Source organism: Sphingobium sp. LF-16 (assembly GCF_003711185.1).
Classification (GTDB): domain Bacteria; phylum Pseudomonadota; class Alphaproteobacteria; order Sphingomonadales; family Sphingomonadaceae; genus Sphingobium; species Sphingobium yanoikuyae_A.
Genome location: NZ_CP029335.1, coordinates 1,296,776 through 1,353,014, shown reverse-complemented (window position 1 = coordinate 1,353,014; position 56,239 = coordinate 1,296,776). Strand labels below are relative to the sequence as shown.

Here is a 56,239-nt window from a genome sequence, read left to right as displayed (position 1 = left end):
GGCGATCCTCGCCCCGTTCCGGATCATCATCCTCGACATCCATAATTATGGCGCAAACGGGGGGCAGCGACTGGATCAATCGCCAGATGGCAGCGCGAAACTTGCCGATCTGTGGCGCCGGCTGGCCGAGCATTATCGCGGGAACCGGCAGGTGGCCTTCGGTCTGATGAATGAACCGAACGGCATGGCTCCAGCACGCTGGCGATCGATGGTGGACGAAAGCGTCGTCGCCATCCGAAAGGCGGGTGCGCGCAACATGCTGTTCGTGCCGGGCTCCAACTGGACCGGCGCGCATAGCTGGATCGCTGGCGGCCGCGCCTCCAACGCTGCCGCCTTCCAGAACTTCCGCGATCCAGCCGGCAATTATGCGATCGAGATGCACCAATATCTGGACTCGGACAGTTCCGGGATGAAGGCGCAATGCGAAGCACCGCCGGTCATCCAACGCCGCATGGAAGCGGCGACAAAATGGCTTCGGGACAACCGCCACAAGGGCTTCCTTGGCGAGTTCGGCGCCCCAGCAAATGCCGCCTGCCTCGACAGCCTAGACGCCCTGCTCAAGCATCTCGATGCCAATGCCGATGTCTGGATGGGTTGGGCCTATTGGGCCGGCGGCCCATGGTGGGGCGCAAACTATCCCATGAGCCTGCAACCCGTACAAGGCAAAGCCCGGCCACAGGCAGCCATTGTTGCAAAATACAACCAGGCGGGAGCCGCAAGATGACCCGCCTGCATTATGCGCGCCTTCCCCTTGCCTGCTCGATCATCTTGGGCTGCCCAGCCTTTGCGCAGGTCGAAGTGCCGCCTGACGGCCTGACCGTGGCACCCACGGTACGGATGCTTTACGACGACAATGTCCTGCGCCAGAGCGATGATCTCGTCTCCGGCGACAAGGACGATATTCGCATCACCCCGGCGCTCGATGTCACCTTCAGGAAAAATCTCGGTGTCCACCAGGTCACGGTCATGGGATCGTTGGGCTATGACTTCCATCAGCGCTACAGCAATCTCGATCGGGAGCGCGTTACGCTCACCGCCAAGGGCGATGTAAAGGTCAGCGCACTCTGTTATCTGCGTCCAAGCGCCCGATTGAATTTCGCACAGGCCGATCTGGCCGATCAAGGCATTATCGTCGGCAACAGCGAACGCACCCAGGACTATGCGGTCACGGCCGAGTGCGACAAGCCCTATGGTTACTATCCCGTCATCAAGCTCGGCTATCTGCAAACGAACAATAGCGTCGATTCACGCCGGCCGTTCGACATCCGCACCCGCAGCGCCGGTATCGGTATCGCCTATAGCAAGGCGAGCCTTGGCGACATCCGGCTGATGTTCAACGTCGAAGCGTTTCGTCGCCCCCACTGGTCAGACGAGACGTCCGAACTGCGCATGAGCCGCGGTGCCGACAATTATCGGGTTGGGATCGAGTTCAAACGCGCTGTCGCTCCGCGTCTCAGTTGGAGTGCCGGAATTGGCTATATTCATACCAAGGCGCGTGATGAACGGGTCGATGACTATTCGGGTCTGGGCTATCATGCCGGTGCCGTCTATCGGCCATCGCCGCGCACCTCCCTGGTATTCGACGGCAGCCGAAGCACCAGCAACCAGAGCAACACCGGCGCGACCTATATCGTCCTGACCAATTTTTCGCTCCGCGGAAATGCGACCCTCAGTTCACGATCTTCGATCCAGGCTGGCGCGAGCTATGCCAGGCGCCAGTTCAAGGGCGAGTTGTTGATCGACACCGACATGATGCGCGGTACCGACGAAACGATCGCGCTCAACGCCGGATATCGATTTGCACTGCGCAGCCGCCTGACGGCCGGCGTGGACGTTCGCCACGAATGGCGTGAAAGCGCAGTCGAGCGCTACCGATATAAATCGACATCAATGATGCTGTCCCTTGGCCTTACATTGTGAGGAGCATGGCCATGTTCTTACCCCGTGCGATGCGAAACCTGTGCAGTTCCCTTCTTCTGGCCGCGCTCGCCAATCCCGTATTGGCCGGCGTCGACAACAAGGAAGCGGTCGCCGCCTATGTCCTGGGTGCCAATGACGAGATACGCGTCTCGATATTCGGCGCCTATCCGATCGAGGTCAAGACGCGGATCAAGGAAGATGGGCGCATCACCCTGCCGAGCATCGGCGACGTGGTTGCGGAGGGATCCACGACCAACGCCCTTGCAAACAATATCCGCCGGCAATTGCAGACCGGCGGATATTTCGTCGATCCGATCGTCAATGTCGAAGTCGTGAGCTTCGTCAGTCGATCGGTCACGATGTTCGGCAACCTCCAGAACCCTGGGCTCTACCCCCTGGATCGGCCTCAGACGATCGCGATGATGCTGGCGCGCACCGGCGGCGCCCGCGCGGACGCGGCGGACTATGCGATCCTGCAACGAACGGGAGAAGCGGATCGCCGGATTGCGCTCAGCGATCTCGACCCGCAAAGCGGGACCGGTCAGTTCCTGCGCGCAGGCGATTCCATCTTCGTGCCGAAGGCAGAGGAGGTATTCATCTACGGCCAGGTGAACAAGCCCGGCCGCGTCGCCTTCGAAACCGGCATGACCCTGCGCCAGATGCTGGCCCAGGCCGGCGGGCCGACTTTGGGCGGATCGGAAAAGAAGATCACGCTGCACCGTGGCACGGAGATCATCAAGAAGGCCAGCCTCGATATGCTGGTCAAGCCTGGTGACGTCTACACCGTCAACGAGCGGACCTTCTGAGATGCGATCCGGTATCCTGACAGGAGGCATTGCGTGAATATCTTCACCAGAATTGCCCGTTGGCTCCGACGAACGCCCGAGCCCGAGCGTCGCCGAGAAACGCCTGGCCGGCGTTCTCGAGCTACGGGCGGCGTGCCTCAAAATGCGCAATCGGCCGGTGCTGCATCCGTCACGCCGTCTACAAATGCAGCCATGTCCGCTGACGCTGTCCGATCAGCGATACGCAAGGGGTTCAATGCGACCCAGCCCGTCACGGCCGCCCGCCATCTTCATGGCCGGCAGCAGGAGATGGATCTGCTGGTGGAGGGGGTGCTGGACCGCGGCAATCATGCGATGATCTTTGGCGGCCGTGGGACAGGCAAGACCTCGCTAGCGCGCGTCTTCGCCAATGTTGCCGACAATCGCGGCTATCTGGTCTTCTACATGGCATGCGAGCCTGGGCAGGATTTCACCAGCCTGATCTCGCCGTTCCTCGATGCCGCCCGCGGAAACCTGCCGCGCTCACCCGCAACAGATGCGCCGATCGTCGTTGGACCGCGCGATGTCGTGGAAGCACTCGCCGAACATGGGCAGCGAAAATTCATCTTCATCCTCGACGAGTTCGACCGTATCATCGATCCGGCTGTTCTTGGCGAATTGTCGCGCACCATGAAGCTGCTCTCCGACGCGGCCCTGCCGGTTCATATTCTGGCGGTCGGCATCGCGTCCGGATTGAGCCAACTCATCGAAGGCCATGAATCGCTGCGACGGCACATGACAGCCGTTCCCATCGTGCGGATCGACACGGCCGCCGTGTTCGACCTGATCGATCGCGGCGCCGCCCAGGCCGGCCTCAACTTCAGCGATGCCGCGCGCGAGACAATTGCCCATGTCGCATGCGGCTCCCCCTATCATGTCCGCCTGTTCTGCGCGCTGGCCTGCCTGGAAACCCTCAGGCAGCGCAAGACAGTGGTCGAAATGCCGGCAACGCTCGCGGGGATGATGCGCGCGGTCGACGACTGGACGATCACCAATCCGACAGATGCTGCGCTGTTCCACGAGGCCATCGATCTGGGCGCTGGCCATTGGCCGGTGATCGAGCAGCTCGTCCGCGCCGCGATCGTTCCTCCCGGACTCGCACCGGAACAGCAGGCGTCGCATATCGACCGCGACGGTCCGGTCCTGGAAATCCTGCGCCGCGCCATGCACGCCCGGCCGGGCAGCACCGCCCTCATGTTCCGGGACAGCCTCGCCCCCCAATTCCTGCTCGGCATGTTGTCTGCCAGCCGCCACGGCGACCACCTGACCCGGCGTGTCGTCAGCCTTGTAGAAGGGCAGCGCCAAAGCGCTGCATCGTAAGGGACCGATAGGATGTACATGTTCGACATAACGCGAGCCATCCTGCAGCGCTGGAGGATGGCAGCCGCCATCTTCTGCTGCGTCATGGCGCTGACGGTCCTGTGGATTGCGATCACGCCACGCGAATATCGCGCGACCGCCACCTTGTTGTTCGACAACCGGGCACCGGACCCGACCGGCGGCAAATCGAACGAGGCGACCGGCGAATCCATGCTCGCGACGGAGTCCAGAATCCTGCAGAGCGAGGTGATCGCCCGCAAGGTGGCCGAGCGGCTTGGCCTTTTCAAAAATCCGGCGATGCGTGCACGTTGGCAGGAGCAGACGAACGGCAACCAGAGTTTCGAAGGCTGGATCAGCCGCAGCGTCCAGTCGGGTTTGCAGGTTTCGCCCAGCGCGACCGGCAATACGATCGACGTCTCCTACCGCAGCCTCGATCCACAGCGTTCGGCGTTGATGGCCAACAGTTTCGCCCAGGCCTTCAATGATGCGCGCCTGGGTATCAGCAACGAATTCGCCCAGCGCTTTGCTTCCTGGTACAAGAAACAGATCGCCGCGTCCGAACAGCGAATGGAAGAGGCGCAGGCACGGCTTGCCGATTTCCAGCGCGCCCATGGCATTGTCGCCACCGGCGCCATCGATGCGGAAAGCACGCGCCTCAGCGAATTGTCGTCGAAACTGTCGTCGGCCGAAGCCGTTGCTGCGGAGGCCCGGTCGCGCGCGGCGGGCGGCGCCAATATGCCCGACATTCAATCGAGCGGGCTGATCCAGGGGCTAAGGGCGCAGATCGCAGCCAAATCGGCGGAAATCAGCCAGATGGCTGCCGAACTCGGCCCCAATCATGCGACGATGCGTGCCGCCCAGCAGCAGTTGCGCCAGATGCAGGACAGTCTGGCCCAGGAAACCGGCAAGATGTCAGGCACGCTGGCGGCGGCCAGTTCGGCGGCATCGGCCAATCAGGGCACGATGCAGGCCCTGCTCGACCAGCATCGCGGGCGTATGCTGTCGCTCGCGGCCGATCGCGGCAAGCTCGCCGTGCTGGAAAGCAATGTGGAATCGGCGCGCAAGGAATATGAGGCGCAGACCGAACAATTCTCGCAGTTGCATGCCACCAGCACGGCTCCGTCGCTCAACATCGTGCGGCTCGACATTGCAGAACCGCCGATGATCCCCAACGCGCCCAATATCGGCGTGCGGTTCCTGATGATGACGATGGTGGCTCTCATGCTCGCAATCGGCTCGGTCATCCTAGCCGAATGGCTCAGCCCGCGCATCCGCAGCCGTAACACCGTCACCTATCTTACCGGCGTGCCGTTGCTTGGTCAGGCAGACCTGCGCGTCAACGGCAGGCAACTCCGTATCGAAGGAGGCAATTGGTCATGAGGCTTCGCTCGACTGAACCGGTAGAGGATGTCTATCCCGGCCCGCCGCCGACTTACGATGGCGATACGCGCGAGGAAACGGCGACTGTCCACGCCAATGTCGATCCCGCGATCGCGGTGATCCACGCTCCCAGCGCAATGCTGGCGGAACAAGCGCGGGACATCCAGTCGACCCTGTCTGCAATGCGCCATCCCGACGGTCGCGCGCCCGGCTCTATCGCGATCATCGCAATCGAGGCGAGCGAGCAGGCGGCCATATTGACGGCAAATATCGCCGTATCGGCAGCCCTGAGCGGTCTGCGCACCTTGGTCGTCGACATGGAGCATTCTGGCTTCGTCCAACATCGCTTGCTTGGCATGAATGCGCGGACCGGCTCGCCGGACGACATGGATGAGCCATTTCAGCTGGTCCAGCCGAGCAGTATCCGGTCGTTGTTCGTCATGGCCGCGCCCCAGCAGGATGGCTGCGCCATCGACGGCAGTCCGCTTGCGCCACTGTCGCAACGCCTGTCGTCGCTGACGGCTCACTTCGATCTGTGCCTGGTCGACGCCAGCCATATCGACGATCTCGCTCATGCGGCAGGCAGCGCCGATTGCGCGATCGTTGCGGTCCAGCGCGATCAGACATCCACCAGCGAGCTCAAGGCAGTGATCAACAAGATGACCATGCTGAACACGGTGCTGATCGGCACCATCATGCTGATCTAGCGGTCAGCGATCGTCGGCACCAAGGGGGTCTGATATGAAAATCGCCCATATTTCCCGACAATATCATCCCGGACTCGGCGGGCTGGAAAGCTTCACCAGAAATCTGTGCCGCGAACAGGCTCGCGCCGGGCACCAGGTCAGGATGATCACCCTGGACCGCATCTTCGACGGCGACGACGCACCCTTGCCGCGATGCGAAATCATCGACGATGTAGAGGTGGTCCGGATACCCTATCGGGGTGGACGTCGCTATCCGCTCGCACCATCCGTGCTGCACCATCTGGACGATTGCGACATCGTCCATGTCCACGCCGTCGATTTCTTCGCCGACTATCTGGCACTGACCCGGCTGCTGCACCGCAAACCGCTGGTCCTGTCCACGCATGGCGGCTTCTTTCATACCGGCTATGCCCGTCGATTGAAGCAATTCTACTTTCACAGCATGACCCGCCTTTCACTGGCTGGATATCGGGCGATCATTGCCTGCAGCGAAGCGGACTATGAGACGTTCGCCAAGGTCAATCGTCGCGCACTTACCTTGGTCGAAAACGGCGTGGACACGGTCAAGTTCGCCGGTCTTGCGCAATCGCCTTCCGCCGAGCATCGCTTCATCTATTTCGGCCGGATCGCGCCGAACAAGCGGATCGACCTGTTGATCCGCTGGTTTGCGCATCTGCACCGGCTGGACCGCAAGGCCCGGCTGATCATCGCGGGAAAGCCGATGGGTGTCACCTTCGCCGATCTGCAACAGATCGTCGAACAACTCGGCTTGGGCGATCTGGTGGAATTTCATGATAGCCCCAGCGACGAGGCCCTGCAGGCACTGATTGCCCGGAGTACCATCTTCGCATCGCCCAGCGCCTATGAAGGTTTCGGTATTTCCCTGATCGAGGGGGTGTCCGCCGGACTATATCCGGTCGTCAGCGACATTCCGGCGCATCGTCGCTCCTGCGTCAAGCTCGATACCGGCAGCCTGATCGATTTCACCGATCCGTTGTCCGCTGCCCGCACCCTGCAGGACATTCGCAAGGCGCAGCAACGCTCGCCCTCCCCGACCACTGCCGCAGGTCTGCTGGCTTATGGCTGGCCGGGTGTGAGCGCCAGGATCTCGGCCATCTACGAACATATTCTGGGACGTCAGACCCGCCAGATTGGGCCGCTTCGCCTTGCCGTTCTTTCGGAGAGCGACGCGCTGAAAGCAGTTTCGGGCCTCATCAGGGACCAGGCGCCGCGCGTGGTAGCATTCGGCAATGCCCATCTGATCAACCAGGCACGACGGGTCGAAGGGGTCGCAGCCGCGCTGAATGACGCGCTGGTCCTTAATGACGGCGTCGGCGTCGATATCGCAAGCCGCCTCCGCTACGGGGACTCCTTCCCGCACAATCTGAACGGCACGGACTTCATTCCCCAGTTGCTGAAGAGCTACCCGGACCGCCTCCGGCTATTTCTGGTAGGCGCAGCCCCCGGCATCGCGGAACGTGCAGCCGCCATTCTGGAAGAGCGTCATCCCCATATTCGCATAGTCGGCACCCTCCATGGCTTCTTCGACCCGCAAGAGGAGGAGCATCTGAGCCGCCATATTCGGGAAAGCGGCGCGGATCTGGTAATCGCAGCCATGGGGAACCCCCGCCAGGAATTGTGGGCGGCCAAATGGGCATCCCATATCGGCCGCCCCATATTGTGCGCGGGCGCCCTGCTCGATTTCACCGCCGGCCATGTCCCGCGCGCGCCTGGCTGGCTGCGCCGCATGCGCATGGAATGGATATTCCGGCTCATGAACGAACCGACCCGACTGGCAGACCGCTATTTGCGCGGCAATGTCACCTTCCTCATGAATGCCATCCGTGACGCCAGGGGTGGCTACTCGGACGGGCCGATCCCGCCGCCATCGCCCCACTCCCACACTGTCCGCAACGCCGATGCCGCCTGATCTCGTGCCGCCGAACCCAAAAGCGCTGCGTCGGATCGCGGTCATTATCCCTTACTTCCAGCGTGAGCGGGGTATCCTGCAGCAGGCCATCCGCTCGATCGTTGCGCAAACGTTCACCGCGCCCACCGAGGTGGAACTCCTGATAATCGACGATAGTTCGCCCATTCCTGCGCTGGACGAACTGGCAGACATGGAATTGCCACCCTGGCTGAAGCTCCGGACCGTGCAGCAATCGAACGCCGGCCCCGCTGCTGCGCGCAATCACGGACTTGATCAGATCGGACCCGACATCGACTATGTCGCCTTCCTGGACTCCGATGACAGTTGGGCGCCAGACCATCTGCAACAGGGCGTCGGCGCGCTCGAACTTGGGAATGATTTCTATTTCTGCGACAGCGCCATGCCGCCGTCCAGCCTGTTCGCTTCGCTGACACTTTTTGCGCAGGGCGCCAATGAGGATGCGTTCGAACCCCTGCCTCTGGGCGGGCAAATCTATCGCCTGCAGCCCGACCGCGCGGGGCAATTCATGGTGCAGGAATATCTATGCCAGACATCCGCCGTGATCCTGCGCCGCAGGGCGATGAGCGATCTCCGGTTCGAGGAACGGCTTCGCTATGCCGGCGAAGACTGGCTGATGTGGGTGCGGCTGGCGCACAGCGTTGAGGGGATCTGCTTCTCCAAGCTGGCCAAGGCCCAGCGGGGAGAAGGTATCAATCTTTATCGCGATGCGCATGAGCGCCTTGGTGCCAAAAATCTGCGCCGCCTCATGTCGATGGTACTCGCCAATCGATTGATGAAGATCACGCCGGGCATCAGCGCCGCTGCCGCGCGCCTGACCGACCAGCGCATCATGATCTTGCGCCGAGAGATGGCGGCGATCCTGCTTCACCCCCGTGTCTATCAGGGCCTGAAAAATGGTGAGCAGCGTCGCATCATCCTGGATGCCTATCGGCTCATGAACGTCTCGCTGCTGCCATTATGGCGCGACATCATCATTCGAAAGATGCGCTGGCACAGCCCCCGCCTGGACGAGGCCATAACATGAAACTCTTCTATTATCGCGCCAAGGAAGGGAATTTTGGCGACGACCTCAACGGCTGGCTTTGGGAGGAGCTTGCTCCCGGCCGTTGGTCCGACGAAGCCGATACGCTGTTCTGCGGCATCGGCACGATCATCGGCAATCAGATGCCGCCCGCATCGCGGATCAGAATTTTCTCGAGCGGCTTGGGCTATAGGCCTGTGCCCGAGGATTTCTCGACCGATCGCTGGGATGTGGTGGCGTTACGCGGCCCGCTCACGGCGCGCGTCCTCAACCGCCCGGATCGGGCGATTGCCGATGGCGCGCTGCTGCTTTCCACGCTGGATCGGCTCAAGCCCCTACCCGAAGCTGAGCACGGCCGGCCCATCTTCATTCCCCACTACGAGGCGATGGATGAAGGCGACTGGGCTGCGGCCTGCGCTACCGCCGACGTAAAGCTGGTGGACCCACGGCAATGCGCGCATCAGGTCATCGACGAAATCCGCCGGTCACGTCTGGTGATCGCCGATTCGATGCACGCAGCGATCATCGCCGATACGCTGCGCGTTCCCTGGATTCCGGTCTCCAGTTCGGGAAGGATCAACAGCTTCAAATGGCTCGACTGGTCACTTTCCCTCAACTTGCCCTATGAGCCGCGAATATTGCCTACCGCGACGTTGGACACTGCCTATCGCGACGGAGTCCGGCGTCTGGTCGGTGAACATTATCGACTTGCGCATCCTGATGCAGAAGGCGCGCTTGCGCATCAAAGGCAGATGACCCGTCGCGAACAGCGCGGCTGGTGGATGTCCGTGCGGCCCAAACTGAAACATCATCTGCTCGCCCTGCCGCGGCGTCTGCCACAACCACCCACGGTCGCGCGGCGTATCGCCACATGGAACCGACGGCAACACAGCCGCATCGCCTCCGCACTTGAACAATTGAAGAGCGAGACGGGATTTCTGAGCGACGATCGGATCTTTGCAAGCCGTGTCGATCAGCTCAGCGTCGAGTTCGACAAGCTGGTGCGATCGGGCTGAGCGATCCGCGCCATCTGCGCGCGATGATGCCAGCGACGGATCAGATGGCGTCCCAGCATGGGCCAGTTGCTCCAGTCCGTCATCATCGCCTCCAGCAATGCCATCGGCTTGCGTGCGCGAAGATGCGGATAGACGCGGTTCCAGCTATGCTGCTGCCTAATGGCGCTGGCGCGACGGGCTAACAACCGTGACAGAACACGATCATCGCGAACGCGGGGCAGATCCAGCATGGCAAGACTATGGGCGCGCATTGCATCCAGGTTCAATAATGTCCGGGATTGCCCCGATCCCTGATCCGAAATGGAGCCCTGCCGCTGAGTGAACAGATAATGCGGCTCTGCACTTAGAATGAAGCGACCGTCCGCCAGCAGGCAATCGATGATGAAGGCGAAATCTTCGCCGTGCCGCAACTGGGGCGGGTAGCGCAGGCAACGGGTCGTCAGGAAACGGCGACGAAATATCGGCTTGAGCTGGCCGAAATCGAACGGCGAGCGTCCGGTGATCGCGTTGCGGACGAATTCGGCCGGTCGGATATGCCGGATCGGCTGCGCTGTCCGCGACAATGCCGTGCCGACGACTGTTCCGGCGTGCCAATCATAGAAAAACAGATTGTCCGCGACCAAGTCCGCGTCATGCCGATCGCCGAGCGCGGTCAGATGAACCAGCCTGCCCGGTGCGAACGCATCATCGGCGTCCAGTATCGCGATCCATTCGCCCCGCGCGGCCCCAATCCCCAGATTCCGCGCGACCGAAGGGCCACCATTGGCCTCGCTTAGCACCAGTCGCACCCGTGGGTCCTGGTCCATCAAACGCTCGGCGATTGCCACGGTTTGGTCGCCGGACGCGTCATCGACGATGATCACCTCCACCGGGAGTTTCTGCGCAAGCGCAGATTGCACCGCGCGATCCAGGCTGTCCTCGGCGTTGAACGCCGCAATCACGACACTGACAAGGGGAGAAGCAGGAGCCGTCACGGGACTTTGCATAGGTGTTATGCCTTACTCGAAAGCGATAATAAGCTTCGATATACCAATCGATGAAACCGCAACGAATTGAGGAATTTCACCTAGTGGAATTATCTGGCACACCCAACGTTGCAATATACAGAAGAGGCTTCCTTCCTCTTTCTGAAACCTTCATATCAGATCACATACAGGGTCTTAATAGATATAATCCGATCATAATAACTGAGAACATATTGAACGGATACTCTATTAACGGTCACACTCCCCATCTGTTGCATCGCGCCCAGGCGGGCAAATATGAAAAAGTCTATAATCGGCTTACCGGCCGATATCGCCATGTCGGCGATGTCCTGTCGGCTCCCTCGACGCGATTGATCCACGCGCATTTCCTGCAGGATGGGGCGAACATCCTGTCCCTTGCCGCGCGACGGAACATCCCACTGGTCGTCACCGCCCATGGCTATGATGCAACGGTGACCGCGCGCGAACATGCGCGCCGGACCGAGGGACTTTGGTATCTGATGCTCAAGCCCTTCCTTCTGCGTTACGCCCATGGGATCATCTGCGTATCCCAGTGGATCAAGCAGTGCCTGCTCGACGCAGGTTATCCCGACCACAAGCTGCGCGTCATTCCGCTGGGTATCGACACGTCCAGCCTGCCGCCGCCACCCGCCGCCCATGGCCGCCGGGGCGCCCTCTTCGTCGGCCGTCTGGTCGAAAAGAAGGGGGTCAATTTCCTGCTCGACGCCTGGGCGAAACTGCCAGAACGCGTCCGAAGCGAACCGCTCACCATTATCGGCGACGGCCCCCTGATGCCCGCCCTGGTCGCCCAGGCCCACCGGCTTGGCATCCAGCCGCATTTCCTGGGCGCACGATCTCGCGCGGAGGTCTTCGCGGCCATGGCCCGTCACCGCATCTTCGCGATGCCGAGCGTGCGCGCGGCAAACGGCGATTCCGAGGGGCTTCCTATCGTGCTGATGGAAGCGCAGGCGATGGGCATGGCGGTGATCGCGTTTGACGATGGCCCGATGCGCGAAGCGATCAAACCCGGCATGACCGGGTTGCTCGCACGATCGCGCAACAGCCACGACTTTGCCGACCATTTGCAAACGCTTCTCGGCGCGCCGGACCTGTGCGGCGATTTTGGCCGAGCCGGCCGGTCCCATGTGGCCGCCAAGTTCGACCTCCGCAACCGCGTAGCCGCCCTGGAAGACTATTATGACGAGATCCTTGCCAGCACGGAGGCCCGTTCATGATCGGACAATCCGCCGCAAAGCCACAGCCGGTTCACGCCGAAGGACACCGCGTCCTCATCATCTCGCGCCATGACTATCGGACCCGGCGCCGCGCGAGCGTGCATTTCGTGGCGCGCCATATGGCGCAACAGGGCCATCAGGTGACCTTCATGTCGATCGGCTACAGCTGGCTGTCGCGCCTGCGTGGCGACAGCCGGGCCGATCTGTTTGATCGCGCCAATGCCTGGGAACAGGTGGATGGGCTGCAAGCCTATCTGTGGCGCAGCGCATGGCATCCGGTGAAGTTGCCGGTCTCAGGCAAGGTGGAATCTTGGCTTTACAGCAAATGGGCCAGAAACCGCTGCACCGCGCTGGACGAAGCGGCAGGCGCGGCGGACATCATCATCGTCGAATCCGGCATTGCGCCGGTATTGCTGAAGCGCATCCGCGCCGTCGCACCCTCGGCGCGGATCGTCTATCGGGCCACGGATCTTCTATCCACCGCCGGCGTGCCTGAATGCATTGAAGACATGCTTTGGCAATCGGAGGCCGATATCGACCTGATCGTGGTCGTCGCTCGCTCCATGCTCCCGCATTTCGAGGCCTTCAGCTGCCCCAAATTATTCATTCCGCATGGCGTCGATACTGCTTTGCTCAATCAGGCAACAGACAGTCCCTACGCGACCAAGCGCAACGCAGTCACAGTCGGATCGATGCTGTTCGATGCCGGGGCGATCCGCACCCTCGCGCTGGCACGCCCGGAATTCACCTTCCACACCATCGGATCGCCCAAAAGCGTCTTTCCGACCAATGTGATCCAGCATGACGAGATGCCTTTTGCGCAAACGCTCCCCTATCTCCAGCATGCCGATGTCGGGATCGCGGCCTATCAGCGCGCGGCTGCCGCCGCCTATCTCGCCGATTCCAGCCTCAAACTCCTGCAATATAAGGCAATCGGCCTGCCCGCCGTTTGCCCCGATTTCGCCGTTGGCGACCATGCCCTGCGCTTTGGCTACCGGCCTGATCATCCGCAGGAAATGGTCGAGGCTTTTGATCGGGCGCTGAACGCTGGCCGCAGCCCGGTGGCGAGCAAGGATTGGAGCGACGTGGCCGCCAAGCTCGTCGAGGCTTCTCTTGGCTGAGATTGCCCTTTCTCCGCCGGCTCGCGCGCGGCGCGACGCGGTGCATCGACGCAGCCTGATCCATGACAGGCTCATCAACTATGTCGCCGCCGGACTGCTTGTCGCCACGGTACTCTTCAATCCGGCCTTGGCCTGGGTCAACGCGCATCTGTTCCCGATGACAGCCGGAATCGTGTCCGCCGCGCAGGCGGGCATAGTTCTGACCGCCCTGCTCGTTGGGATCACACAACCGGTCCAATATAGTTTCCGGTGGCTGGCGCTGACCTGGATCATGGTTCTTTCTGCGCTGCTGACGAGCGCGATCAAGGGATATTTCGAACCCAAGATCCTGGGCGATATATTGTTGATCCCGGCCTTCATTCTGCTTGGAACCCGCATTGAAGGCGCGTTGCTGCGTCAAACAATGTTGTCGTTGCAATTACTGATCATGTTGGTCGGCCTGTGGGAACTGGCGAGCCCTGGCGGCTTTGGTTCGACCTTTCGCGTGATCGACTATTATGTGCAGACCCGTGGCTATGACGCAGATGCCTTCTGGGCTGGCGGCGACCTGTTTCTCAGTTCGGAACGTCCCGGCGGCCGCATGCTGCTCGACGGCCTTGGCCTACATCGCGGATCATCGCTGTTTCTGGAGCCGGTATCGCTCGGCAACTGGGCGATCGTCGGCACCATCTTCACGGCAGCCATGTGGCGGTCTCTGTCGAACGGCGCGCGGCTATTCATGCTGGTTTCGACGGCGGTGCTGCTGATCACGTGCGATGGCAGGCTTGCGCTCAGCGTGATCCTGCTCTTCTGCCTCTATTTGCCGATCAGCGCCTATGTTCCCGATCAATGGAGCGTCGCCTATCTGCCGTTGCTGCTTGTCGCATTGGTCGGGGGCGAAGCGCTGGGAATTTTGGCGGAGCATCAAGACAATCTTCCCGGACGGCTCAGCGTCGGGCTCGATGCGCTGCGATCGATGGACCTTGACCAATTGTTGGGCATCCGCGCGGATCGGGTCCGGTTCGATGACGCCGGCTGGGCCGATTTCGTCCAGGCCCAATCCGTGGTGATCGCGATGGGGCTCTGGTTGGCACTCGCCTGCAGCAGCTTCGGCCGCGATCCCGGCAACCGGATGGCAAAGCATGGCATTATGCTCTTCCTCGCACTTTGCCTGCCCATCAGCAATTCACTGCTGTCAATCAAGACAGCCGCTCTGATGTGGGTCGTCTACGGCTTCTGTTATGCCCGCGGACGCCTGACGCGCATGGAAGGAAACGCCGCATGAGTCCTGGCCGTCATATACCGGCGCTCGACGGCATCAGAGGCTTTGCTGCCCTGCTCGTCGTATTCTGCCACTTCCGCACGTTCGGCTACCCGGAACTCCTGCATCCGCGCGCCGGCGATTATGGCGTCCTGCTGTTCTTCACGCTCAGCGGCTTTCTCATGGGCCATCTCTACCTCCCCAGAACGCCCGACCGAGATGCGTTGGCATCCTACGCTGCGGCGCGCATAGCCCGCATCGTGCCGCTCTACGCCTGTGTCTCGCTGCTATCTTTCCTGATCTATCGCTTCGTCTACGCCGATTTCATCTATCCAATCGGACTGATCGAACTGGTCCGGCAGGGAACATTCACCAGTACCGTATCGGTCTTCTGGTCGATCGGGCCGGAGTTCCAATTCTACTTTCTCTTCCCGGCGATCTGGGCCGCCACCTATGCGAAGCAACCGCTACGCGGCTGGCTATATGTGCTGATCGGGCTGATCGTGGCAGGCTGCTATGCAGCGAGCCCTTGGCTGCCGGGCATCTTTGCCCTGGCTAAGATACACATCTTCATGACCGGAATTCTCTGCGCAGTACTGGTCCGACAGATCCCGGAAGACCGCATGACGCGATTATTCCCGCCGCTGCTGCTGTTCACCGCGGCCTTTATCTGGGTCCTCATCGCACCCCCTGCTTCAGTCAGCGCATGGGTATTCCCGCCCGTGACCAACGATCCGAAACACATCATCTACTATGCAGACCCTTTGAAGATCGTTGCCTGCGCCTTGGTCATTCTGGGCACAGCAATCCGTCATCCGTTCAACGACATGCTATGGGGCAATCCGTTGATGCGCCGACTGGGTGCATATAGCTTCTCGCTCTATCTGCTCCACATGCCCATCCTTCAATTGGTTCGCCTCGCCGGGCCTGCATGGGGCATCAGCATGCCCATGCAGATCCTGATCGCGACAATCTTGTCCTTGGCCGTCGCCGGCCTGTCTAACGAGATGTTTGAACGCCCCGTAGGCAATTGGGTCCGTCGCAAGCTGACCGATGCCATGAACGGCCATGCCGCGACACGACCGTTGCCGTTAGCGGCAGAAAGCCCTTCTTCCTGACCAGTCAAACAGGCGCGGCCAACTGGAAGAATGGACAAGCTTGTCTTGCGCAATCCTGCCAGTCGATTAGGTGTTCGAACGGATTTCAATCCGCTGCCAATCAATCACTCTCATGAACTCATTCCTTGCGGGAGACGAGCATGAGACCTCGGAGGCAATCGATCGCCCTGCGAAAAGGTGCAACGCAAGGCATACCCAATGCCAAGTATTAAGCTTCAGCCAAATTTCGTGGAAAAGATCTGGGGAAAGGACGTCGTCCCTAACCACCCTGTCGACAAATTGGGCAAGCGCATCGGCGAATTGTGGTTTGGATCTCCGTCTGGAACCAAGCCCCCGCTACAGGTTAGGTACATCTATACCAGCGTTAGATCGTCGACCCATATTCACGCCCACCGCGAATCCACCGGGCAGGAAGAATGCTGGTATATCCTCGAGGCGGAGCCTGCATCGATGATCGGCATCGGCACGATCGTTCCGCTGAAACAGCCGCTGCAGCACCATGCGGCGGCAATTGAAGCATGGGCGCAGTTCATCGATTGGCGGCCGGCTCGCGCCGGCGATTTCTATTTCGTGCCGGCTGGCACCATATATGCCATTGGCGCCGGCATATCTCTTGTCGAAGTGCAGCAGAATATCGACCTGACCTGCAATCGCGATGGACATGACCGCACTCGCGGCCTTGAGACGAAGGCGACCGCCGGAGATCTGCAAACCGAGCAGCGCCCTGCTGTTGCCCTGCATCGTCCACTTGGCTGCAGCGGCGTCCTGCTAGATGATGGGCCTTTCGGTTTGCGACTGGCACATATGCAGGGCGGAGACGCGCTGCACGTGACCAACAGCGGCCTCGCCTGGTTCATTCCGTTGCGGGGGCGCGGGGACATCGATGGCCTGACCTGGCGGGCGGGGGAGTGCTGGTTGCTGACCCAACCCACTCCCCTAATCCGCGCGGCCAGTGACGCCGACTATCTGTTCGCAACGGTGTGATGCTTTTTCACGCAGAGCGATCAGCCCGATGCGGCAACAGGCGCAACATGGATAATGGTGGGATCTTCCTTCGGCCAGCCCGGTATCTTGCGCGCTGCCTTGGACGCCAGGAAGCTGCCACCGACCCACATATATGTTCCCAGTTTCTGGCCGGCTCGCCGGTCATCGCATAGCCGCCACAGCAAATGCCGCAAGCGCGGCCAGGCAATGGACGGATCATCGGGCGTGAAGACGGCCAGGGATAAATCCGCGCCAAATAGGTCCGAGATCGGCAGTGGCTCCGCAAATTCCGGTACTTCCAAGCCGAACATGCTTTCGGCACAGGCCAAGGTGATGCGCAGACTATGCTCGATATTCTGCTCCGTTGCCCGTTGATGCAAAATCGCCAAGGCCGCATGATCGAGCCCGGCAATTGCGGCACAGAAGTCCAGAAGATAGGCCGCTGCGTGGCAATGCTGGGTCAAAGACTTCACGAAGCTCAGGCTTGCCAGCAGGATCTCGTGGATTGGCGATATGCAGGGAACCTTTACCTGCCCCAGTTCCTGATCCGCCGGCTCACGCAGAAACGCGCCCACGTCCATGGGGTGCGGACAACCCGGCTGCTGGAGCCGGTGATGAACGTCGACCGTTGCCTGGTTCGGCGAACGCGAGAAGAAATGCTGCTCTCCGAGAAAGGCACGCCACCAGATACGATCACATTCCGCGGGCAGGAAATAACCTGCCTCCTGGAGAAGCGCTGTGCAGCGACGCAGATCACCGCGATCGATCAGGATATCGACGTCCGATGAGGGACGATGAAAGTATCCGCCATAAATTCTTCTCTGAGCAAGCGGGCCTTTGAAAACTATAAATCGCAGATCATCATGGATTAGAGCTTTAGATATATTGGTTATTGTAGCGATGTTCACGCCGTTCATCGCGAGCGTCAACTTCCTGAACCTATCTTCCTCGCGCGAGAAGGCGTCCGGAATATCCTGCCCAGCGGCGCGGAGCCCGGCACCAAGGTGCAGCAGAAGTTTACAGGATTTCCCAACCATTATGATGTCCGCCCAATCGTCCGCGTCGATCGCCGGAGAAGGGGGGCTAACGATCATCTGCGGAACGGACAGGGCCACATGGCACCTCACGATATCCACGATTTTCCGTGCCTTGCGGGAGGGATCTAACAACACATCAGTCACGCCTTGAATGTTAGCTTATGCAAAACATTGCCCTACAAAGTTAAATCATGGCGATATGTGTTTATACCTATAGGTGTTACCGCGGATGGATTGGAATTTGACTTAAACATTTACTTACGATCAATTTATATCCGCTGAATGGTTCAGCAGATGATGAGGAGTTGAGTATGGAAAAGGAGTCTTATGAATCGCCCGAGCTCGTCGAACTCGGCTCGTTCGAATCGCTGACGCAGGGCACGTCCTATGGCGAAAGCCTGGACGCGACCTTCCCGGACGGTACGCCGCGCGGCGAGCTCACGTTCTCCTGACAGGGTGGACGCCCTTCTCGGACAGAGGGGGCGTCCATTCTCCTGCAAGGCTCTTGGTAGCGGGGAAGAAAGATGACGATCGCCTGGCCATCCGCGACAATCGTGGCAGCAGATCCCAACATCGTGTTTTGCGACCTGGACAATGAGAGAGTTCTACTGGACCTGACCTCCAGCCGCTATTTCGCGCTCAATCGCGTCGGCGTCCATGTCTGGGAAACGATCGCGACCCCCACCAGTGTCGGCGCGTTGCAGGATAATATCGAGCAACGCTTCGACGTCCGACCGGAACAGTGTCGCAAGGATCTGGAGAGCCTGCTAAGCAACCTGTCGCAGTTCACATTGATCAGCGTCCAGCATGCGCCGGCGTCCTGATCGCACTCTGGCAGGGCTGCTTCTGGCACTCCTGCTGCCGGTCGCACTGCCTGTGGTATTGGCTGTCCGTCTTGCCCTCAGCCTCACCAGCTATGCGCGCCTGTGCGAATGGTTGCCGCAATCCACTGGCCAGCGCAATCCGCTCTGGGTGCGCCAGGTCGCCCGCGCTGTCAGCATCGTCTCACGACTTGTTCCCGGCGCCACGTGCCTGACCCAGGCCGTGGCCACACGGACGTTGCTCGCCTGGATGGGACATGAAAGCTGGATCCGGATCGGTGTACGCCGCTCCGAAGATGGCAGCTTCCAGGCCCATGCCTGGCTGCTCGACCATCGTGCAAGGCCCATTATTGGCGGCAGACGACAGGACTTGGCCGGCTTCAACGTCCTGGCGGACCTGGACGGACTGGTCCGGCAATGAATGCTTTTGCCGGCCTGTTCCACCGCGACGGCCGGCCGGCACGACATTGGCCCGGCGAAGGCATCGCCGCCCTGGTATCACGCGGGGTTCGTTGCGCGATCGATAGCGGCCCGACGATTCTTGCCGGGGCTGGCATGGAGGCGTTGGACCATGAGAAGCGGCGTCCGGGCCTCATTGTCGCCGCCGATGTCCGGCTCGACAATCGCGCGGAAATCGAGGCACGGCTCGGCCTCCCCCCCCGCCCCGCTCTCCCTGAAGCCAGCCTGATCGCCGCGCTGTACGAGCGCTATGGCGCAGACTGCGCCTCCATGTTGCTGGGCGACTTCGCCTTTGTGCTCTGGGACGAAGCGACACAGACATTATTTGGCGCCCGTGATCATTTCGGCGTCCGCCCGTTCTACTATCATGCTTCGCCCAGGCTGTTCATGGCGGCGACAACGATTGGCGCGCTGCTCGGTTCGGAGATTTCATCCGCCATCGACGAAGTTGGTGCAGCAGATTTTGTCGCCGGCATAGTCGGCGATGCCCAGACGACGCTATATCGCGAAATCCGGCGTCTGCCGCCAGGGCACGTCATTCAGGTCACGCGCGACGAACTCACCATCAGCCGTTACTGGCATCTGGCGGCATCGCAGCCGCCCAAGGATGAGGAAACCGCCGAGCAGTTTCGGCATTTGTTCGAACAGGCGGTCTCGTGTCGGATCAGCGAACAAGCCGGCGTGCTGCTCAGCGGAGGGCTGGACTCCTCGTCCATCGCCATGATGGCATCGCGCTTGCGGGCGGAGGCGGCGGAACCGCCCGTGCCAAGCCTGTCCATGACGTTCGACACAAGTCCCAACTGGACGGATGGCCCGCACATAGAAGCCATTCTGCAAGCAGGGCGTTTTACCCCTCATTTCCTGCCCACTGAGGATCAGGATCCGCTGCAGGAACTGGACATGATCCTGACCGAACAGGACGGCCCCTGCCTCGCCTACAATCTGGGCAGTTCACGACGCCTCTATCACAGGGCCCGGCAACTGGGGCTTCCCCGCCTTCTGGACGGACATGGCGGCGATGAAGTCGTTTCCCACGGGTTTGGGCGGCTGAACGAACTGGCGATGGAACGGCGCTGGGCCACCTTGTTGCGCGAAGCACATGGCTTGGCCCATATTCTCCGCTGTTCGACCTGGCAGGCAGCGTCCCCCCATTTCGATCACATCGCGACGATACGGCGATTCCGGCAGAATTGGCGGCGCATCGTCCACCATGCACATCCGCCCCGCACCTCACCGAATTTCACGACCGCGCTCGTCGCACCAGACCTAGTCCGTCGTACGGACATAGGTTTGCGCCGCGCAGCGACAATGCCCAGCCGCTCGGCCTATCAGACCGAGCAGCAGCGCCACCTGTCGACCCTGACATCGCCACAACAACCCTATGCGTTTGAAGTGCTCGATCGTTCGGCCGCTGCAGCCGGGGTGCGCCTGTGCTTCCCATTCTATGATCGCCGTCTTGTCGAATTTTGCGTATCGCTCCCGGCCCACGCCAAGCTCGACAATGGCTATCCGCGCGCATCCCTGCGGAACGCCATGGCAGGCCTGTTGCCAGAGCAGGTCCGACTGCGGCGCGACAAGTTCAATTTTGCCGGCCAGTTGGGAACAGGCATGGCGCGTCACCGGGCATCCTTGCTGACGATGCTGGATGCGCAGGCTGACATGCTGGCGCCATTTGTCGACATCGATGTGGCCCGCACGGCCATCACGCAGTTCGACCAGTCCATGGCCAATGATGCCGCCCCCTTATTCGCTGCCTACCGGATCGCAAGCCTGGGCCGCTGGCTTGCAAGACGATCCCGGCCCGCTGCTCCGAGAGCCAAATTTCACATCGTACATGCAGGAGGATGACATGAAGATGGGCCCAACGCCTCAGCCCGCCCTTGCCCCCGCCAGCAAGGCCTCGTCCCTTTATCGTGCCTTTGGGCTGACGATCGAATCGGATGTTCCGCTGCCGGAACTGACGACCGCCCCGGCGGGATCCGTGCCCGACATCCGCATCATCTACAGCCGCGACCTGCCCTTGCCGTCGCGCGAGGAGGGCGTGATCACGCAGTTCCGCACGGACGGGACGCATTTCCTGGCATGGCCCGACGTTGCGGCCTTCCAGTTCCACGGCCCCGACCTCATCGAGATTCAGCCCTATCCCGATACGCCGGTGACCTACCTCCCCTTTCCTCTGCTGGGGCCGATCATGGCGCTGGCGTTGCACATGCGCGGCTACATCACGCTCCACGCCAGCGCGATCGACTTGGACGGGCATGGCGTCATCTTCGTTGGCGACAAACTGGCGGGCAAATCCACCACCGCCGCAGCCTTCCTCCGGGCGGGCCATCGTCTGCTGACGGACGACCTCTTGGCGATCCGCGCCAACCCGGACGGCACGCTCGAAATCCTGCCGGCCTATGGCCAGCTCAAGCTCGCGGAAGAGGCCGCAGACGCCATGCAACTGGCCGAAGCGCAGCCATTGCCATTGGTCTATCCCGGCTTTTCCAAACGCCAGCATCGCTTGATGGGCGATTTCCGCCATGATCAGCTTCAACCCGAACGCCTCTATGTTCTCGACCGCGTGGGGGATCAGCCCGGCCTCACCCGACTTGCCGGAACCCAGGCCCTGTCGGCGATCCTGCGCTACTCCTACATAACCCGTTTCGGGAAGGCAGCGCTCTCGCCCGCCGACGAGGCCCGTCACATGCAGGGCTGCGCTGCCCTGGCCCGTTGCGTCCAGGTGGCAACGCTGCACGTCCCGCATGCCCTCAATCGACTGGAAGAGACGGTCGAACTCGTCCGCGCCGACTGCGAGGACCATAGGTGAGCCAGTTCCGTCAGATCAGCGATTTCGCGCGCTTTTCCCTCGGGGGATATGGCCGACAGGCGTCCGTCATCCTGTTGCTGATCCTGATCGGCAGCATTCTGGAAAGCTGCTCCCTGCTGGCGATGATCCCGTTGCTGAAACTGATCGGCACCAACCATGGTGCGGCCCAGAGCAGCATTCAACTGCCCTGGATTGGCAGCATATCGCTCGGCTGGTTGCTGACGGCAATGCTGTGCCTCATGGTGTTTCAGGCCTTGGTGTCGCGCCGCCGCCTCCTCCTCATGACCCGCACGATGCAGCAGGCGGTAGACGACATCCGCATGCGCCTGTTCACGGCCATCGGCTATGGTCGCTGGTCGCTGGTCGCGAACATGCGCGGGTCGGATCTCAACCATGCGCTCAGCAACGATGTCGATCGCATCCAGGTCGCAGTCTTCAGCCTCATGTCATTTGGCCAGAATATCATCTGGCTGACGCTCTATGGCCTGCTGTCCACGCTGATATCCTGGCAGATGACCTTGTTCGCCATGACCGTTGGCGCAGCGACCCTGTTCGGCCTGTACCCGGTGCGCCGGAAGATCGCCCGCCATGCGCAATCCATGTCGAATTCCCTGCAGGAACGGCAATATGTCGCGTTCGAATTCATCACCGGCATGAAGATCGCCAAGGCTTTCAACAGCGAACCCTATTATCTTCAACGCTTGGATCGGTTGCTGGAAACGCTGCGCGTCGGCACTGTCGAGTTCGCCCGGCTGACATCCAACAGTACCGCTCTGTTCCAGTTGGCAAGCGGTGCGGCCGCAGCCCTGTTCGTCTATGTGGCCTATGCCGTCATCGCGCTGCCCCTGCCGCAGCTGATGACGATGCTGCTGTTGTTCATGCGCCTCGCGCCGCGCTTCAACGCCCTGCAAAGCACGCTCCAGCAACTGCTCCTCTGCCTGCCAGGCTATGAGAATGTCGCCAGGCTGCTGCGCATCTTCACGGCGGAGCAGAACCGCACCGCCGGGCCGGAGCGCGTTCAAGTACCGCTCCTGACCCGGCATGTCCGCTTCGATCGCGTATCCATCACCCATCACGGCGCGGACACGCCGACGATCGCGAACCTCGATCTGGAATTGCCCGCCGGCAAGATCATTGCCCTGGTCGGGCCTTCGGGTGCAGGCAAGAGCACCATAGCGGACATGCTGATGGGGCTGCTCGATCCCAGCGAGGGCCAAATTCTGGTCGACGGTGTCAACCTTCCCCAGGATGATCGGCAATGGCGGTCCCAGATCGCCTATATGCCCCAGGATGTCTTCCTGTTGCATGACAGCATCGCAACCAATTTGCGCATCGGCAAGGCGGATGCGAGCGATGAGGAGTTGTGGAACGCCCTCGACGCCGCCAATGCCCGGCAGTTCGTCGGTGCCCTGCCCCAGGGGCTCGATACCGTGGTCGGCGATCGTGGCAGCCGTCTGTCCGGCGGGGAAAGGCAGCGCATCGCCCTCGCGCGCGCGCTGCTGCGCCATCCCAGGCTGCTGATCCTGGACGAGGCGACCAGCGCGCTCGACATGGACGCACAGACCAAGATCGAAACCGCGATTGCCGGTTTGCGGGGCCATATCACTATATTGGCCATAGCCCATACGGCATCGCTTGTCACACTTGCCGACGTCATCGTTCATCTCGACCGGGGTCGGGTCGTGCAGGTCCGGACGAACAATCCGGTCAAGGACGAGGATGCCGTCGCAGCGGAATAATCCTCCCACAGGCTCCAACGCGCATCGCCATGGGCACCATCTCCGCCTATCGGCGCTCCGTTCGACATCGGGGGTGGCCTTGTATCCGGCAAACGCCTATCCGCAGGCCCATCAGCAGCCAATGCGAAGGTTCCCATGTCCAAAGCCAGTCCCGCCGATATCATGCCGATCGCCGATGTCATGGCGCGGCTGCGCGATCCGGAAACGGGCTGCCCTTGGGACATAGAGCAGGATTTCGCGAGCATCGCCCCCTACACGATCGAGGAAGCCTATGAAGTGGCCGATGCGATCGAGCGCAATGACATGGCCGACCTGCGCGATGAACTGGGCGATCTGCTGCTGCAGGTCGTGTTCCACAGCCGCATCGCCGAACAGGCCGGCCATTTCCGCCTGCAGGACGTCATCGACAGCATCGCCGCCAAGATGATCCGGCGACACCCCCATGTCTTTGGCGAAGGCGCCCGGCGCGAGGATGGCCATGCCCAGTGGGAAAGCATCAAGGCGGCCGAACGTGCCGATAAGATCCCCGACCCGAGCGCCATGGCCGGCGTGGCACAGGCGCTTCCGGCGCTGCTGCGCGCCGAAAAGCTGCAGAAGCGGGCCGCCCGCACCGGCTTCGACTGGCCCGACACCCAGGGCGCGATAGCGAAGATCCATGAGGAACTGGACGAGGTTGCCAGCGCGACCAGCCATGCCCATCGGGAGGAAGAAGTCGGCGACCTGCTCTTTGCCGTCGTGAACCTCGCACGCCATCTCAAGATCGACCCCGAAGTCGCCTTGCGTGGCGGAAATGCCAAGTTCGATCGTCGTTTTCGTCAGATGGAGGCAATCGCCGGCGACGCGTTCGTGGGCCTGTCGCTCGACGAGAAGGAAGCGCTATGGCAGCAGGCGAAACAGGCGGAATAATCAGGCCGGTCACACCGGCGGATCATGACGCGATCTGGGATATCCTGGAACCCGTGCTGCGCGCTGGCGAAACCCTGGCGGTCGATCGCGCCATCAGCCGCGAAGGCGCCCTTGCCTTGTGGCTGTCGCCGGACCGCACCGTCCGCGTCATCGAGGAGGATGGCAATCTGCTCGGCATCTTCTACGTCCGCGCCAATCAGCCGGGCGGCGGCAGTCATGTCGCCAATGCCGGCTATGTGACCGCTGCTCACGCAACCGGACGCGGCGTTGCCCGGCGAATGTGTGCGGCCTCCTTCGATCTGGCCCGCGATCTCGGTTTCAGCGCGATGCAATATAATTTCGTGGTTTCCTCCAACAGCCGCGCAGTCGCGCTGTGGCAGGCAATGGGCTTTGCCATTGTCGGCCGCGTGCCCGATGCCTTTGCCCATCCAACGCTGGGTCTGGTCGACACATTTGTGATGCATCGTTACCTTTGACGCGGCGCTTGCACAGCGGCATAGGGCGCGCAATCGCGACCATCGCGCATAGGGGGTATCTGGTGTCAACTTCGCTGTCCGGGCCGGCCATGGCCCCTTCCCTTTCCCTGCCCGGTTGCGCGCGATGACCGCTCCCCTCTCGTCCTGGCTGGACAGCCGGTTCCAGATAGCCGCGCGCGGCAGCAATGTGCGCACGGAAATCGTCGCCGGCATCACCACCTTCCTCACCATGGCCTATATCGTGCTGGTCAACCCGGCGATCCTGGGCGAGGCCGGCATGCCGCTGGTCGGCGTGGCCGCTGCGACCTGTTTCGCCGCCGCCTTCGCCAGCATTCTGATGGGGATGGTCGCGAACGTGCCGCTGGCACTGGCACCGGGCATGGGCCTCAACGCCTATTTCACCTATTCGGTGGTGCTGGGCCTTGGTATCCCCTGGCCGGTCGCGCTCGGCTGCGTCTTTCTCTCGGGCGTCGCTTTCCTGGCGCTGACGCTGGCGGGCATCCGCCAGATGATCCTGGCTGCCATCCCGCCGCATCTTCTGGCGGCGGTTGCCAGCGGCATCGGCCTTTTCATTGCCTTCATCGGCCTGCGCAATGCCGGCATCGTCGTCTCCAACAGCGCCACCTCGGTCGCGCTTGGCGACCTCCGCTCGGCCCCGGTTCTGCTCACCCTGTTCGGCCTGACGCTGATCGCCGGCCTGTCGATCCGCCAGGTGCGCGGCGCGATCCTGATCGGCATCGTTGCCACCACCCTGCTCGGCTGGCTGGTTGGCGCGCTGCATTTCACGCCGACGCCCTATGATGTCTCGGCGCTGGGCAGCACCGCCTTCCATCTCGATCTTGGTGCGGTCTTCGCCGGCAGCCATGGCATCGGCGTGCTGGAGATTATCTTCGTTTTCCTGTTCGTCGACCTGTTCGACAATCTCGGAACGCTGATGGCGGTGACCAAGCGCGCCGGCCTCGCTCGCCCGGACGGCAGCGTGCCCAATCTCAACCGCATCCTGATCGCCGACGCGGCCGCGACAATGGTCGGTGCGACGGCGGGCACCAGCACCGTCACATCCTATGTCGAAAGCGCAGCCGGCGTTGCGGCGGGCGGGCGCACGGGCCTCACCGCCATCGTCACCGGCCTGCTGTTCCTGGTCACCATCTTCGCCGCGCCCTATGCCGGCCTGGTGCCGCTCTATGCGACGGCGCCTGCGCTGATCCTGGTCGGCAGCCTGATGATGGCGCCACTGGTGGAAGTCAGCTGGGAAGAACCGTTCGAGGCCGTCCCCGCCTTCCTCACCCTCGCGCTCATCCCCCTCACCTTCTCGATCGCCAACGGCATCGCCTTCGGCATTGTCGCCCATGCCATCCTGAAGCTGCTGCGCGGCAAGATGAGCCGCGCCGACTGGCTGCTCTTCCTGCTCGCTATCCTGATCGTCATCCGCTTTGCCTGGGTTGCCGCCGCATGAAATATCTCCTCGCCCTGGTCGGCCTGCTGACCGCCAGCCCTGCCCTCGCCCAGAAACTGGACGAGCAACCACGCACGGCGATCATGACCGCCTTCCCGCCCGAACATGCCGCGCTCGTCGATCGGATCGAGCGGCCCCGCACGGTGCGCGTCAACGGCGTACCGGTGACGCTTGGCCAGATGGCCGGCAAGCCGGTGCTGCTGGTCGAGAGCGGCGTCAGCATGGTCAATGCCGCGATGACCACCCAGTGGCTGGTCGATCGCTTCGCGGTGAAGCGCATCCTCTTTTCCGGCATTGCCGGCGGCATCGATCCGTCGCTGCATATCGGCGATGTCGTGGTCGCGGCCGACTGGGGCCAGTTCATGGAAAGCACGATCGCGCGCGAGGCGCCGGGCGGCTTTGCGCCGATCTTCCGCACGCCGGGCAACGACCTGCCCAATTATGGCATGATCTTCCCGCGCGATGTCGAGGTCGGCAATGAGGCCGAAGCCAAGAGCTGGCACCGCGCCTTCCCGGCCGATCCCGCTTTGCTCGCCATCGCCCGCGCCCTGTCATCCTCGGAAAGCCTGGCCCATTGCGCCGATGCCGCCACTGCCAAATGCCTGCCGCACCAGCCCAGCCTGCATGTCGGCGGGCGCGGTATCAGCGGCCCCGCCTTCATGGACAATGCCGCCTATCGCCAATATCTGTTCGCCACCTTCCAGGCGCAGGTGCTGGACATGGAAAGCGCGGCCGTGGCGCAGGTCGCCTATGCCAATCGCGTGCCCTTCCTCGCCTTCCGCAGCCTCTCGGATCTCGCCGGCGGCGACGCCGAACAGAACCAGATGAGCGTCTTCATGGCGCTCGCCTCGGCCAATTCGGCCCGCGTCGTACAGGATTTCGTGACGCGACTGCCCGATTAGAGCGTTTTCTAATCAGGTGGAATCACCTGATGACTCGGAAAACGCGTTAAACCAAAAACTTAGAGCAACCGATCTGACGCAGTCGGATCGGAATTTGCTCTAACGGTCGCGCTTGAGGAAACGGGCGAGGCCGGAGTCGGACAGGCGGACATCCACCTGCATCTCCGCCTCGCTCGGGCGCGTTGCCAGTACCTCGCCATGCTCGTGCAGCCAGGCGAGGGCGGCCCCATCGGCGATCGGCAGGCGCAGGCTGTGAACCCGCGCACCGCGCGTCAGCCGGCTGCTGATCGCCCGCTGCAGCCCCTCGACACCCTCGCCGGTCAAGGCCGAGATGATGACGACATCATCATGCCGGGCCGCAATCTCGCGCGCCTGCGCGGCGCTCTCCGCGTCGAGCAGGTCCAGCTTGTTCCACGCCTCGATGATCGGCGGCGGATCGCCCTCGCCATCGCCGCGCTCCAGCGCCCCTTCGCCGGCCACGCCCAGTTCACTCAGCACGTCCAGCACGTCGTCGCGCTGCGCTTCGGTATCGGGATGAGCGATGTCGCGGACATGGACGATGATGTCGGCCGACAGCACTTCCTCCAGCGTCGCACGAAAGGCCGCGATCAACTGGGTCGGCAGGTCGGAGACGAAGCCGACCGTGTCGGACAGGATCGCCTTGTCCAGCCCCGGTAGCACGATCTGCCGCATCGTCGGGTCGAGCGTGGCGAACAGCAGATCCTCGGCCATCACCTCGGCGCCGGTCAGGCGATTGAACAGGGTCGACTTGCCGGCATTGGTATAGCCGACCAACGCGATCACCGGCCAGGGCGCGCGCTGGCGCCGGGCGCGATGCAGGCCGCGCGTCTTGGTGACCTGATCCAGTTCGCGCCGGATCTTGGCCATGCGGTCGCGGATCATGCGCCGGTCCGCCTCGATCTGGGTTTCGCCCGGACCGCCGAGGAAGCCGAAACCGCCGCGCTGGCGCTCAAGATGGGTCCAGCTGCGCACCAGCCGGCCCGCCTGATAGTCGAGATGGGCGAGTTCGACCTGCAGCCGCCCTTCATTGGTGGCGGCGCGCTCGCCGAAAATTTCCAGGATCAGCCCGGTCCGGTCGATCACCTTGGCGCCGGTTCCCTTTTCCAGATTGCTCTGCTGCACCGGGGTCAGCGCATTGTCGACGATGACCAGTTCGGCCTCTTCCTGGTTCACCAGCGTGGCGATCTGGTCGACCTGGCCGCTACCGAATAGCGTGGCGGGCTTGCGGTCGCGGACGCGGAAGCTCTGGGCGGCACGCACATCGATGCCGATCGCCAGGGCCAGGCCACGGGCTTCCTCCAGCCGGGCGTCGCTGTCGCGGCGGTCGCCGCCATGGGTTTCGGCATGCACGACGACGGCACGCGCACCGCGCGCCACTTCGTCCTCGGAGTCGCGATTGAATATGGCCATGTCAGCTTAGAGCATCTGGCCGCGCTCCGGTCTACCCGCGCGGATCGGCGGGAAGACCGGATGCGGCGTGGACGATCAGTCGTCCTGCTCGTTCTCGCCCGACAGGTCGAGCGAATGGAGCGGTTGCACGGTCGAAATGGCGTGCTTGTAGACCAACTGCACCATGCCGTCGCGTTCGAGCAGCATGCAGAACAGGTCGAAGGCGGCGATCTCGCCCTGGAGCATCACGCCGTTGACCAGGAACATGGTCACCGGGCTGCCCGACTTGCGCACGGCGCTCAGGAAGATTTCCTGCAGCAGGCGCGGCTTGCCATTGCCGTCACTGGCCTTGCGCAGATCGGTCAGGTCCATCGTCTGGGCCGGCATGACCGTCGAAATGGCATGCTTGTAGACCAGCTGCGACTGACCATCCCGGCGCAGCAGCACGGAAAAATTGTCGAACCAGGTGATGATGCCCTGCAGCTTAACGCCCTTGACCAGGAACATGGTCACCGGGGTCTTCGATTTGCGCAGGCTGTTGAGGAAAATATCCTGAAGGTTGTTCACTTTGTCGGCCATGGTTTTTGCCAGTCCTTTATTGGCGGGACGTTACCCGCTCTCGCACCTCTGGGCGGAGGTGTCTTGCCTGCCCCCGCTTGTCGAGGGCGAGGCAATCCTACCGCAATTGCGAAGGGGCGTCCATGCCTGACATCGCCATCGGGAATTTCCCTAGCGTCAGCCGTCCTTTCCGTCGGTAATGCCCAGCAATTTCAGTTTGCGGTGCAGCGCAGACCGCTCCATGCCGATGAAGGTCGCGGTGCGCGAGATATTGCCGGAAAAGCGGCGGATCTGGATGCGCAGATATTCCCGTTCGAAACTTTCACGCGCCTCGCGCAGCGGCGCGCCCATGATCGCCGACTGGCCGATGCCATCCCCGCCGCCGCCGCTCGTCAGCTCGGCCGGCAACATGTCCAGTTCAATCCGCCCGATCCGGTCCCCCGGCGCCAGGATCATCGTCCGTTCGATCACGTTGCGCAGTTGGCGGACATTGCCCGGCCATTCATTGGCCTGCAGCGCCGCCATGGCATCGCTGGCGATCTCGGGCGGATTGACCCGGCGATCGGCGGCGAAGCGCGCCAGATAATGCTCGACCAGCGGCGGAATATCGTCGCGCCGCTCGGACAGCGACGGGATCTGCAAGGGCACGACATTGAGCCGATAGAAGAGATCCTCGCGGAAGCGCCGCTCCTCGATCTCCGCCGTCAGGTTGCGCGCGGTCGAGGAAATGACGCGCACGTCGACCTTCACCTGCCGCTGCCCGCCGACGCGGGTGAAGCTCTGGTCGGTCAGCACCCGCAATATCTTGCCCTGGGTGGTGACCGGCATGTCGGCGATCTCGTCCAGATAGAGCGTGCCGCCATGCGCCTGTTCCAGATAACCGGGACGCACCAAGCCGCTGGGATCCTCGACGCCGAACAGCTCTTCCTCGACCCGGTCCGGGTCCATCCGCGCCGCGGCGACGATGATGAAGGGCGCATCGGCCCGCCCGCTCCAGCTGTGCAGCATGCGGGCGGCAACTTCCTTGCCGACGCCGGCCGGGCCGGAAATCAGCACCCGGCTGCCGGTGCCTGCAACCTTCTTGATCGTCGCCCGCACGCCGTTGATCGATGCCGACGTGCCGGTCAGCTCATCATCCTGGCCAAAGCGCGCGCGCAGCGTCTGGTTCTCGCGCCGCAGCCGCTCGGTCTCGGTGGCGCGCGCCACCAGATGGAGCAGCCGGTCCGCCTCGAACGGCTTCTCGATGAAATCGGCCGCGCCCTTGCGGATCGCCGCCACCGCCGTGTCGATATTGCCATGACCGGAGATCATCAGCACCGGGACGGTCGCGTCACGCCGCTTGATCTCCTCTAGCAGTTCCAGCCCGTCGAGCTTCGAGCCCTGCAGCCAGACATCGAGCAGCACCAGCGAGGGGCGCCGGCTGTCCAGCGCTTCGATCGCGCTGTCGCTATTGGCGGCGGTGCGGGTGGTAAAACCCTCATCTTCCAGCACACCCGCAACCAGATCGCGAATGTCCTCTTCGTCGTCGACTATCAGAATATCAAGCGCCATTGGCCGTCACTTTTCCTTTGGGCAAGGCAACCACCTGCCCCTCTTCCAGTTTCTCCAGGGCTGCGACAGGGAAGCGCAGCGTCACCCGCGCGCCCCCGCCTTCCGCGTCATCGAAGCGGATTTCGCCCATATGTTCTTCGACAATCTTCTTGACGATGGCCAAGCCCAAACCCGTCCCCTTCGACCGCGTGGTCATATAGGGCTCCAGGATGCGTTCACGTTCGGGCGGCAGGCCGATGCCATCGTCGCGCACTTCGATTACCAGCGCGCCATCAGCCTCATGCAGGCGCATGCGCACATGGCCGCGCACCCCGCCATCCTCGGGCGCCGGCTTCGGCTCGATCGCCTCGACCGCATTTTTGACGATATTGGTCAGCGCCTGGCCAAGCTGGCGGCGATCGCACACCATCTCCATCTCCCCGGCATCCGCGTCGAAGGCGAAGCGAATATCGGGATGAGCCACCTCGTGCAGGAACAGCGCGTGGCGGGCGATGTCGCCCAGCGCCTCGCGCCGGAACACCGGCTTGGGCATGCGCGCAAAGGAGGAGAATTCGTCGACGATGCGGCGCAAATCACCCACCTGCCGCACAATCGTGCCGGTCAGCCGGGCGAAGGTCGGCTTGTCGCTCGTCACCTCCTCGCCATAGCGGCGCTGCAGGCGTTCGGCTGCCAGCTGGATCGGGGTCAGCGGGTTCTTGATCTCATGCGCGATGCGCCGCGCCACATCCGACCAGGCTGCACGCCGCTGATCCGACAATTGCTGGGTGATGTCGTCGAAGGTCAGGATATGGCCGGACACATCTTCCGACACCTTGACCGCCAGCGTGCGGAGGTCGCCTTGGGCGCGCACCTGGACAATCCCGGCATCCTCCTGCGACGCAACCAGTTCGGCCAGTTCAGCCGAAATCTCGGCCAGCGGCCGTCCGACCGGATCATCGCCTTCACGCACCACGATCGCGGCGGCCGAGCTGTTCAGCAACTGGATCACGCCGCCGCGATCGACCGAAAGCACGCCGGCACTTACGCCCGACAGGATCGCCTCGATAAAGGCGCGCCGCTCATCAAGCTGGCTGTTGGCCGCGACCAGCGCGCCGGTCTGCGCTTCCAACCGCTGCGTCATGCGGTTGAAGGCGGAGGCGAGCGTACCGATTTCATCCCGGCTGGCCGGGCTGGTCACGCGCGCGGACAGGTCGCCCGCCGTGATCTTGCGGGCCGCTGTCACCAGTTCGTTGACCGGCCGCACCATCCAGTCCGCCACCGCCAGCGCGATGTAGACGGCGATGCCGACCAGCAACAGCGATCCCACGAACAACAGCAGGTTGAACCGTAATTGCAACGCGCGGGATTGCGCCGCGAACAGATCATAATCACCCAACACCTTCTGCGCCCGCTCCACATTGGAGAAGGACGAACTGCCGGCATTGCGCGTGGCATAGAGGTAGATTTTGGAATTGGGGTAAAGCAGCGTCACCGCTTCGATCTGGTTCGGCTTGGCGGCCACCACCACATCCTCGCCGGACGCCAGGCGCTTGACCACATCGGCCGACAACATTTCGGACGCCGGCCGGCTCTCGGGATCGACCGTCGCAGCGGTCCGCGCCACGCCGTCCTTGCCGATCTCGATGATCGCCGACCGGTTCAGCTTTCGCGTCACCACTTGATAGATATAGCCCTCGGCAAAGCGGGGACTGGAAACGCTCGATTGGCCCAGATAGTCGCGCAGATCGCTCGCCATGGTCAGCGTCTCGTCGCGGACCTCGCGCAAATTCTGCTCATAATAGCCGCGCGCCAGATCGCTGGCATTCTGGAGCATGCCGCGCGCGCTGTCCGAAAACCAGAATTGCACGCCATATTGGAACAGCAGCGACGCAAAGATCACCACCAGCAGCATCGGCACGCTGGCCACGACGGAGAAGATCGCCACCAGGCGGACGTGGAGCTGACCATCGCTGCCGATCGCCGATTTTGCGGCCCGACGCTTGGCCACACGACGCCCCAGCAGCATCAGCAGCGCGATCGCCGGCACCAGATTGGCGACCAGCAACAGCGCCACGATCGGCGGGGTCAACAGGGTGTAGGACTGGTCCTGCCCGGACAGCAGGCGATAGGTCAGCCCAGCGGTGCCCAGGAAAAGGATGAGCGTGACCGCTTCGATCGCGGCGGCCAGGCGACCGTTGCGCAGGTAAGGCCGGATCAGCCTTGCCCAAGCCTGCCCCCGTCGGGGGATTGTCACCGCACCAGTCATAGTGGCTTCGTTACAACAATGCCGTGCCCGATCAAACACAGTTTTTACATAAAACCATGTCGCTGGTCGATGCGATTGGGCGCTTCGTCTCGCCCTCGCTAGTCGCTCAGCCGCAGTTGCAGCGGGTCGAGGCCATAATCGGTCAGCTTCTTGCGCAGCGTGTTGCGATTGATGCCGAGCAGGCCGGCGGCGCGGATCTGGTTGCCATCGACGCTGGCCAGCGTTTCCTGCAGCAGGATCGGCTCGATCACCGCCAGCAGATTGTCATGCAACTGGGGATTGGCCTGCCCCAGCCCGATGCCCAGTTGCCGCTTGGTCCATTCCCGCACGGCCTGCGCAAGCTGCCCTGCGGGTGCGGCATGGTCGGCCGGCACGGCATCCAGCGGCAGCGCGTGGCGCAGCATGTCGGCCGCGATCACATTCTCGCGGCTCAGCACGGCAAGCCGCTGCATGATATTCTGCAACTCGCGCACATTGCCGGGCCAATGATAGGCCATCAGCAACTGCGCGGCATCCTCGGCCAGCGCCTTGCGCGGCAAGCCGTCCTGCGCTGCCCGATCCAGGAAATGGCGCGCCAGCAAGATCACGTCCTCGCGCCGTTCGCGCAAAGGCGGCAGCGACACCGGCACGACATTGAGCCGATAATAGAGGTCCTGACGGAACCGGTTTTCCTCGATCAGCCGCGGCAGATCCTTGTTGGTGGCGGCGATGATGCGGACATCGACGCGGACCGGCTTCGACCCGCCGACCGTGGTCACCTCGCCCGACTGGAGCACGCGGAGCAACCTTGTCTGCGCCTCCATCGGCATGTCGCCGATTTCATCCAGGAACAGGGTGCCGCCCTGCGCCTGCTCGAACTTGCCGGCGGTCCGTGCCTGCGCGCCGGTAAAGGCGCCCTTTTCGTAGCCGAACAGTTCGGCTTCGATCAGCTCGCGCGGAATGGCCGCCATGTTGATCGCGACGAAGGGCCGGGTGCGTCGCTGGCCCAGGCTATGGATGGCTTCGGCCACCAGCTCCTTGCCCGTCCCCGACTCGCCCAGCACCAATATGCTGAGATCATTGGAAAGAACGCGGGCAATGGTGCGATAGACTTCCTGCATCGCAGGCGATCGCCCCACCAGCGGCAGGCCATCATGCGGCAATCCTTGCTCGCTCGCGTCCGCCCCGCCCGATCGATGCCCCAAGGCGTCCGCAACAGCGCGCGTCAACTCATTGAGATCGAACGGCTTTGGAAGATATTCGAACGCCCCCTTCTCCGTCGCCCGGATCGCAGTGTTCAGGGTGTTCTGTGCAGAAAGAATGATAACATTCAGGTCGGGCTTGCGCTCGATAATCTCTGCCACGCCATCCAGCCCATCGCCATCCGGCAGCATGACGTCGGTGATCAGAATGTCGGGCGAAAAACTCTCCATCAACGCCGTGCGCTCGCGGATCGATCCGGCGATCTTCACCTTGTGCCCCTGGCGCCGCAGAGCTTCCCCTACCACCACGCAGATGGCGGGATCATCATCGACGACCAGAACCGTGCCCGTCGCGGCCATCAGCCCATGCCCATCGGCAGCAGGATGCGGAAGGTCGACTCCCCGGCTTCCTGATCGCGGGAATATTGCACGAAACCGCTCATGTCCCTAACCAACTTGTCGACCAGTGCTAGGCCGAGCCCCTGCCCGTCCCGCTTGCCCGTGATGAACGGGTTGAAGAGGTGGTCCAGAATATGTTCGGGCACGCCCGGTCCATTGTCGATCACCACGATCTCGATCGGCAGCACGGCGCTGCCCTTGCGATCGCCGACCAGCACCGACATGCCATGCCGGAAAGCCGTCTCCACGCGAATGCAGGGCTGCTCGACATGCTCCAGCGCTTCCGCCGCATTCTTCAGCAGGTTGATCATCACCTGCACCAGCGCATCGTCATTGATGATCGCGAATGGTAGGGATGGATCATAACGCTTTATAATTTTTACATTCTTGGCAAAACCAGCCGCCGCAATATGCGATGCGCGATCGATCAGCGGATAGATGTTGCCGGGGCCGCATTCCAGCGTGCGGTCGGTCGTGAAATCCTGCATCCGGTCGATCAGCGCGGCGATCCGGTCGACCTCGTTGCAGATGAGTTGGGTCAGCGCCGCATCGCTGCCGCCATTGCTCGTTTCCAACAACTGCGCAGCACCGCGAATGCCCGACAGCGGGTTCTTGATCTCATGCGCCAAAATTGCCGCCGCGCCGACCGCCGATCGCGCGCCGCCCGCCGTGCCGCGATGGCCGATCTTGCGGGCCTGCCCCTGCGCATGGATCGACACGACCCGCCAACCCTCATGATCGACGATGGGGGAAATCATCAGATCGACCTCCATCTCGGCGGTGCGCCCGGCATGGACCTTGATATCATAGGCAGCGATCGGCTTGTTGCTGTGCCAGATATCGAACCGCGCGCCAGCCTCGGCGATCCGCACAGTGCGTGCAACATCGCTACCGATGATTGCCGACCGCGCCATGTTGAGCAGGGTTTCCGCTCGCACATTGGCATCGGCGATGCCGTTATCCGGCCGCACCACCAAGGTCGCGACCGGTAGCGCCGTCATCAGTTCCGACAGGGATGGTCCATCCTGCTGCATCTGGAGCGGCGGGAGGGACGGCAATGGCATGGTCATGCAGCCTGAAGTGCCACCGCCGGTTCATCCGCCGCAATCAGCGGCTCGTAGAAGGCGGCCAGCATATCCAGCACCCGCTGCGCGTCGGCCTCCTGATTGACCGTGTTGCGGAACTCCGCCGATCCGGTCAGGCCCTTGGTGTACCAGCCGATATGCTTGCGTGCCATGTTGACGCCAGTCATATTGTCATAATGGTCGAGCATCATCCGATAATGCTCTGTAATCAGATCATATTGCTCGGCAAGGCTCGGGTCGGCACGACGCTCGCCGGTGGCGAACCAGTGCATCACCTGGCCCAGCAGCCACGGCTTGCCATAGGCGCCACGGCCGATCATCACGCCGTCGGCGCCGCTCTGGTCGAGCGCGGTTTCCGCGTCCTCGATCGAGCAGATGTCGCCATTGACGATCACCGGCAGCTTGACCGCCTCCTTGACCGAGCGCACGAAGCCCCAGTCGGCGCTGCCCTTGTACATCTGGCAGCGGGTGCGACCATGAACCGTGATCAGCTTCGCGCCCAGATCTTCGGCGATATGCGCCAGCTCGGGCGCGTTGAGGCTCGAATGATCCCAGCCCATGCGCATCTTGACCGTCACTGGCACATCGACCGCCTCGACCGTCGCCTTGATGAGCGCCGCCGCCAGCGGCAGGTCGCGCATCAGCGCGCTGCCCGCATCGCCGTTAACGACCTTCTTCACCGGGCAGCCCATGTTGATGTCGATGATCGCCGCACCGCGATCAGCGTTCAGCTTGGCGGCTTCGGCCATTTCCGTCGGCGAACAACCGGCCAGCTGCATCGACACCGGTTCTTCCAGCGGATGCCAGGCGGCCTTCTGCAGCGACTGGCGCGTTTCGCGAATCATCGCCGCGCTCGCGATCATCTCGGTGACGTTGAGGCCCGACCCGAAACGGCGAACCAGAGTGCGGAAGGGCATGTCGGTGACACCGGTCATCGGCGCCAATATGACCGGCATGTCGACCGTCACCGGTCCAACGGAAATGGGGGAAAGCCTGCGCGTCATCTTCTATCACTGCCTAAAAAACAGGCAGCCCTTAGCCGAAAATGGCCGCGACGACAAGGCGGGCCCCGGACCATGTGTAGCGCTTTAGTAGTTGGCGAGCATGGGGCAGAGCGTCTATGCGCCGCTGCATGACATCGAACAGCAGGATCGTCGCGCTGATCGTCGCCGCCGGGCAGGGAAGCCGGGCCGGTGGCGACATTCCCAAACAATATCGGCAGATTGGCGGCAAGGCCGTGCTGGCCCATGCCCATGACGCGCTGACGGCGCATGGCCGCGTGTCGGCCATCCACATTGTCCTGGGCGCAGGCGAGGAAGACCGCGCCCAGGCCATGCTCGGCGATCGCATCGCCCATGTCGTCACCGGCGCGGATAGTCGACGCGGCTCGGTCCGGGCCGGGCTGGAGGCGATCGCAGCGGCCGGCGGCGCAGATGTCGTGCTGATCCATGACGCCGCCCGCCCGTTCCTGCCCGCATCGGTCGTCGACCGGCTGCTGGCCGCGCTGGAAGATGCCGAAGGCGCCATCCCCGCCCTGCCCGTCGCCGATACGCTGGTACGCAGCGAGGGCGCGCAGATGGGCGACGGCGTCGATCGCGCCGACCTGCATCGCGTGCAGACGCCGCAGGCCTTCCGCTTCGAGACCATCCTGGCCGCCCACCGCGACTGGGACGAAACTAGGGAAGCAACCGACGATGCCCAGATATTGCGCGCCTGGGGCCATGACGTCATTTTGGTGCAGGGCGATGAAAGGCTTGAGAAATTGACCTATCCCGAAGACTTCGCTCGCGCCGAAGCACGCATCGTGGACGCCCGCACCACCCGCGTCGGCATGGGCTATGACGTCCATCGCCTCGCGCCCAACGAAGAATTGTGGCTCGGCGGCGTACTGGTCCCGCATGACCGGGGCCTCGCCGGCCACAGCGATGCCGATGTCGCCCTCCATGCTATCGTCGATGCGATCCTCGGCGCGCTCGCCGATGGTGATATCGGCAGCCATTTCCCGCCGTCCGATCCACAATGGCGCGGCGCCTCGTCGGATCGCTTTCTCGCCCATGCCCGCGATCTGGTCCTGAAACGGGACGGCCGGATCGACCATGTCGACCTCACCATCATCTGCGAGGCGCCCAAGATCGGGCCGCATCGCGACGCCATGCGCGCCCGGATCGCCGAGATATTGGCGGTTCCGCTCGACCGGATCAGCGTGAAAGCCACCACCACCGAGCGGCTGGGTTTCGCCGGCCGGCGCGAGGGCATCGCCGCGCAGGCGGTTGCCACCCTCTCCCTCCCCACGCTATTCTGAGCCGACCATGCCCAACACCATCCTGCCCGCCCAACTCGTCGACCTCGCCGAAAAGGTCATCATCGCCAACCGCCGCGCCGGCCGCACCGTCGCAGTCGCCGAAAGCTGCACCGGCGGCCTGGTATCTGCAGCGCTTACCGAAATCGCCGGCTCCTCCGACGTCTTCGAGGCAGGTTTCATTACTTATTCCAATGACATGAAGGCGGAACTTCTGAAAGTTTCCCACGATGTACTGGACACGTTCGGCGCAGTCTCCATCGCCACCGCCTGGGCGATGGCGCAGGGCGCGCTCAAGAAAAGCCACGCGCATGTCGCGGTCGCCATCACCGGCATCGCCGGGCCGGGCGGCGGCAGCGAGCAGAAGCCGGTCGGCACCGTCGTGTTCGCGCGCGCAGAACGGGGCGGCAGCCCCGACAAGGTCGTGGCCGACATGCATCATTTCGAGGATAATGGCCGCGGCGGCGTCCGCCTTCAGGCGGCGTTGTGTGCGCTCGAACTGCTGCTACCCGACTCGCCAGCGCCGTAAAGCGCTGCCGCGCGCGTTTCGAACGCGCCGATCATCTTGCGCAGCGCCTTGTCGAAAAACTGACCGGCGAGCATCTCGAATATCCGGTTCTTGAATTCGAACTCGACCTCGAAATCCACCAGCACGCCGCCCTGCCCGTCGTCGCGGAAGCGCCATTCATTGTGGAGATGCTTGAGCGGGCCGTTGAGATAATCGACGCGGACATGGTCCGGGCGATGTTTGTGGACGCGCGAGGTGAAGCTCTCGCTGATCCCCTTGAAGCCGACGATCATGTCCGCGACCATCTCGCTCTCGCTGTCAGAGCGGATACGGATCGCGCTGACCCAGGGCAGGAATTGCGGATAGGCCGAGACGTTCGACACTAGGTCGAACATCTGTTCCGGACTATAGGGCAGTTGGCGGGTCTCGTTATGCTTGGGCATTCGCCGGTCAGGCCTTTGCGGCGGCCGCCTTGGCCAGCTTTGCCTCGCGCGCGGCGCGCATCTCAGCGAAGTCCTTGCCGGCATGATAGCTCGATCGGGTCAGCGGGCTCGACGCCACCTGCAGGAAGCCCTTGGCCCGCGCGATCGCCGCATAGGCATTGAACGCGGCCGGGGTGACGAATTCCATCACCTTGGCATGTTTGGGCGTGGGCTGCAGATATTGGCCCATGGTCAGGAAGTCGATGTCCGCCGAGCGCATGTCGTCCATCACCTGATGAACCTCCAGACGTTCCTCGCCCAGACCCAGCATGATGCCCGACTTGGTGAAGATCGACGGATCGAGCTTCTTGACGCTCTCCAGCAGGCGCAGCGACGCGTAGTAACGCGCACCAGGACGGATGGTCGGGTAGAGCCGGGGCACGGTTTCCAGATTATGGTTATAGACGTCCGGGCGCGCCTCGACGATCATCGCGACCGCGCGCTCATGCTTGTTGCGGAAGTCGGGAGTCAGGATCTCGATCGTGGTGCCCGGCGTCGTGCGACGCAGTGCCTCGATCACCTTGACGAACTGGCTGGCGCCGCCATCGGGCAGGTCGTCGCGATCGACCGAGGTGATGACGATATGTTCCAGCCCCATCTCGGCGGCGGCATCGGCCAGGTTCTGCGGCTCGTTGACGTCCACCTTGCGCGGCATGCCGGTCTTGACGTTGCAGAAGGCGCAGGCGCGGGTGCAGACATCGCCCAGGATCATCACCGTGGCGTGCTTCTTGGTCCAGCATTCGCCGATATTCGGGCAGGCCGCTTCCTCGCAGACCGTGTTCAAACCCTTTTCCCGCATCAGCTTGCGCGTCTCGTGATAAGCGGGGCTGGTCGGCGCCTTGACGCGGATCCAGTCAGGCTTGCGGGCACGCTCGGTCGTGGCGGGCTGACCGGGGACGGGGATCGGGGCAATGTCGTTCATCGGCCCCAGATAGCGATGCAGGACCATACTTGCCAGCCCTCTCTTTGTGCGGCACATCAATCATCATGACCGACTTTGCAGACATGCTCGAAGGCTATCGCCGCTTCCGTGACACCGGCTGGTCCCAGCAGCGCGAACGATGGGACGAACTCAACGAAGGGCAGAGCCCCCGCGTGATGGTGATCGCCTGTTCCGACAGCCGAGTCGACCCGGCCCAGATCTTCGACACCAGCCCCGGCGAAATCTTCGTCGTCCGCAATGTCGCCGCGCTGGTGCCGCCGTTCGAAACCAATCCGGGCTGGCACGGCGTGTCGGCTGCGCTGGAATTCGCCGTTCAGGTGCTCAAGGTCGGCGAGATCGTCGTTATGGGCCATGGCAAGTGCGGCGGCTGCAAGGCGGCGCTCAGCCATGACCTCAAGGATGCGCCTCCGGGTGAAGGCGGCTTCATCCATAACTGGATACAACTGCTTGATGATGCCCGCGACGTGGTGGTGGACCGCTATGGCGACCAGCGCGACCGTGAGGTTGAGCGCGCCATGGAGCAGGAAGGCGTGAAGGTCAGCCTTACCAATTTGCGCAGCTTCCCCTGCGTGCGGGCCAAGGAAAAAAGCGGCGAACTGAAGCTGGTCGGCAGCTTCTTCGCCATTTCCGATGGCCAGCTTCATATCTTGGACGAACAGACCGGCGTTTTCGCCGCAGCCTGACGGGAGGCGCATCATGCCCATGCGGCAGGAAGGGCGCGGCAATATCGCCCTGCTGATCGACGCGGACAATGCGTCGGCGGCCCATTTTGATGCGGTGATGACCGTGCTGGCGGAGCTGGGCACGGTCAATATCCGCCGTGCCTATGGCAATTGGAACAAGGCGACGCTCAAGACCTGGGCGGCGCTCTCCGTCGCGCAGGCGATCGAGCCGCAGCAGCAGTTCGACCTGACCAAGGGCAAGAATGCCACCGACATGAAGATGACGATCGACGCGATGGACCTGCTGTCCAGCGGGCGCGTCGACGGCTTCGGCCTGATGTCGAGTGACAGCGACTTCACCCCCTTGGTGACGCGCCTGCGCCAGGACGGCATTCCGGTCTATGGCTTCGGCAACGCCAATGCGCCCGAAGGCTTCCGCCGCGCCTGCACCCGCTTCATCGACGTCGCGGCTCTGCGCCCGGTCGAGGTGCCGGTGGCCAAACCGGCGGCAGCACCCAAGAAGAAGACGCCGGCCAAGAGCAGCGCGGCTGCAAAGCCCGCCGCAACGCCGGCCTCGCCCCCGACGGCGGCGACGCCTGCACCGGCGGGCACCGGCGCGGCTGTGGACCCGGAAGTCGTGCGCCTGCTGATTGATGCCTATGACGAGGCGAAGCGGGACGAGCGCGGTTTCGTCGCGCTGGGGCCGGTCGGCCAGCGGGTCGGCAACCGCTCCAGCTTCGATGTGCGCAATTATGGCTTCAAGCGCCTGTCCGATCTGATCGCCGCCATCCCCAATTTCACCACCGAAGTGCGCGAAGGCGGTCAGACCTGGATCAAGCGGATCCGCTGATGCTGGTCATCGCCCGCCACCTGATGATCCTCGGCCAGGTGCAGGGCGTCTTCTATCGCAACTGGACGGTCGAGACCGCCCGCAGCCTGGGCCTCACAGGTTGGGTTCGCAACCGGATGGATGGCAGTGTCGAGGCGCTGGTGCAGGGCGAGGCGGACATGGTCGATCACTTCGTCACGCTGGCACAGGATGGCCCGCCCGCAGCAAAGGTCGCGCGGATCGAGGCGGCAAACGCGCCGGTCGAGGCGCTGAACGGCTTCGAGAAAAAGCCGACAGCCTGATGCGGCCATGAGGCGCGAGAGGGGCTCAACAGATCAAGGAGCAGATTGAGTTTAGGCTGGATGACGGCTTGTAGGACAGCGCAAACATCCGGCGGTCAGCGCAGCAATCGACGCGACAGTTTATTTTCGTCCGAAGTTCACAGTGCCGTTAGGGCATTTCGGGCCATTTGCGCGTGCTACGCGCCCATGACGCGGCAGTCAGGCGACCTCGAAGCGACACCAAAGCGACAATGTCAGCAGTACAGCCAAAATCGAGACGACTTTCCATGGTTCGAATAGATCAGGCTTGCGCCAAATAGGACAGCCCCCCTTCGCATAGCCGGCGGTTTTGCGATGACATCCAACGACCGATATTGTTGAAAACCCAGCCTTGCAGTGATGGCGCGGCCCTGATTCACTGGCTTTGTTGTTAGGAGACAGGCTGATGATGGGTGATTGGACGGTGATGCAGGAGGCGCTGTTTTACAGCTTCAGCCTGGAAGATCATGTTCCCCAGAGCCACTTGTTGCGGGCGGTGGATCGTTTCGTTGATCTGGACGGGATCTGGGAGAAGCTGCGGTCATTCTATAGCGAGACGGGCCGGCGCTCGATTGATCCTGAACTGATGATCCGGATGCTACTGATCGGCTATTGTCTGGGAATCCGGCCTGAGCGGCGGCCGTGCGAGGAAGTGCATCTCAATCTGGCCTCTTGCTGGTTCTGCCGCCTCGGTCTCGACGGATCCGTGCCCGATCACTCAACATTCTCGAAGAACCGGCACGGCCGCTTCCAGGACAGTGATCTGTTACGGCAGCTGTTCGAGATGACCGTCTCGCGCTGCATCCAGGAAGAACTGGCTGATGGCGAAGGCTTTGCTGTGGACGCCAGTCTGATCAAGGCCGACGCCAATCGCCAGTGCGGCGTTCCCGTCGCAGAGGGGCTACCGCCGGATATCATCAATCATGCTGTTCGGGAGTAAGTATCTGGAGGTGCTCGACGAAGCTGCGTTCGGAGGGCGTCGCCCGTCACGCCCAAATATCTGTGGCCGGCTGATCCGGCAGCACGCTGGACGGGTGCCCATGGTGGGCAGGCTTTCTTCGCCTACAGTACCAACTACCTCATCGATCTGGCTAATGCCGTGATCGTAGATGTGGAGGCCAGCACCGCGATCCGTCAGGCTGAGGTAACGGCGCAGCGAACGATGATCGACAGGACACAGGAGCGCTTCGGCATCTGGCCCCAGCGGTTAGCTGCCGATACCGGCTATGGCGATGCGGCTAATCTTGCCTGGCTCGTCTATGAACGCGGCATCGAGCCTCCTCAACCATGCAAGCCGCAGGACCGACAGCTTCCAGCGCACCGCGTTCCGCTATGACCACCGGAACGATCTCTATGCCTGTCCCAGCGGCAAGCACTGCAGGAACTATGCCAGCCCACGGCCCGGCGTCGATAAGGATAGCTTCATGCGCTACCGCGCCAGTCAGCACGACTGCCAATCCTGCGCCCTCAAGCCCAAATGCTGTCCCGGCCATCCCGCGCGCAAGGTGATGCGATCAGTCCATGAAGGCGCGCGCGATCTGGCGAGGGATCGGTCCCAGACCGACGCCTATGTCACATTCCGGCGTGAGCGAAAGAAGGTCGAGAATGCTGTTCGCCCATCTCAAGCGTATCCTGAAGCTCGATCGCTTGCGCCTACGAGGACCAAATGGCGCAAAAGATGAGTTCCACCTCGCAGCCACAGCCCAGAACCTACGCAAGCTCGCGAAACTCATCCCGATCCAGTCGGCCATTGCCCCAGCGTGACACCGGGAACCGATTTCACCCCAACGTCAGAAACTGACAATCACCGACTTCTTCAACACTATCCATCACTTGCAGACATTCACGTCACTACAGCAACAACCATTGAACAATGCCTGCGCCAGCCGGAAGGAATAGAGCACATCCCTACCAAGGACCAGGAATGCTGTCATCACACTCTCCGAAATCGACGTATCGACGCACCTCCTGCCTCTAATGTGCTGCGCATGCGCTTTTACGGGAGCGAATATCCGCGTCATCAAGGTAGCGATGAACAGCTTCTGGCGTGGCGTCGATTGGCAGTTCCCGCAGAAGCTCGATAGGCAGCCGCTCCACTTCAACCCAGTCAGTAGCTTCTCGCTCTTCAACAGCCAAGATGGTTACCAAGCATCCGCGTAGCTCGTCTATCTCCATAACTACAGCTTATCGGAGCAGACGATAGCGCAATGAGCGTTAATTCAGCTGTTTAACTCCAACACCGTCCTTTCGCTATCTACCCAACGCCGCCACCTCAGCGAATGTCGCAAACTCTCTTCCTCCGAGCAGGCGAGGGTAGAGGCCCGCTATCCGCCCACCCTCACGGCATCAGCCGGCGCCGCCCTTCCCACAAATGCCAGCGCATCGCGAGGGCCGCGCCTTCGGCGTCCTGGGCGCGGATGGCGGCGACGATCTGTTCATGTTCGCGCAGCATCGTCGCGATCACCTCGGGCGGGCGCGATCGGCTGATGTCGACGCCGGCGCGCATCACCTTGTCGACATCGGCATGGAGCGCGTCGAAGGCGATCAGGAAGGCCGGGTTGCCGGTCGCCTCGGCAATGCGGCGGTGCAGTTCCATATCCTCGGCATGGGCCGGCTCGCTCGACAGCAGGGCGGTGCGCAGCATCTCCATCCCTTCCTCGACATGCGCCATTTCGATCGGACTGCGGCGGGTGGCGGCGAGGCGCGCAGCCTCCGCCTCCAGCACGAAGCGGACCTCGTAACTGCCGAGCGTCGCGGGCAGTTCGGTCGCCGGCATGAAGGCGGCGAGCCGCTGCGACGGGCGGCTTTTCACGAAGGAGCCGGCACCCCGCCGCGCCTCGGTAATGCCGTCCGAGGCGAGGCGGACCAGCGCCTCGCGCACGATCGCGCGGGAGACGCCGAACCGCTCCGCCAGCGCCGCTTCCGACGGCAGGCGATCGCCGACCGCCAGATCCTGGTCGTTGATGATCTCGACAATGCCGGCATAGGCATGGTCGGACAATCGGGCCTGGTTCATCGGCGCACCTGTGGATCGATTTTCCGCATCGCTGCCTCCTAGTCATGAGAGGCTGCCGACGACAAGCGTCAGCAGCGCTCTGGTCAGAAGATGCTGCTCGCGACCAGCACCAGCAGCAGGCCGACCACCGCGACCACGGTTTCCATGATCGACCAGGTCTTGAACGTGCCCGGCATGTCGGTGCCGAGATAGGATTTGACGAGCCAGAAGCCGGGATCATTGACGTGGGAGAAGAAAAGCGAGCCCGCGCCGATCGCCAGCACCATCCATTCGGGCTCCACGCCTGAGGCCGCGACGAGGCCCTGCATCACGCCGGCGGTGGTGATGGTGGCGACGGTGGCGGAGCCGGTGGCGAGGCGGATGCAGACCGACACGCCCCAGGCGAGCAGGATCGGCGAAATGGCGCCGCCGGCGGCAAAGCGGACCAGCAGATCGGAAAGCCCGGCCGTGACCAGGACCTGCTTGAGAGCGCCGCCCGCGCCGATCGCCAGGATGATGCCGCCGGCCGGGATCATTGCTTCGGTCCAGATCGCGTTCTGGATCTTCGCGTCTGTGATGCGGCGGCCGAACAGCAAGGGCAGCGCCACCAGCACGGCGATCAGCAGTGCGACGACCGGATCGCTGACCCAGCCGAGCCAGTGGAAATGCGGCGCGACCGACGCCGGCAGCAGCGCCACCGCCTGTCCCGCGGCGATCAGCACCACCGGCAGCAGCACGGCCGCGAGCGCGCGACCGACCGAGGGGGTAGCGACATCGACCTTGACCGGATCGAGCAGCGGCGGGTTCAATTTCACGCCGGGCGCGGTGAAGCGGGCCAGCAGCGGGCCGGCGATGATCGCGGTCGGGATGCCGACGATCAGGCCATAGAGAAGGGTGAGGCCGAGATTGGCGCCAAGCGCATTGACCGCGAGCAGCGGGCCGGGATGCGGCGGCACCAGCGCATGGACGACCGACAGGCCCGACAGCGCGGGCAGCATCAGCTTGAGCTTGGCGGTATCGCCATTCTGCCCGGCGGGCAGCGCGGCGGCGGCCGACGCGACGATCGGCAGCAGCAGGACGAGGCCGGTTTCGAAGAAGAGCGGCAGGCCGATGACGATGGCGGTGAACAGGCTGGCCCAGGGCGCGCCCTTCACGCCGGAGATGCGCAACGCCGAGCGGGCAAGGCCGCCGGCGCCGTCCGACAATTGCAGCATCGCGCCGAGGCCCAGGCCCAGCGCCACGACCAGGCCGGTGCCGCCCAATATGGTGCCCGCGCCCTTTTCGACCGCCTTGGCGGTTTCCTCCATCGGCAGGCCGGCGATCAGGCCGACGGTGAAGGCACCGCAGAGCAGGCCGACAAAAGGATGGAGCCGGCCCCGGATGATGAGGGCGATGGAAAGGGCGATGCCGATGACGGCGGCGATCAGCAGGCGATAATCGGCGGGGGTCATCGGCCAATGCCTCCCTGTAGTTCGCCCTGGCTGAACGCCCGGCCACATGGCACCGATCGACGATATGGTAACGCCATCCCCACCCTCTCTTTCCTATGCGTAGCCGGTCATTCGCTGGACGAATCCCGAAAATCTGTTAGACAGGTTATAGCCGCATTTCGGCCATGCGCTAGGTTATTTCCCGAATATTGCAAATTTTCGCTTGAACCTGTCTGACTGATTCCAGTATCGTTAGCGCTAACGAATCCTTGGGCCGAACAAGGCCTCAACGCGGATCAATCAGAGGGAGAGGCAGGATGCAGGATCTGCACATTCTCGATCGCCAGGACCAGATGGTCCCCGAAGCCCCACATCTCACGCCAACCCAGATGAAGGTGATGCGCTGCGTCCACTCCGGCCTGCTCAACAAGCAGATCGCCTATGAGCTGGGCATGGCCGAGGCGACGGTGAAGGTCCATATGACCGCGCTGATGCGCAAGCTCAACGTCCGCAACCGCACCCAGGTCGCCATCGCCGCCAGCCATTTCGGCTGGATGCGCCCGGCCCTGAGCCGCGCCGCGGACTGAACACCACCCTCTTGGCGGGAGACGCCGCATGGATCGTTCGCGACGGGAGTTGATGGGGGGCATCGGCGCCGGGCTGGTGCTGGCCGGCATGGGCAGCACGGCCGCCTGCGCCGCGCCACAGCGCAAGCTGGGCTATGCCATTGTCGGCCTGGGCTATTATGCCACGCAGCAGATCATGCCCAATTTCGCCGGCTGCGAGCATGCGAAGCTGGTCGCGCTGGTCAGCGGCACGCCGGCCAAGCTGGCGCAATATGGCGACCAATATGGCATCCCGAAAACGCATCGCTACAGCTATGCCGAGTTCGACCGCATCCGCGACAATCCCGATATCGACATCGTCTATATCGTCCTGCCCAACAGCCTGCATGCCGAATATAGCATCCGCGCTGCGCAGGCGGGCAAGCATGTGATGTGCGAGAAGCCGATGGCGGTGTCGGTGGCCGAATGCCAGGCGATGATCGCCGCCTGCGCCAAGGCCGGCCGCAAGCTGATGATCGGCTATCGCTCGCGCTTCGAGCCCTATAACAAGCTGGCGATCGAGCTGGCGCGCGGCGGCCATGTCGGGCCGACGCGGATCATCACCGCCGAACATGGCTTCCCGATCAAGGCCGGGCAATGGCGGCTCGACAGGCCCCTGTCGGGCGGCGGATCGATGATGGACATCGGCATCTACAGCCTCAACGCCGCGCGCTACCTGACCGGCGAGGAGCCGGTGGAGGTGAGCGCCATCGCCAGCACCGACCGCGGCGATCCGCGCTTTGCCACCGTGGAGGACCGGATCGACTTCATGCTGCGCTTTCCGTCGGGCATCATCGCCAATTGCGTGTCGAGCTACAGTTCGGCCCATAATGGCTATCGGGTGATCGGCACCCAGGGCTGGATCGATATGGAACCCGCGACCCAATATAGCGGCCAGACAATGACGATCCGCAAGGATGGCGTGACCGCGCCGCGCAGCCTGCCGACGCCGGCGAAGAACCAGTTTGCCGCCCAGCTCGACCATCTGCCCGAATGCATCGCGAACGGCACCGCGCCGATCGTCGCGGGTGAGGAGGGGCTGGCCGACCTGCGCGTGATCGAGGCGATCTATCGCTCGGCGGCGGAGCATCGTTCGGTTAGCCTGTCTGCATGATCGATCGTCGCACCCTGCTGGCCGGGATGGCCGCCCTGCCGCTGACCCACGCCTTCGCACATGCTGCCGACCTGCCCGCCGCGCGGATCGATCGGATCGACCCGGCGCTGGACCGCATCATCGCGCCCGGCGCGCAGGTGGCAATATTGGCGCAGGGCTATCGCTGGGCCGAGGGGCCGACCTGGGCCGCGCCGATCGACGCGCTGCTGTTCGGCGATCCGCCGTCCAACATCGTCTATCGCTGGACCCGCAAGGATGGCGTGTCGCCCTTCCTCTCGCCATCGGGCCTGCAGACCGCGATCCCCAAGGAGATACGCGAAGCCGGCCTCAACGGCATCGCGATCGACCGGGACGGCCATCTGGTCGGCGCCGACAGCGGCACGCGCGCGATCGTGCGCGTGGACCTCAAGACCAGGGCGCGGACCATCCTGGCCGACCGCTATCAGGGCAAGCGCTTCAACAGCCCTAATGACCTGACCATCGCGGCCGATGGCAGCATCTATTTCAGCGACCCGCCCTATGGCCTGACCGATGGCGACACGTCCTCGCTGCGCGAGATTGGCTTCAACGGCCTCTATCGATTGACGCCCGACGGCACGGTGACCCTGATCGACGGCAGCCATCGCCGGCCCAATGGCGTCACCCTCTCGCCCGACGGCCGCACGCTGTATCTGGCACTGTCGGACGAGAAGCGGCCACAGGTTCTGGCCTACAGCCTGGGCGCGGACGGCATGCCCACAGGGCAGCGCCTGTTCCGCGACATGGCCAGCGAACTGGCCGCGGGCGAGCCGGGCCTGCCCGACGGCATCAAGACCGCGCCCGACGGCACGGTCTTTGCCACCGGCCCCGGCGGCGTTCATGTCTGCGCGCCGGACGGCAGGCTGCTCGGCAAGATCCGCACCGGCAAGGCGATCGCCAATTGCTGTATCGGCGAGGACCGCAAGACATTGTTCCTGACGTCGGCCGACCGGCTGGCGGCGGTGCCGCTGATATCGAGCAGTGGCTAGCGAGCAATGACGATGTCGGGCTTTGACAGCTGACAACCAATTCGCCACGTCAGTCACGGCCCTTGCTCTCGCAGATCGGATATAATTATTGTGGCGACCAACGCCGAAGCGGTTCCTGACGTGCAAGTGCAACAGCTTTCTCGTCTTTTCCTTCGATATCGATGACACGTCTCGCGGGAAATGGAAGCTCTTTTCCGAGCCAAAATTCATCGTTCTCTGCGATGGCACCGGGTTCATTGTCGAGCATACCCATATACCCGCCATCTATATGCTCACTGACGAGAACCCACATCCGCTCCACGGCGACATTCTCATCGCCGTCATCGACGCTGATCCGAAAAATCACCTTTGCGAGGTCGCCGGGTTCGAGGCTTTCTCACCTTCGCCGGCCGGGTATCCAAAACGCCTCTGGCGCAGCGGCGTGGCGACTTTCGCCATCATCAAGGCACCATCTTTGGCTCTCGCGTTACACGATCTTGGCTCATAGCGACATGTCAGCAAGGCGCTGCCACATACCCAATAGCCGACATTCCGCTATCCACCCTCAGCAGCCGTTCGGTCGACAGAGAGCCTCCGACGTCGCCCGAAGTAATAGCATCTGGCGACGACCATCATCCTCCACTCCCATCGAGTACGCTCGCCCCCTCCCCCTTTACCTCGGCCTGCGGATCGGTCAGCCTTGGTTCGTCATGCGCGGGGAAGGGGACAGCGGATGCGAGTGGGTGGAGCGGCGATCATCGGGGCGGCGTTGCTGGCGACGGGACTGGGGGCTGCGCGCCCCGCCTGGCGCTGGCCTGCCCTGCCCGCTGGCGTTGCAGCGCCCGCCATACCGTCCGACAACGGCATGAGCGCGGCCAAGGTGGCGCTTGGCCGCCGGCTCTTTTATGATCGCACCCTGTCGGCCGATGACAGCATGGCCTGCGCCGATTGCCACCAGCAGGAGAAGGGCTTTGCCGATGGCCTGGCCACCCATAGGGGTGTGATGGGCGAGATAGGCGTGCGCAATGTGCCCGGCCTTGCCAATGTCGCGTGGCGCAGCGGCCTGACCTGGACTGAGGCTGGCCTTTCGACGCTGGAGCAGCAGGCGATGGTGCCGATGACCGGGACCAAGCCGGTCGAGATGGGGCTGGCGCAGGACGATGTCGGGCTGGCCCGGCGGATCGGCGCCGATCCCTGCTATCGCCGGATGTTTGCGGCCGCCTTCCCCGACGCACCGGATGACCTGGGCTTCGCAAGGGTGACCGCGGCTCTTGCGGCGTTCCAGCGGACGATGATCTCCTTCGGCAGCGCCCATGATCGCGGCAAATTGTCGCCACTGGCGCAGCGTGGGGCCAGGCAATTTGCCGCAGCGGGCTGTGGCAGCTGCCATTCCGGGCCGGACTTCACCGACAGCAAGACCCATTATGTCGGCACCGCTGCGCCGCAGGAGGTCGATGCGGCGGCCTATGGCGGCAAGCCCCTGCCGCCGGGCTTCGAGCCGCCGCCCGAGCAGTTCCGCACGCCGTCGTTGCGCAATGTCGCCGTCACTGGCCCCTGGCTGCACGATGGCCAGTCGCCGACGATCGAATCGGCGATCCGCCGCCACGCCGCGCCGATGCTGATCGATGTCGACATGCCTGCTCTGCTCGCCTTTCTCGACGCGCTGACGGACCATGATTTCCTGAAGAATGCCGCGTTGGCCCGGCCGGCCGCGACCTGCCCGATTCCCGCGTGAGTTGGCCCTGCCTGAAAACGCCCGTTCGAAGGACAAAAAAAGGGCCAGCCCCGAAAGGCCAGCCTTGATAAGTTTTAGGAGAGGATGCCTGAAAGGCCTCTCCTATGTGCAGCGCAGCGCGTTCTTTCGCAATTGCGAAGGGCGGCACCGGCGTTGCAGATATTGCAACTTCGTTACCGCCAGCGCGATGGAACGACAAAACGCCCGGTGTCCCGAGGGGCACCGGGCGTTTCAAGTCATTGTTCTGACGCCATTTAGCGAGAGGCCGTTTCCAGCCTCCCGATCAGATCAGCGCGTCAGCTTCTTATAGGCAAGGCGCGTCGGACGATCGGCGGCATCGCCCAGGCGACGGCGCTTGTCTTCCTCATAGGCCTCGAAATTGCCTTCGAACCATTCGACATGGCTGTCGCCTTCGAAGGCGAGGATGTGGGTCGCCAGACGGTCGAGGAAGAAGCGGTCATGGCTGATGACCACGGCACAACCGGCGAAATTCTCGATCGCCTCTTCCAGGGCCGCCAGCGTTTCGACGTCAAGGTCGTTGGTCGGTTCGTCGAGCAGCAGCACGTTGCCGCCGCGCTTCAGCATCTTGGCTATGTGGACGCGGTTGCGCTCACCACCCGACAGCTTGCCGACATTCTTCTGCTGGTCCTGGCCCTTGAAGTTGAAGGCGCCGACATAGGCACGGGTCGACATGTCATGGCCGTTGACCTTGACGTAATCGAGGCCATCCGAGACTTCTTCCCAGACATTCTTCGACGGATCGAGATGGTCGCGGCTCTGGTCGACATAGCCCAGACGCACGGTCGAGCCGATGTCGATCTCGCCCGAATCGGGGGTTTCCTGACCGGTGATCAGACGGAACAGGGTCGATTTACCCGCGCCGTTCGGACCGATGACGCCAACGATGCCTCCGGGCGGCAGCATGAAGGACAGATCCTCGAACAGCAGCTTGTCGCCATAGGCCTTGGAAATGCCCTTGGCCTCGATCACCTTGCCGCCCAGGCGCTCAGGCACCTGGATGACGATCTGCGCCTTGCCGGGCGCACGATTTTCCTGGGATGCAACCAGCTGCTCGAACTTGGCGATACGCGCCTTGGACTTGGTCTGGCGGCCCTTGGGGCCCTGACGAATCCACTCCAGCTCGTCGTTGATCGCCTTCTGACGGCCGGTCGCCTCGCGGTCTTCCTGCTCCAGGCGCTTGGCCTTCTTCTCCAGATAGGTGGAGTAGTTACCTTCATAGGGGAAATATTTCCCGCGATCGAGCTCCAGGATCCAGCCGACGACATTGTCGAGGAAGTAGCGGTCGTGGGTGATCATCAGCACCGACCCGGCATATTCCTTGAGGTGGTTTTCCAGCCAGGTGACGCTTTCGGCGTCAAGATGGTTGGTCGGTTCGTCGAGCAGCAGGATGTCCGGCTTCTGGATCAGCAGGCGGGTGAGCGCGATGCGGCGCTTTTCACCGCCTGACAGGCTTTCCACCGACCAGTCCGACGGCGGGCAGCGCAGCGCTTCCATCGCGATTTCGAGCTGGTTGTCGAGCGTCCAGCCATCGGCGGCGTCGATCTGTTCCTGCAGCGTGCCCATTTCCTCCATCAGCGCGTCGAAATCGACGTCTTCCGGCGGATCGGCCATGATCATGCTGATCTCGTTGAAGCGGTCCAGCTTGTCCGCCATCTCGCGGGCGCCGTCCTTGACGTTTTCCAGCACATTCTTGGTCGGGTCGAGCTGCGGCTCCTGGGGCAGATAGCCGACGGTGACATTCTCGCCCGGCCAGGCTTCGCCGCTGATGTCGGTGTCGATGCCGGCCATGATCTTGATCAGGGTCGACTTGCCCGCACCGTTCGGGCCGACGATGCCGATCTTGGACCCGCGATAGAATTGCAGATTGATGTTGTTCAACACCGGCTTGGGCGCGCCGGGGAAGGTCTTTGTCATGTTCTTCATGACATAGGCATATTGCGATGAGGCGGACATGGGTTCGCGCAGCTCCAAAGGGTATGGACAGGAAAATTTGCGCCGAATTAGCGAAGGCGGAAGCCATTGGCAAATGGGGTATGTCTCAGTAAGCCTTCAGCCATGCAGAAAATCCGATCGGGCCCGCTCGCCGCCCTGCTCCTTGGCAGCATCTTCACTCCCGCTCTGGTCCAGGCCGCTCCGGCCAGCGACGCCGCGATTCGCGAAGCCGCCCTGAAGGATGATGTCGCCTGGGACATTACCGAAGGGCTGACGACCGAAGTCGGCCCGCGCCCGGCCGCCACGCCGCTCGAAGCGCGCGGGCGCGAATGGGCCGCCGCCAAGCTCAAGGCATTGGGCTTCGCCAATGTCCGCATCGAACCCTATAAGATGCCGCTGTGGGAACGCGTCCATGACGAAGCGGCGATCATCGCCCCCTTCCCGCAGAAGCTGGTCGTCGCGGCGCTGGGCAACAGCGGATCGACCCCGGCCCAGGGGATCGAGGGTGAAATCGCCTATTTCCCGACCATCGCCGACCTGCAGGCCGCGCCGGACAGCGCGGTGAAGGGCAAGATCGTGTTCGTCAGCCATGACATGGTCGCCGCCCAGGACGGGTCGGGCTATGGCTATTATGGCGCCGCGCGCCGCCAGGGCCCCAGCATCGCCGCCAAGAAGGGCGCGATCGCGATCCTGGTGAAGTCGATCGGCACCGATCATCACCGCATTGCCCATACCGGCGTGCAGATGTGGGCCGATGGCGTGACGCCGATCCCGGCCGTGGCCGTCAGCGTACCCGATGCCGAGCAGATGGCGCGCATCGTGTCGCGCGGCCAACCGATCCGCGTCCACCTGACCGCCGTGTCGAAGACCGCCAAGGACCAGCCGTCGGGCAATGTCATCGCCGAAATCTCCGGCAGCGATCCCAAGGCCGGCGTCATTATCGCCGCCTGTCACCTCGACAGCTGGGACCAGGGCACCGGCGCGATCGACGATGCGTCGGGCTGTGGCATCGTGGCCGCCGCCGCGTTGCAGGTGGCCAAGGCCGGCACGCCGCGCCGCACGATCCGCGTCCTGTTCGCCGGCGCCGAGGAAGTGGGCGGCAATGGCGGCCGCGCCTATTATGCCGCCCATGGCAAGGAGCCGCATGCGCTGGTGCTGGAATCGGACTTCGGCGCCGACAAGGTGTGGAAAGTCGACTTCACCCTGCCCGCCGGCCATGAAGCGCTTTCGGCCAGGATCGCGCAGGGGCTGGCGCCGCTGGGCATCGTGCCGAGCCGTGACAAGGCGCATGGCGGATCGGACATCGAACCGCTGGTCGAGGCCGGCATTCCGGTGATCGACCTGCAGCAGGACGGGACCCGCTATTTCGATATTCACCACACGCCTGACGACACGCTGGATAAGATCGATCCCGCGCAGCTGCGCCAGAATGTCGCCGCCTGGGCGGTCACGCTGAACATTGCTGCGAATGCGCCAGAAACATTGGGCATTAACTGAACTTTTATAGTAGAGAACGCCCCGTCGCGTGATTCTGCCGTTTCACCGACGTCAGAAAAGCATTGATTTGTGCAGCGCACACGTTAATGCGGGTCGCTCGCGTAGGGTCACATTTGTAACGTGCCAGACGCGGCATAATGCTATGGGAGCCGTACACAATGAAGAAGATCGCTGTTGTTTTCGCTTCGGCCAGCCTGATGGCCCTCGCCGCTTGCGGTGAGAAGCCGGCCAACGAAACCGCGAACGCTTCGAACGCCGTCGTCGAGAACGTTGTCGAGAACGCCGCCAACGCTGCTGACAACGCCGCGAACGCCGCCAACGAAGCTGCTAACGCCGCTAACGTTGCTGAGAACGTTGCGAACGCGCACTAATCTCTGCCACGGCGAGATTTCGAAGGGCGGGCCTATATGGTCCGCCCTTTTTATTTGTCCGCGCAATATATGTGGCTCGACATGATTTTCGGGCATTGACGCCGGCGGCGCTCGAACGCTAAGGCGCGCGTGCATCGGGGAGTAGCGCAGTCTGGTAGCGCGCCTGCTTTGGGAGCAGGATGTCGCAGGTTCGAATCCTGTCTCCCCGACCATTTCCAAATATTATCAGTTGGATATACGGCGTCGCTGTTACTGCTTCAGCGCGACAGCATCGATCGTCGGACATCCTCTGTCCCGCCAGCCATGGCCATGTCGGCCTGAGCCACCGCCTCGCCGATCAGGATCAGGGTCGGGCGATCATCGGCAAAAGCCTGCGTCACCAGCGGCAGGAGATCGAGGCGCGTGCGCAACTGCTGTTCCTGCGGCAGCGAAGCATCGCAGGTGATGAGCGCCGGGGTCGCGCCCGGCAGGCCCGCAGCGATCAGCGCGCGACTGAGTTCCGGGGCGGCCTCGCGTCCCATATAGACGGCCAGGGTGCAGGCCGGATCGGCCAGGGCATCCCAATCCAGATCCAGCGCCTGGCCCCGGCGGCTGTGCGCCGTCACGAACTGGACCCGGCGCGCAATGCCGCGCAGCGACAGGGAAATGCCCGCCGACGCCGCGACGGCGCTGGCCGCCGTGATGCCGGGGCAGATCCGAACGCGAACGCCGACCGCGCGCAGCGCCGTCATTTCCTCGGTCGAACGGGCGAACATCGCCGGGTCGCCGCCCTTCAGCCGAACCACCCGCTTGCCCGCCAGCGCCGCCTCCACCAGCATCTCGTCGATCGTCTGCTGATCCTTCGAATGGCGGCCCGACCGCTTGCCGACGCTGACCCGTTCGGCATGATCGGAAATGAGGTCCAATATGCCCGGCCCGACGAGCGCGTCGTGGAAGATGATGTCCGCCGCGCGGATCAGCCTTTCGGCCTTGCGCGTCAGCAGGTCGGGATCGCCCGGCCCGGCACCGACCAGCCAGACGTCACCCGGCGCGATGAGGTCATTCGGCTGCATGCAATGTCTCCTGCGAGGTCTGGGCCAGGATATTGGCGATGGCGGGGCGGCAGGAACCGCAATTGGTGCCCGCGCCCAGCGCCTTGCCGATGGCAGGCACGTCGACCAGCTTCTGATCGCGGATCGCCGCGACGATCTGGTTGAGGCCGATATCGAAGCAGACGCAGATGGTGGCGCCCTTGTCCGGCTGGCTACCCGGCCCGCGGGCGGCCAGCACGGTGGCGCCTACATCGTCGGCCGCCAACTGGCCGATCAGCCAGTCGCGCGAGGGCAACAGGCCGGTGCGGGTGACGAACAGCACGCCGGCCAGCCGGCCGTCCTGGATGATCGCGACCCGTCGGCTGCCGCGCACATGATCGATCGCCTCGACCCGCTCGCCCCTGGGCAGGCAGGCTTCCAGTCGGGCGGCATCGCCATTGCCGGCCAGTTCATAGAGCGCCCCGCCCGGCACCGCGACCCGCGTCGCCCAGAGGCAGGGCAGCTTTGCGGGCTCCTGCCCACGCAGGATCAGGAAGCCCTGCCATTGGGTCGAGACCTTCTCGACCGCGGCCGGGGTCGACTTGAAGCCGGGCTGGCCCGAATGCGGATCGACCAGCGG

Annotated in this window: 52 protein-coding genes, 1 tRNA gene and 1 pseudogene (2 of these 54 cut by a window edge); 38 read left to right on the top strand and 16 right to left on the bottom strand. The window is 63.1% G+C overall.

What is annotated here, in order from left to right:
* The 9 genes in view from DIZ22_RS06380 to DIZ22_RS06340 are tightly spaced (at most 34 nt apart) and all read left to right on the top strand, a layout consistent with a single transcriptional unit that may run on beyond the window.
* Window positions 1–724: the 3' portion of a glycoside hydrolase family 5 protein gene (locus DIZ22_RS06380; protein ID WP_240626819.1), read on the top strand. 314 nt of this gene lie to the left of the window's left edge; 724 of the gene's 1,038 nt are visible here — the last part of the coding sequence; its start codon lies off the left edge, out of view; it ends in the stop codon at window positions 722–724.
* Complete coding sequence (locus tag DIZ22_RS06375) at window positions 721–1,920, top strand: outer membrane beta-barrel protein (RefSeq protein ID WP_048936474.1); 1,200 nt, start codon at window positions 721–723, stop codon at window positions 1,918–1,920. The genes DIZ22_RS06380 and DIZ22_RS06375 overlap by 4 nt, the downstream gene beginning before the upstream one ends.
* An 11-nt stretch (window positions 1,921–1,931) precedes the next feature.
* Window positions 1,932–2,726, top strand: coding sequence for a polysaccharide biosynthesis/export family protein (locus DIZ22_RS06370; protein ID WP_100206924.1), 795 nt, complete (start codon window positions 1,932–1,934; stop codon window positions 2,724–2,726).
* 33 nt (window positions 2,727–2,759) lie between these two features.
* A complete protein-coding gene (locus DIZ22_RS06365) occupies window positions 2,760–4,064 on the top strand; it encodes an ATP-binding protein (RefSeq protein WP_240626818.1) in 1,305 nt (434 codons plus the stop codon).
* An 18-nt stretch (window positions 4,065–4,082) separates the two neighbouring features.
* Window positions 4,083–5,444 carry an exopolysaccharide biosynthesis protein gene (locus tag DIZ22_RS06360; RefSeq protein ID WP_122928762.1) on the top strand — a complete coding sequence of 454 codons (1,362 nt, stop codon included), beginning with the start codon at window positions 4,083–4,085 and terminating at the stop codon, window positions 5,442–5,444.
* Window positions 5,441–6,151: a hypothetical protein gene (locus DIZ22_RS06355; RefSeq protein ID WP_048936476.1), complete on the top strand. Its 711-nt coding sequence runs from the start codon at window positions 5,441–5,443 to the stop codon at window positions 6,149–6,151. Before DIZ22_RS06360 ends, DIZ22_RS06355 begins: the two co-directional genes overlap by 4 nt.
* A 34-nt stretch (window positions 6,152–6,185) precedes the next feature.
* A complete protein-coding gene (locus DIZ22_RS06350) occupies window positions 6,186–8,081 on the top strand; it encodes a WecB/TagA/CpsF family glycosyltransferase (RefSeq protein ID WP_048936477.1) in 1,896 nt (631 codons plus the stop codon).
* Window positions 8,071–9,126: a glycosyltransferase family 2 protein gene (locus DIZ22_RS06345; RefSeq protein ID WP_048936478.1), complete on the top strand. Its 1,056-nt coding sequence runs from the start codon at window positions 8,071–8,073 to the stop codon at window positions 9,124–9,126. The genes DIZ22_RS06350 and DIZ22_RS06345 overlap by 11 nt, the downstream gene beginning before the upstream one ends.
* On the top strand, window positions 9,123–10,139 hold the full coding sequence (locus DIZ22_RS06340) for a polysaccharide pyruvyl transferase family protein (RefSeq protein ID WP_048936479.1): 1,017 nt from the start codon (window positions 9,123–9,125) through the stop codon (window positions 10,137–10,139). Before DIZ22_RS06345 ends, DIZ22_RS06340 begins: the two co-directional genes overlap by 4 nt.
* Here DIZ22_RS06340 and DIZ22_RS06335 read toward each other — a convergent pair.
* Complete coding sequence (locus DIZ22_RS06335; protein ID WP_048936480.1) at window positions 10,097–11,125, bottom strand: glycosyltransferase family 2 protein; 1,029 nt, start codon at window positions 11,123–11,125, stop codon at window positions 10,097–10,099. The two genes, DIZ22_RS06340 and DIZ22_RS06335, sit on opposite strands and share 43 nt — an antisense overlap.
* 83 nt (window positions 11,126–11,208) lie before the next feature.
* Between DIZ22_RS06335 and DIZ22_RS06330 the strand changes: the two genes are divergently transcribed.
* The 5 genes from DIZ22_RS06330 (at window position 11,209) to DIZ22_RS06310 (ending at window position 16,823) form a co-directional block, all read left to right on the top strand.
* Window positions 11,209–12,360, top strand: a complete 1,152-nt coding sequence (locus DIZ22_RS06330) for a glycosyltransferase (RefSeq protein WP_235654747.1) — start codon at window positions 11,209–11,211, stop codon at window positions 12,358–12,360.
* Window positions 12,357–13,481 (top strand): polysaccharide biosynthesis protein GumK, encoded by a 1,125-nt coding sequence (locus DIZ22_RS06325; RefSeq protein ID WP_122928047.1) that lies wholly within the window; start codon window positions 12,357–12,359, stop codon window positions 13,479–13,481. The genes DIZ22_RS06330 and DIZ22_RS06325 overlap by 4 nt, the downstream gene beginning before the upstream one ends.
* Complete coding sequence (locus DIZ22_RS06320; RefSeq protein ID WP_240626817.1) at window positions 13,474–14,745, top strand: polysaccharide biosynthesis protein GumE; 1,272 nt, start codon at window positions 13,474–13,476, stop codon at window positions 14,743–14,745. Before DIZ22_RS06325 ends, DIZ22_RS06320 begins: the two co-directional genes overlap by 8 nt.
* A complete protein-coding gene (locus DIZ22_RS06315; protein WP_048936484.1) occupies window positions 14,742–15,839 on the top strand; it encodes an acyltransferase in 1,098 nt (365 codons plus the stop codon). The genes DIZ22_RS06320 and DIZ22_RS06315 overlap by 4 nt, the downstream gene beginning before the upstream one ends.
* Before the next feature lie 198 nt (window positions 15,840–16,037).
* Window positions 16,038–16,823, top strand: a complete 786-nt coding sequence (locus DIZ22_RS06310) for a phosphoheptose isomerase (protein ID WP_240626816.1) — start codon at window positions 16,038–16,040, stop codon at window positions 16,821–16,823.
* 20 nt (window positions 16,824–16,843) lie between these two features.
* Here DIZ22_RS06310 and DIZ22_RS06305 read toward each other — a convergent pair whose 3' ends face one another.
* Complete coding sequence (locus DIZ22_RS06305; protein ID WP_234781549.1) at window positions 16,844–18,004, bottom strand: nucleotidyltransferase family protein; 1,161 nt, start codon at window positions 18,002–18,004, stop codon at window positions 16,844–16,846.
* Between the two features lie 167 nt (window positions 18,005–18,171).
* Here DIZ22_RS06305 and DIZ22_RS06300 point away from each other — a divergent pair, with 167 nt between their 5' ends.
* The 10 genes from DIZ22_RS06300 (at window position 18,172) to DIZ22_RS06255 (ending at window position 27,431) form a co-directional block, all read left to right on the top strand.
* Window positions 18,172–18,312: a lasso RiPP family leader peptide-containing protein gene (locus tag DIZ22_RS06300; RefSeq protein WP_004212599.1), complete on the top strand. Its 141-nt coding sequence runs from the start codon at window positions 18,172–18,174 to the stop codon at window positions 18,310–18,312.
* Window positions 18,313–18,384: 72 nt separating this feature from the next.
* Window positions 18,385–18,684 carry a PqqD family protein gene (locus DIZ22_RS06295; RefSeq protein WP_004212598.1) on the top strand — a complete coding sequence of 100 codons (300 nt, stop codon included), beginning with the start codon at window positions 18,385–18,387 and terminating at the stop codon, window positions 18,682–18,684.
* A complete protein-coding gene (locus DIZ22_RS06290) occupies window positions 18,668–19,102 on the top strand; it encodes a lasso peptide biosynthesis B2 protein (RefSeq protein WP_004212597.1) in 435 nt (144 codons plus the stop codon). Before DIZ22_RS06295 ends, DIZ22_RS06290 begins: the two co-directional genes overlap by 17 nt.
* Entirely contained in the window at window positions 19,099–20,988 is a 1,890-nt protein-coding gene (locus DIZ22_RS06285) for an asparagine synthase-related protein (RefSeq protein ID WP_122928045.1), read from the top strand. The genes DIZ22_RS06290 and DIZ22_RS06285 overlap by 4 nt, the downstream gene beginning before the upstream one ends.
* A gap of 1 nt (window position 20,989) precedes the next feature.
* Window positions 20,990–21,952 (top strand): hypothetical protein, encoded by a 963-nt coding sequence (locus tag DIZ22_RS06280; RefSeq protein ID WP_107917686.1) that lies wholly within the window; start codon window positions 20,990–20,992, stop codon window positions 21,950–21,952.
* The gene (locus DIZ22_RS06275) at window positions 21,949–23,691 is read left to right on the top strand and encodes an ABC transporter ATP-binding protein (protein ID WP_048936487.1); all 1,743 of its coding nucleotides are present in this window, start codon (window positions 21,949–21,951) and stop codon (window positions 23,689–23,691) included. Before DIZ22_RS06280 ends, DIZ22_RS06275 begins: the two co-directional genes overlap by 4 nt.
* 135 nt (window positions 23,692–23,826) lie before the next feature.
* Window positions 23,827–24,597 carry a nucleoside triphosphate pyrophosphohydrolase gene (gene mazG, locus DIZ22_RS06270; RefSeq protein WP_048936488.1) on the top strand — a complete coding sequence of 257 codons (771 nt, stop codon included), beginning with the start codon at window positions 23,827–23,829 and terminating at the stop codon, window positions 24,595–24,597.
* Complete coding sequence (locus DIZ22_RS06265; RefSeq protein ID WP_048936489.1) at window positions 24,570–25,073, top strand: GNAT family N-acetyltransferase; 504 nt, start codon at window positions 24,570–24,572, stop codon at window positions 25,071–25,073. The genes mazG and DIZ22_RS06265 overlap by 28 nt, the downstream gene beginning before the upstream one ends.
* 124 nt (window positions 25,074–25,197) lie before the next feature.
* Entirely contained in the window at window positions 25,198–26,529 is a 1,332-nt protein-coding gene (locus DIZ22_RS06260; protein ID WP_048936490.1) for an NCS2 family permease, read from the top strand.
* Complete coding sequence (locus tag DIZ22_RS06255) at window positions 26,526–27,431, top strand: 5'-methylthioadenosine/S-adenosylhomocysteine nucleosidase (protein WP_122928044.1); 906 nt, start codon at window positions 26,526–26,528, stop codon at window positions 27,429–27,431. Before DIZ22_RS06260 ends, DIZ22_RS06255 begins: the two co-directional genes overlap by 4 nt.
* Window positions 27,432–27,530: 99 nt before the next feature.
* Here the strand turns inward: DIZ22_RS06255 and hflX are convergent, their stop codons facing one another.
* The 7 genes from hflX to dusB all read right to left on the bottom strand — a co-directional run bounded on the left by hflX (window position 27,531) and on the right by dusB (window position 36,864).
* Window positions 27,531–28,862, bottom strand: a complete 1,332-nt coding sequence (hflX, locus tag DIZ22_RS06250) for a GTPase HflX (RefSeq protein WP_037519752.1) — start codon at window positions 28,860–28,862, stop codon at window positions 27,531–27,533.
* A gap of 75 nt (window positions 28,863–28,937) precedes the next feature.
* The gene (gene hfq, locus DIZ22_RS06245) at window positions 28,938–29,420 is read right to left on the bottom strand and encodes an RNA chaperone Hfq (protein ID WP_004212587.1); all 483 of its coding nucleotides are present in this window, start codon (window positions 29,418–29,420) and stop codon (window positions 28,938–28,940) included.
* 156 nt (window positions 29,421–29,576) lie between these two features.
* Window positions 29,577–30,950: a sigma-54 dependent transcriptional regulator gene (locus DIZ22_RS06240; RefSeq protein WP_048936493.1), complete on the bottom strand. Its 1,374-nt coding sequence runs from the start codon at window positions 30,948–30,950 to the stop codon at window positions 29,577–29,579.
* Window positions 30,940–33,195, bottom strand: a complete 2,256-nt coding sequence (locus DIZ22_RS06235) for an ATP-binding protein (protein WP_122928043.1) — start codon at window positions 33,193–33,195, stop codon at window positions 30,940–30,942. The genes DIZ22_RS06240 and DIZ22_RS06235 overlap by 11 nt, the downstream gene beginning before the upstream one ends.
* Window positions 33,196–33,293: 98 nt before the next feature.
* A complete protein-coding gene (gene ntrC, locus DIZ22_RS06230; protein ID WP_048936494.1) occupies window positions 33,294–34,736 on the bottom strand; it encodes a nitrogen regulation protein NR(I) in 1,443 nt (480 codons plus the stop codon).
* Complete coding sequence (locus tag DIZ22_RS06225) at window positions 34,736–35,845, bottom strand: ATP-binding protein (protein ID WP_037491486.1); 1,110 nt, start codon at window positions 35,843–35,845, stop codon at window positions 34,736–34,738. Before DIZ22_RS06225 ends, ntrC begins: the two co-directional genes overlap by 1 nt.
* Window positions 35,842–36,864 carry a tRNA dihydrouridine synthase DusB gene (gene dusB, locus DIZ22_RS06220; protein WP_048936495.1) on the bottom strand — a complete coding sequence of 341 codons (1,023 nt, stop codon included), beginning with the start codon at window positions 36,862–36,864 and terminating at the stop codon, window positions 35,842–35,844. The genes DIZ22_RS06225 and dusB overlap by 4 nt, the downstream gene beginning before the upstream one ends.
* A 116-nt stretch (window positions 36,865–36,980) precedes the next feature.
* Between dusB and DIZ22_RS06215 the strand changes: the two genes are divergently transcribed.
* On the top strand, window positions 36,981–38,162 hold the full coding sequence (locus tag DIZ22_RS06215) for a bifunctional 2-C-methyl-D-erythritol 4-phosphate cytidylyltransferase/2-C-methyl-D-erythritol 2,4-cyclodiphosphate synthase (protein ID WP_048936496.1): 1,182 nt from the start codon (window positions 36,981–36,983) through the stop codon (window positions 38,160–38,162).
* 7 nt (window positions 38,163–38,169) lie between these two features.
* Window positions 38,170–38,688, top strand: a complete 519-nt coding sequence (locus tag DIZ22_RS06210; RefSeq protein WP_004212578.1) for a CinA family protein — start codon at window positions 38,170–38,172, stop codon at window positions 38,686–38,688.
* Here the strand turns inward: DIZ22_RS06210 and DIZ22_RS06205 are convergent.
* Together DIZ22_RS06205 and lipA are read right to left on the bottom strand one after the other, a co-directional pair.
* On the bottom strand, window positions 38,634–39,110 hold the full coding sequence (locus DIZ22_RS06205) for a type II toxin-antitoxin system RatA family toxin (RefSeq protein ID WP_026109377.1): 477 nt from the start codon (window positions 39,108–39,110) through the stop codon (window positions 38,634–38,636). The two genes, DIZ22_RS06210 and DIZ22_RS06205, sit on opposite strands and share 55 nt — an antisense overlap.
* A 7-nt stretch (window positions 39,111–39,117) precedes the next feature.
* On the bottom strand, window positions 39,118–40,098 hold the full coding sequence (gene lipA / locus DIZ22_RS06200; protein ID WP_048936497.1) for a lipoyl synthase: 981 nt from the start codon (window positions 40,096–40,098) through the stop codon (window positions 39,118–39,120).
* Window positions 40,099–40,136: 38 nt separating this feature from the next.
* On the opposite strand from lipA, the gene DIZ22_RS06195 reads away from it, so the two are divergent.
* The 4 genes and pseudogenes from DIZ22_RS06195 to DIZ22_RS06180 all read left to right on the top strand — a co-directional run bounded on the left by DIZ22_RS06195 (window position 40,137) and on the right by DIZ22_RS06180 (window position 43,667).
* Complete coding sequence (locus tag DIZ22_RS06195; RefSeq protein ID WP_048936498.1) at window positions 40,137–40,775, top strand: carbonic anhydrase; 639 nt, start codon at window positions 40,137–40,139, stop codon at window positions 40,773–40,775.
* Window positions 40,776–40,788: 13 nt separating this feature from the next.
* A complete protein-coding gene (locus tag DIZ22_RS06190; protein WP_048936499.1) occupies window positions 40,789–41,604 on the top strand; it encodes an NYN domain-containing protein in 816 nt (271 codons plus the stop codon).
* Window positions 41,604–41,885, top strand: coding sequence for an acylphosphatase (locus DIZ22_RS06185; protein WP_048936500.1), 282 nt, complete (start codon window positions 41,604–41,606; stop codon window positions 41,883–41,885). Before DIZ22_RS06190 ends, DIZ22_RS06185 begins: the two co-directional genes overlap by 1 nt.
* A 424-nt stretch (window positions 41,886–42,309) precedes the next feature.
* Window positions 42,310–43,667, top strand: a pseudogene (locus DIZ22_RS06180) (IS1182 family transposase).
* 574 nt (window positions 43,668–44,241) lie between these two features.
* Here DIZ22_RS06180 and DIZ22_RS06170 read toward each other — a convergent pair.
* Together DIZ22_RS06170 and DIZ22_RS06165 are read right to left on the bottom strand one after the other, a co-directional pair.
* Window positions 44,242–44,919: an FCD domain-containing protein gene (locus DIZ22_RS06170; RefSeq protein WP_017501752.1), complete on the bottom strand. Its 678-nt coding sequence runs from the start codon at window positions 44,917–44,919 to the stop codon at window positions 44,242–44,244.
* An 83-nt stretch (window positions 44,920–45,002) separates the two neighbouring features.
* Window positions 45,003–46,349: a gluconate:H+ symporter gene (locus tag DIZ22_RS06165; protein ID WP_048936503.1), complete on the bottom strand. Its 1,347-nt coding sequence runs from the start codon at window positions 46,347–46,349 to the stop codon at window positions 45,003–45,005.
* Window positions 46,350–46,645: 296 nt separating this feature from the next.
* Between DIZ22_RS06165 and DIZ22_RS06160 the strand changes: the two genes are divergently transcribed.
* From DIZ22_RS06160 to DIZ22_RS06140, 5 genes are all read left to right on the top strand, one after another.
* On the top strand, window positions 46,646–46,915 hold the full coding sequence (locus DIZ22_RS06160) for a LuxR C-terminal-related transcriptional regulator (RefSeq protein WP_004211034.1): 270 nt from the start codon (window positions 46,646–46,648) through the stop codon (window positions 46,913–46,915).
* Window positions 46,916–46,943: 28 nt separating this feature from the next.
* The gene (locus DIZ22_RS06155) at window positions 46,944–48,047 is read left to right on the top strand and encodes a Gfo/Idh/MocA family oxidoreductase (protein ID WP_048936504.1); all 1,104 of its coding nucleotides are present in this window, start codon (window positions 46,944–46,946) and stop codon (window positions 48,045–48,047) included.
* Window positions 48,044–49,054, top strand: a complete 1,011-nt coding sequence (locus tag DIZ22_RS06150; protein WP_048936505.1) for an SMP-30/gluconolactonase/LRE family protein — start codon at window positions 48,044–48,046, stop codon at window positions 49,052–49,054. Before DIZ22_RS06155 ends, DIZ22_RS06150 begins: the two co-directional genes overlap by 4 nt.
* Before the next feature lie 88 nt (window positions 49,055–49,142).
* Complete coding sequence (locus DIZ22_RS06145) at window positions 49,143–49,541, top strand: hypothetical protein (protein ID WP_048936506.1); 399 nt, start codon at window positions 49,143–49,145, stop codon at window positions 49,539–49,541.
* Between the two features lie 225 nt (window positions 49,542–49,766).
* Window positions 49,767–50,768, top strand: a complete 1,002-nt coding sequence (locus DIZ22_RS06140) for a cytochrome-c peroxidase (protein ID WP_048936507.1) — start codon at window positions 49,767–49,769, stop codon at window positions 50,766–50,768.
* 288 nt (window positions 50,769–51,056) lie between these two features.
* Here DIZ22_RS06140 and ettA read toward each other — a convergent pair whose 3' ends face one another.
* A complete protein-coding gene (gene ettA / locus DIZ22_RS06135; RefSeq protein WP_048936676.1) occupies window positions 51,057–52,742 on the bottom strand; it encodes an energy-dependent translational throttle protein EttA in 1,686 nt (561 codons plus the stop codon).
* A 102-nt stretch (window positions 52,743–52,844) separates the two neighbouring features.
* Here ettA and DIZ22_RS06130 point away from each other — a divergent pair, with 102 nt between their 5' ends.
* From DIZ22_RS06130 to DIZ22_RS06120, 3 genes are all read left to right on the top strand, one after another.
* On the top strand, window positions 52,845–54,218 hold the full coding sequence (locus DIZ22_RS06130) for a M20/M25/M40 family metallo-hydrolase (protein ID WP_048936508.1): 1,374 nt from the start codon (window positions 52,845–52,847) through the stop codon (window positions 54,216–54,218).
* A gap of 158 nt (window positions 54,219–54,376) precedes the next feature.
* Entirely contained in the window at window positions 54,377–54,589 is a 213-nt protein-coding gene (locus DIZ22_RS06125) for a hypothetical protein (protein ID WP_004212530.1), read from the top strand.
* 135 nt (window positions 54,590–54,724) lie between these two features.
* A tRNA-Pro gene (locus tag DIZ22_RS06120) sits at window positions 54,725–54,801 on the top strand.
* 45 nt (window positions 54,802–54,846) lie between these two features.
* On the opposite strand, the gene cobA is transcribed toward DIZ22_RS06120, so the two are convergent.
* Both cobA and DIZ22_RS06110 read right to left on the bottom strand, forming a co-directional pair.
* The gene (cobA, locus tag DIZ22_RS06115; protein WP_048936509.1) at window positions 54,847–55,641 is read right to left on the bottom strand and encodes a uroporphyrinogen-III C-methyltransferase; all 795 of its coding nucleotides are present in this window, start codon (window positions 55,639–55,641) and stop codon (window positions 54,847–54,849) included.
* Window positions 55,628–56,239 carry the 3' portion of a nitrate reductase gene (locus DIZ22_RS06110; RefSeq protein WP_048936510.1) on the bottom strand. 1,998 nt of this gene lie beyond the right edge of the window, so the window shows 612 of its 2,610 coding nt (coding positions 1,999–2,610); its start codon lies beyond the right edge, outside the window; it ends in the stop codon at window positions 55,628–55,630. Before DIZ22_RS06110 ends, cobA begins: the two co-directional genes overlap by 14 nt.

Excerpts from the sequence above, each read along its gene's own strand:
- DIZ22_RS06260 (WP_048936490.1), top strand. The coding sequence starts at position 25,198 with ATGACCGCTCCCCTCTCGTCCTGGCTGGACAGCCGGTTCCAGATAGCC.
- DIZ22_RS06375 (WP_048936474.1), top strand. The coding sequence starts at position 721 with ATGACCCGCCTGCATTATGCGCGCCTTCCCCTTGCCTGCTCGATCATC.
- DIZ22_RS06205 (WP_026109377.1), bottom strand. The coding sequence starts at position 39,110 with ATGCCCAAGCATAACGAGACCCGCCAACTGCCCTATAGTCCGGAACAG.
- DIZ22_RS06125 (WP_004212530.1), top strand. The coding sequence starts at position 54,377 with ATGAAGAAGATCGCTGTTGTTTTCGCTTCGGCCAGCCTGATGGCCCTC.
- DIZ22_RS06170 (WP_017501752.1), bottom strand. The coding sequence starts at position 44,919 with ATGAACCAGGCCCGATTGTCCGACCATGCCTATGCCGGCATTGTCGAG.
- DIZ22_RS06215 (WP_048936496.1), top strand. The coding sequence starts at position 36,981 with ATGCGCCGCTGCATGACATCGAACAGCAGGATCGTCGCGCTGATCGTC.
- DIZ22_RS06280 (WP_107917686.1), top strand. The coding sequence starts at position 20,990 with ATGAAGATGGGCCCAACGCCTCAGCCCGCCCTTGCCCCCGCCAGCAAG.
- DIZ22_RS06295 (WP_004212598.1), top strand. The coding sequence starts at position 18,385 with ATGACGATCGCCTGGCCATCCGCGACAATCGTGGCAGCAGATCCCAAC.
- DIZ22_RS06290 (WP_004212597.1), top strand. The coding sequence starts at position 18,668 with ATGCGCCGGCGTCCTGATCGCACTCTGGCAGGGCTGCTTCTGGCACTC.
- DIZ22_RS06240 (WP_048936493.1), bottom strand. The coding sequence starts at position 30,950 with ATGGCGCTTGATATTCTGATAGTCGACGACGAAGAGGACATTCGCGAT.
- DIZ22_RS06315 (WP_048936484.1), top strand. The coding sequence starts at position 14,742 with ATGAGTCCTGGCCGTCATATACCGGCGCTCGACGGCATCAGAGGCTTT.
- ettA (WP_048936676.1), bottom strand. The coding sequence starts at position 52,742 with ATGTCCGCCTCATCGCAATATGCCTATGTCATGAAGAACATGACAAAG.
- DIZ22_RS06155 (WP_048936504.1), top strand. The coding sequence starts at position 46,944 with ATGGATCGTTCGCGACGGGAGTTGATGGGGGGCATCGGCGCCGGGCTG.
- DIZ22_RS06225 (WP_037491486.1), bottom strand. The coding sequence starts at position 35,845 with ATGACCATGCCATTGCCGTCCCTCCCGCCGCTCCAGATGCAGCAGGAT.
- DIZ22_RS06340 (WP_048936479.1), top strand. The coding sequence starts at position 9,123 with ATGAAACTCTTCTATTATCGCGCCAAGGAAGGGAATTTTGGCGACGAC.
- cobA (WP_048936509.1), bottom strand. The coding sequence starts at position 55,641 with ATGCAGCCGAATGACCTCATCGCGCCGGGTGACGTCTGGCTGGTCGGT.
- DIZ22_RS06210 (WP_004212578.1), top strand. The coding sequence starts at position 38,170 with ATGCCCAACACCATCCTGCCCGCCCAACTCGTCGACCTCGCCGAAAAG.
- DIZ22_RS06130 (WP_048936508.1), top strand. The coding sequence starts at position 52,845 with ATGCAGAAAATCCGATCGGGCCCGCTCGCCGCCCTGCTCCTTGGCAGC.
- DIZ22_RS06140 (WP_048936507.1), top strand. The coding sequence starts at position 49,767 with ATGCGAGTGGGTGGAGCGGCGATCATCGGGGCGGCGTTGCTGGCGACG.
- hflX (WP_037519752.1), bottom strand. The coding sequence starts at position 28,862 with ATGGCCATATTCAATCGCGACTCCGAGGACGAAGTGGCGCGCGGTGCG.
- DIZ22_RS06190 (WP_048936499.1), top strand. The coding sequence starts at position 40,789 with ATGCCCATGCGGCAGGAAGGGCGCGGCAATATCGCCCTGCTGATCGAC.
- lipA (WP_048936497.1), bottom strand. The coding sequence starts at position 40,098 with ATGGTCCTGCATCGCTATCTGGGGCCGATGAACGACATTGCCCCGATC.
- DIZ22_RS06185 (WP_048936500.1), top strand. The coding sequence starts at position 41,604 with ATGCTGGTCATCGCCCGCCACCTGATGATCCTCGGCCAGGTGCAGGGC.
- DIZ22_RS06195 (WP_048936498.1), top strand. The coding sequence starts at position 40,137 with ATGACCGACTTTGCAGACATGCTCGAAGGCTATCGCCGCTTCCGTGAC.
- hfq (WP_004212587.1), bottom strand. The coding sequence starts at position 29,420 with ATGGCCGACAAAGTGAACAACCTTCAGGATATTTTCCTCAACAGCCTG.
- DIZ22_RS06265 (WP_048936489.1), top strand. The coding sequence starts at position 24,570 with ATGGCAGCAGGCGAAACAGGCGGAATAATCAGGCCGGTCACACCGGCG.
- DIZ22_RS06355 (WP_048936476.1), top strand. The coding sequence starts at position 5,441 with ATGAGGCTTCGCTCGACTGAACCGGTAGAGGATGTCTATCCCGGCCCG.
- DIZ22_RS06310 (WP_240626816.1), top strand. The coding sequence starts at position 16,038 with ATGCCAAGTATTAAGCTTCAGCCAAATTTCGTGGAAAAGATCTGGGGA.
- DIZ22_RS06235 (WP_122928043.1), bottom strand. The coding sequence starts at position 33,195 with ATGACTGGTGCGGTGACAATCCCCCGACGGGGGCAGGCTTGGGCAAGG.
- DIZ22_RS06255 (WP_122928044.1), top strand. The coding sequence starts at position 26,526 with ATGAAATATCTCCTCGCCCTGGTCGGCCTGCTGACCGCCAGCCCTGCC.
- DIZ22_RS06335 (WP_048936480.1), bottom strand. The coding sequence starts at position 11,125 with ATGCAAAGTCCCGTGACGGCTCCTGCTTCTCCCCTTGTCAGTGTCGTG.
- dusB (WP_048936495.1), bottom strand. The coding sequence starts at position 36,864 with ATGACGCGCAGGCTTTCCCCCATTTCCGTTGGACCGGTGACGGTCGAC.
- DIZ22_RS06300 (WP_004212599.1), top strand. The coding sequence starts at position 18,172 with ATGGAAAAGGAGTCTTATGAATCGCCCGAGCTCGTCGAACTCGGCTCG.
- mazG (WP_048936488.1), top strand. The coding sequence starts at position 23,827 with ATGTCCAAAGCCAGTCCCGCCGATATCATGCCGATCGCCGATGTCATG.
- DIZ22_RS06350 (WP_048936477.1), top strand. The coding sequence starts at position 6,186 with ATGAAAATCGCCCATATTTCCCGACAATATCATCCCGGACTCGGCGGG.
- DIZ22_RS06160 (WP_004211034.1), top strand. The coding sequence starts at position 46,646 with ATGCAGGATCTGCACATTCTCGATCGCCAGGACCAGATGGTCCCCGAA.
- DIZ22_RS06165 (WP_048936503.1), bottom strand. The coding sequence starts at position 46,349 with ATGACCCCCGCCGATTATCGCCTGCTGATCGCCGCCGTCATCGGCATC.
- DIZ22_RS06360 (WP_122928762.1), top strand. The coding sequence starts at position 4,083 with ATGTTCGACATAACGCGAGCCATCCTGCAGCGCTGGAGGATGGCAGCC.
- DIZ22_RS06150 (WP_048936505.1), top strand. The coding sequence starts at position 48,044 with ATGATCGATCGTCGCACCCTGCTGGCCGGGATGGCCGCCCTGCCGCTG.
- ntrC (WP_048936494.1), bottom strand. The coding sequence starts at position 34,736 with ATGGCCGCGACGGGCACGGTTCTGGTCGTCGATGATGATCCCGCCATC.
- DIZ22_RS06345 (WP_048936478.1), top strand. The coding sequence starts at position 8,071 with ATGCCGCCTGATCTCGTGCCGCCGAACCCAAAAGCGCTGCGTCGGATC.
- DIZ22_RS06285 (WP_122928045.1), top strand. The coding sequence starts at position 19,099 with ATGAATGCTTTTGCCGGCCTGTTCCACCGCGACGGCCGGCCGGCACGA.
- DIZ22_RS06370 (WP_100206924.1), top strand. The coding sequence starts at position 1,932 with ATGTTCTTACCCCGTGCGATGCGAAACCTGTGCAGTTCCCTTCTTCTG.
- DIZ22_RS06325 (WP_122928047.1), top strand. The coding sequence starts at position 12,357 with ATGATCGGACAATCCGCCGCAAAGCCACAGCCGGTTCACGCCGAAGGA.